The sequence below is a fragment of the Bacillus cereus ATCC 14579 genome (genome assembly GCF_000007825.1).
Taxonomy (GTDB): domain Bacteria; phylum Bacillota; class Bacilli; order Bacillales; family Bacillaceae_G; genus Bacillus_A; species Bacillus_A cereus.
In genome coordinates, this window is record NC_004722.1 from 2,393,161 (window position 1) to 2,450,831 (window position 57,671).

Consider the following 57,671-nt stretch of genomic DNA (forward strand, 5'->3'; position numbering starts at 1 on the left):
TATCCGAATTTTCTGATTCAAATATTTCAACTTTATGAATATAGTAGGTGAAATATTTGTGTGATAGTATTTGAGATAGAAAAAAGCCAACTTTAAAAAGGATGTGAATTGAATGTGTAAACGACTGTAAAGGGTTATATTAAGGCAACGTTTAGCTGTTATTAGTGTAAGGTAAAGATATATTTTGTAACAGTTGATATAAAAATGAAGAAATAGGTACGCTTTCGTTTGTCTGACTATTTTAAATATATGAAAAATAAGACCGGTTTGAGTTTTGGCGAAGTTAAATTCTAGGTGAGATGTCAATAATGATTAATTAGGTTTAATAAAGAGGTACCTTATACGCAAAAGCGTTTATATTAGTAACCTAAGGAGCTTGCTTTTATGAAAACTACTGATTCAAAAGGCCTATTAGGAAATAGGGTTTATTTACAAGTTTTCTCTGCCTATTCATTGCTTATGCTTGGTGTTTTTATTGATATGTTAGCGATTATGACTATAGTTGGGTTTGAATGGGAAGTAGATCCTACTATGATTGGATTGATTCCTGTTGCATATGCACTTCCTGGAATTATTTTTGGCTCATGGGCAGGTGTTATTGCAGATCGTTTTAGAAAAATTCCAATTATGATGTTCTGTAATCTAATGGTTGGTCTAATAACAATTGCTCTTTTATTTGTACAAGATATCCACTGGCTCTTAGTGGCATTAATGATTCGTTCCATTTTTATTGTTTTCTATTATCCTGCACAGCAAACACTAACAAGACAGATTGTATCCCCGGACTTGCTTACTAAAGCAGTAAGTATCAACGGAATAGTAGAGCAGGGTACAAAGATAGTAGGCCCCCTTATAGGGGGCATGTTGTTGAGCTGGTTTCAACCAGAGTTCTGCCTCATTATAAGAGCTATAAGTTGTTTATTAGCTACCTTAGTTCTCATACCCACAATAAAATTTAAAGAAACTATATCGAAAGAATTTGTTGAACAGCAAAAACAAAGTACTTGGACCGCTTGGGTACAAGGGTGGGGTTATGTGTTATCTAATCGGATAATATTATCAACCATGATTTTCGTTACAATAGCCATGGCGGTATTACAATTAGTAGACTCACAATTCCCAACTTTATTTAAGAGCTTATTCCCACATGATAAAAGTAAAATGGGATATATCATTTCTATTATTGGTCTTGGCGGAATACTTGGTGCATTACTAACTCAGAAATTAAAACAATTTCAATATGGCTGGGTAGTATGTGGAGGTATGGTTTTAATGGGAATTGGTTTTGGGGGGATTGGTTTGATAACGCCCGGTACGGTCTTCGTTTTAGCTTATTTAATTAGTTTTATCGCTGGTATCGGAAGTGGGCTGATGCTTGTATCTAATCAAGTCATTTTACAAATAGAATCCGATCAAGATCAAGTAGGAAGAGTATTTGGTATACAAAGCAGTTTAACAAACGCAGTTCTAATTATTTCTCCTGCTATGAGTGGTCCATTAGTGCATTTGTTTGGAGTAACTCAACTCTATGTTTATGGAGGGATTGGGCTTGTTATTATTGGAGTAATTGGAGTTTCACTGCAGAAATATTTATGGGCTAAACATAAACACGAACCTATAAGAGCAAATAATTTTTGAAGGGAAGATTTTTATGACCAATGAGGAATGCTATCCATTAAGCCATCCGCAGCGAAGAATATGGTATACAGAAGTCGTTCATTCTGATAAAGGAATATGTAATTTAAGATTTTTATTTAAACTTCATCGAAAAATGAATTATTCAAAATTAAACCAAGTTGTGAATCGCGTTATCAGTGAAAATGACGGTCTGTGCATTAGGTTAAAAGAAAATGGGCATCAGGAACCGAAACAATATTTTACTAAACATGAAGAACAAGAATTTGAGTTTTTTGATTTCAGTAATGTGGAGAATACAAATTTGCTTGAGGAATGGATTGAGCAGAAAACAAAAGAAACGTTTACATTATTTAATTCAAATTTATACTATTTCGCTTTAATAAAATTAAACGATAATGAATGTGCAGTCTTTGGAAATGTTCATCATATTATTATGGATGGTTTATCAATTCAAATATTTACTGAGCAGATTGCAAAATATTATTATGACATGCATAACGAGAATGAGGAAGGCGAAATTAAAAATTCATATGTTCAATTTCTGACCAACGAACAAACATACTTTTTTAGTAACACTATAGAATACTAGGATCAAAAATTTTGGTTAGAGGAATTTAAAACACTGCCATCTGTGACTGGATTGAAGCCTTATAATACGTACCAAGTTAGTACAAAAGCATCACGTGAGACGTTTATATTAACGGAACATTTGAAGAGAAAGATAGAAAAATTTTCTGAAGATTACAAAAATAGTTTATATACTCTTTTTGTTGCTGCTTTTTCGTTGTCCATGTATCGGTGGACCTCATCGCTTGATATTGGTTTAGGAATGGCTTACGGCAACCGTATGACTAAAATGGAACGAAAATTGATTGGAATGATGGTGAGTACAGTTCCTTTAAGAATGGATATTGATCCAGAAGAAGAAGTACTTTCATTTATTAGTAGAGTGTCCAGAAAACAAAGCAAATCATTAAGACACCAGAAATATCCATTTGATTTGTTATTAAAGCAGATTAATAAAGAGAATAACAGTAATGTGAGACTTTTCGGAACTACGATTGATTATAGGGATCGTGATGAAAGTGGTGACTCACTATGGATTCCAAACCGTGAAGAAGTACAAGATTTTGCAGTTCATATTGAAAATCTAATTGATATAGACTCTTTACATGTACATATTGATTATCGTGAGGAGCTATTTTCTAAGGAAGAGATAGAACGATTCTTTAACGTTATGCTAGTGATACTGGAAAAAATTTTTGAAAACCCAAAGCAGAAGGTGGCTGAAATAGAAATCATTTCTGAGGAAGATAAAAGAAAAAGTTTAGTTGAGTTCAACAATCCTAAACTGGATGTCCCACCTCAAGTAACTATTCATGAAATGTTCGAACGGCAAGCGATGATTTATCCAAATGCTATTGCAGTTACGTATGAAAAAGAAAAAATTACTTATAAGGAGCTTAATGAACGTGCAAACCAGTTAGCTCATTATCTGCAGAAAAAGGGAGTAGGACCTGATACTTTAGTTGGACTGTGCGTTGAACGTTCCCTCGAAATGATTGTAGGTATTTTAGGAATTTTGAAGGCTGGTGGGGCTTATGTTCCACTTGATCCAACATATCCAGAGCAGCGACTTCAATATATTTTAGAAGATGCTAGCATTCAGTTATTCGTAACGCAAGAAAGTTTAAAAGAATTGAACTGGTTACCAGAAAATGTTGAGTCGATTTGCCTGGATTGTGATCAAGATGAGATTGGGAAAGAAAGTAAGACTTTGCCGGTTTCTAGTGTCGGTCCCCAAAATCTGGCATATGTGATCTATACTTCGGGATCAACAGGAAATCCAAAAGGTGTTATGATAGAGCATCACAATGTTATACGGTTATTTAAATCGACGGATTGTTTGTATCAGTTTAATGAAAAAGATACTTGGACGCTTTTTCATTCGTATGCATTTGATTTCTCAGTATGGGAAATTTGGGGAGCGTTATTATATGGTGGAAAATTAGTTGTTGTTCCGTACTGGATTAGTCGATCACCTAAGGATTTTTATCAAGTATTGGTGGAGGAAGAAGTCACAGTTCTAAATCAGACACCTTCCGCATTCCGCCAATTAATACGAGTGTGTGAACAAGAAGATAAGAATAAAAATTTGCAGCTGCGTTACGTGATATTTGGCGGAGAAGCGTTAGAACCTATTGGCTTGTTACCGTGGTTTCAAAGGTATGGGGAGAAAAAACCACAGTTAATTAATATGTATGGAATTACAGAAACTACAGTTCATGTTACATATTATCCAATTACTTTAGATGATGTGCAGCATGCTTCAAGAAGTAATATTGGAAAGCGGATTCCCGATTTAGAAGTGTATATACTAGACGCTTATCAACAACCTGTTCCTATAGGTGTTGATGGTGAACTTTATATTGGTGGAGCAGGATTGGCACGTGGATATTTAAATAGACCTGAATTAACAGCAGAGCGTTTTATATCTCATCCATTTAGTAGTAATCCGAAAGCAAGATTATACCGGACAGGAGACTTAGCTAGGTATTTGCCAGATGGGAATCTAGATTATCGTGGAAGAATTGATCATCAGGTTAAAATACGTGGTTTCAGAATTGAGATTGGGGAAATTGAGTCTACTTTACATACATATGCATCTGTAACAGAGGCAGTTGTAATTGTAAGAGAAGATCAGCCGGGCGATAAAAGATTAGTAGCATATGTTGTAGGAGATGGAAATGTAGATGCGTGGAGAGAGTATCTTAAAGCGAAACTACCAAGTTATATGGTTCCTTCGGGATTTGTGGCGATGAAAGCTATTCCACTTACAGCTAACGGTAAAGTTGATCGTGAGGCCTTACCTATGCCAGAGGAAAAGCAGATTAATAGTGAATGTGTTGGCCCTCGGAATAGTAACGAACAGATACTGACTACCATTTGGAAGCGAGTATTAGGTGTTAAAAAGGTGGGAATCTATGATAATTTCTTTGAAATTGGTGGCGACTCGATTCTCAGTATTCAAATCATATCTCAAGCAAGTCAAGTGGGGTTAAAACTTACTCCAAAGCAAATGTTTGAATGCCCAACTATCGCTGAGCTGGCACAAGTGGCTATAGAAACGCAGGGAGTACAAGCGGAGCAGGGAATTGTGATAGGTAATGTGCCTCTTACTCCAATTCAGTGCTGGTTCTTCGAGCAAGAACATCCACATACAGAGCATTGGAATCAATCAATGCTTTTAAGAGTAAAAGAAAGATTGAATGTGAAATTACTAGAGGGAGCGATATTAAATTTACTGAAACATCATGATGCTTTACGTTTCCGGTACGAACAGTTACCAAACGGAACGTGGAGGCAGAGAAATGAAGGGACTGATGAGCTGTCAGTACTCCATGTTGTAAAACGTAATCAAGTTAATGAAAAAGAGTGGAATAAAATAATACAAGAAGAGATGAACATTAATCAAGCTAGTTTCAATTTAGTTACTGGTCCGTTAATGAGAGTAGTGTACTTTGAAGATAACTTGACTGGAAATGATCGAATATTCTGGGTGATTCATCATTTAGTAGTAGATGGAGTGTCATGGAGGATTCTATTGGAAGATTTACAGGTGGTATATAACCAGATGAAACAAGGTCAAGAAGTTCGCTTACCTGCGAAAAGTACATCTTTTAAAGAGTGGTCTGAACGACTCCAGACATACAGTGATTCGGGGATTTCAAAAGAAGTACAAAATTATTGGAATGAACAAGTAGAAAAAGAAACGATGAAAATTCCAATGGACTATCCAATACAAGAAACAACAGAAGAATCGATTGATCAAGTGAAGAGGACTTTAGGAATAGAAGAAACACAAACATTGTTACACGAAGTTCTAGTCACTCATAAGACAAGGATTGATGAGGTACTATTAACGGCATTAGGACAAGCTATCGTTGATTGTATAAATCAGCAAACCGTTTCTATTCATCTAGAAGGACACGGAAGAGAAGAGATGATTGAAGGTATTGATTTATCAAGGACAGTGGGCTGGTTCACGAGTATTTATCCCGTTCATCTCAATTTTCAAGGAACTCAGACACCTATTGAAGGGTTAAAGGCTGTCAAAGAACAATTACGTCGAATTCCAAATCGCGGAGTTGACTATGGTATTTTACGTTACTTGAATAAAGGATTACTTCCGTTTTATCAGCAAAAGCCTTCAATAAGCTTTAACTATTTGGGCCAATTTGATCAGGTGTTTTCAAGGGACTCTTTGTTTATGCAAGAGACAGGATTTACATTTTTAGATCATGCTCCAGATTCCAAACCATCTCATCTAATTGAAGTTATCGGAATGGTGAAAGATGAAAAGTTACATTTTATTTGGATGTATAGTAGGGAACAGTTTTCTAAATTAAAAATTCAAGTGATAGCAGATGGTATGTTAAGGCATCTCCGTCAACTTATAAATAAACCAACAACAGAGTCTGCTTTTACGGTATCAGATTTTGCTGATGCAGAGGATCTTACGGAAGAAAGCTTAAGCAAAGTATTACTTAAATTAACAAAAAAGAGGGTGTAAAAATGGGAGACGTTATTGATATATATGGTTTATCACCTTTGCAAAAAGGAATACTGTTTCATACTTTATACGATCAAGATGATGAACATTCTTTTTCCTATATTGTACAAGTAGGTTTCTTGCTCGGGGGGCAATTGGATGTTGCTACTTTTGAAAAAGCTTGGGAATATGTTATTCAACGACATGAGGTTCTGCGCTCAGTATTTGTTTGGGAAGAAGTAGAAAAACCTCTACAAGCAGTTTACGAACGTCTTCCTTTTACTATTCATCAAGAGGATTGGAGTACCTATTCGCATGAGGAGAAGGAGAAGAAATTACAACAGTTTTTGACTGCAGATCGTAGGAAAGGATTTTTATTGGATGAAGCACCATTGATGAGAGTCACTGCGATTAAAGAAGCAAAAGAGGAAACGAGAATTATCTGGACACATCATCATATTTTGCTAGATGGATGGAGTGTGTCATTGGTCTTTAGTGAAGTGATGGAAGTTTATCTCAAGATGATAAAGGGAGAATTTTTGAATCTTCCTAAATCTCTTCCTTATAAAAAATATATTCAATGGATAAATAAACAAGATCAAAGTCAAGCAGAGGAATTTTGGAAAGAAGAATTAAAAGGATTCTATGCACCTACTCCATTAGCAATGGAAAGAAAGGATCAAGGACAAGAGAAGGGTTATGGGGAGTGTGCTTATCAAGTATCTGAGGAACTTACTGAGAATTTACAAGAGTGGGTACGAAATAGTCGATTAACGTTGAATACGTTAGTACAAGGTGCATGGGCTTATTTGATGAGTAGGTATAGCGGTGACAGTGACGTCGTATTTGGCGTAACTAGCGCTGGACGTCCTACTGATTTAATGGGAGCAGAGAATATGGTGGGGCTATTTATTAACACATTACCTACCAGAATTCGATTAGCGGATAATACATCAGTAGTAGATTGGCTTCGTAAAATACAAATGAAAGAAATGGAACGAAGACAGTATGAGTATAATTCGTTGATAGATATTCAAGGCTGGAGTGAGGTTCCGCGAAATAGCTCCTTATTTCATACCTTGTATGTGTTTGAAAATTATCCAATTCAAGGTGAGAGAAATGATGATTTAAGATTACTAGATGTTAAAAGCACGGAACAAACAAATTATCCTTTAACACTCATTGTAATGCCCGGTAAGAAAATTACTTTAAAGTTGATGTATGATCGAAGCTATTTTAATGAAGAAACAATAAATCTGATTCAGAATCACTTATTGCAAATATTAATTCAGATGACGAAGAGCCTAGACTCAAAACTATTTGAAATTACCCATTTAACAGAAGAAGAACAGATACAGTTACTAGAGGAATGGAATCATACTCAAGTTAATTATTCGGCTGAAGGCATGATTCATACGATGTTTGAGGAGCAAGTTAAAAAAACACCGGAAGCAATCGCGGCTAGTTACGAAAATGAACAAATTACCTATAAAGGGTTGGAGAAGCGTGCAAATCAGCTAGCTCATTATTTACAAAAGCATGGTGTAGGCCCAGAGTCTCTAGTTGGGGTATATATGGAACGTTCATTACAAATGATGATAGCGTTATTAGGTATTCTAAAATCAGGAGCAGCGTATGTTCCACTTGACCCTACTTATCCAGAGAGTCGACTTCGATATATATTAGAGGATGCTGGAATCGAAGTACTAGTGACGGAAGAGAATTCTAAAAATTTGTTTGTATCTGAAAATATAGAAACGATTTGTATGAATAAAGATTACACTGCAATTGAAAAAGAAGAAACAACCCCATGTATAAGTGGTGTAACAGGAGAAAATTTAGCGTATGTTATGTATACTTCAGGATCTACAGGGAATCCAAAGGGAGTAATGATTGAGCATCATTCAGTAATTAATTATCTAGAATGGATGCAACATAAATATCCGCTTTCTGAAAAGGATGTGGTCTTGCAGAAAACGCCATTCTCATTTGATGTCTCTGTTTGGGAATTGTTTTGGGGCATTCACGTTGGTGCAAGTGTATCTTTCCTACCTCCAGGTGGAGAAAAAGATCCTTCTATTATAGCTGAAGTGATTAAACAACATCAGGTTACTATAGTTCAATTTGTACCTTCGATGTTATCTGTTTTCTTAGACCACTTCAATCATATTGAATTGAACATGAATTGTTCGTCCGTACGCCATGTATTTTCTGGTGGAGAAGAACTAAGTTCAGGGTTAGTTAGACGTTTTCAACAGAAATGGGATTATAGTGGACAAGTGAAATTAACCAACTTTTATGGGCCAACTGAAGCCACTATTTATGTGAATGCATTTGATATTCAGCCTAATCAAGAATTTGTTTCTATTGGGCAACCAATACAGAACACGCAATTATATGTATTAGACCAAAATCAACGCTTGCAATCAATAGGAATTGAGGGTGAGTTATATATTGGTGGTGCTGGTTTGGCACGTGGATACTTAAATCGTCCGAATCTTACTGCTGAAAAATTCGTTTCGCATCCATATCGATTTGGGGAACGACTATATCGAACAGGAGATTCAGTAAGATATCTAACTGATGGAAATTTAGAATTTATAGGTAGAATGGACCACCAAGTCAAAATGCGTGGTTTTAGGATTGAATTAGGAGAAATTGAAGCGACTTTAGAAAAATGTTCGTTTATTAAAGAGGCTGTCGTATTAGTTAGAGAAGATCGTCCAGGTGATCAACGATTGGTTGCATATGTAATAAGCGATGGAAATACCCAAGAGTGGAGAGAGTATTTACAAAAACAATTACCGACTCATATGATTCCAGCGCACTTTATAGAGTTAGAACACTTCCCGCTTACTCCAAATGGGAAAATTGACCGAAAGGCCTTGCCAGCACCTGATGAGCAAGTTATTGAAGATTTAAATGTGCTACCTCGGACGCCATCGGAAGAGCTTATTGCCTCGGTTTGGGGTCAAGTGTTAGGGATAGAAAATATTAGTATTCAGGATTCCTTCTTTGAACGTGGTGGGCACTCACTACTTGCTACTCAAATCGTCTCTAGATTGCAAGAACTGTTCCAAATTAAAATTCCATTACGTGAACTTTTCAAGCACGATACAGTGGAAGCATTGGCGAAACGAGTGGATCAGTTACGAAAAGAAGATAAAAAACGAGAGGTTGCTCCTCTTGTACCTATGAAACGAGAAGAAATTATCCCACTTTCCTATGCGCAGAAACGTCTATGGTTTATTGATCAATTAATGCCAAATAGTGCTATGTACAATATTCATGCAGCGTGTCGCTTAACAGGTAAATGGTCAATTGAAGCATTGGAGGTCGGATGGAATCAATTGTTGGAGCGTCATGAATCATTAAGGACGACAATTCTAGAACAAGAGGGTGAACCTTTTCAACAGGTTCAATCTCATGTGTTCAGACATATTCCTCAAACGAATCTAACAGATCTTTCTTTGGAAGATAGGGAAAAAGAAATGCAACGCCTTATTCAAAACGAGGCGGAGGAACCATTTCATTTTGGACAAGATCCTCTGATTCGAACACGAATATTGAAAGTGGACAGGGAAGAATGGGTTCTCATTTGTACGATGCATCATATTATTTCAGATGGATGGTCAATGGGAATCTTACTTGAAGAATGGATGGCTTTTTATGAAGGAGCACTAACCGGAAAACCAGTGGAATTGAAGGAGTTATCTATCCAATATGCAGATTTTGTCATGTGGCAGAAGGAATGGCAAAAAGAGGAGAATTTGAATCAGCATCTTCAATATTGGAAGGAAGAATTATCTGGGGAACTACCGGTTTTACAATTACCGATGGATCGTCCTCGACCTGCAGTTCAAACCCATCGTGGTGCAAGTCAGTCCTTAATAGTGGCGAATTCCCTACAGGAAAAGCTCAAAGATTTAAGTCTGCAAGAAGGATGCACTTTATTTATGACATTGATGGCAGCGTATCAAAGCTTCCTTTCTCGTTATACAGGACAGGACGACATTATAGTTGGAAGCCCAATCGCTAATCGAAATGTGAAAGAGATTGAGGGATTAATTGGATTCTTTGCAAATACGTTGGTTTATCGAGCTGATTTCAGTGAAAATCCGACGTTCCAAGAACTTTTGTCGCAGGTAAGAAAAAAAGCGCTAAAAGCATACGAGTATCAGGACATCCCATTTGAGAAAGTGGTAGAATCCGTAAAACCTGAACGGAATACAAGTCATTCACCAATATTCCAAACTATGTTTACTTTACAGAATACGAAACAAGAGTTTCTTCAGCTATCTGAAAGACAAATGGAACTCATGGAAAGCCATGCTTCTGTTGCCAAATTTGATTTGAGTTTATTTGCTTCTGAGACGGAAGAAGGATTATCACTAACCTTTGAATATAATACTGATTTGTTTAATGATACAACCATTGAGCGTATGGCAAGTCATTTTAAACATTGGTTAAATCAAATTGTCTCTCATCCAAAATGTGTACTATCAGAACTGAATATGTTATCGAAAGTAGAATATAAGCAACTACTAGAGGAATGGAATAAATCGCGTGTTATAGATATGGAAGAAAGTACGATTCATACAATGTTTGAAGAACAGGTGAAAAAAACACCAGAAGCAATTGCAGTAGTGTGCGAAGATGAAGAACTAACATATCGAGAGTTGGACGAACGCTCGAATCAGTTGGCACATTATTTACAGAAAAATGGTGTAGGTTTCGAATCATTGGTTGGGATTTGTGTTACACGTTCATCTGAGATGATTGTAGGCCTCTTAGGAATTATGAAGGCAGGAGGAGCATATGTCCCAATTGATCCAGCGTATCCGGAAAGTCGACTGCAATACATTTTAGAGGATACTCAAATAAAGGTACTGGTGACACAGGAAAAGTTACAACAAAAAATGGTTATACCTAAATTCGTTGACGTGATTTGTATTGATCGTAATCGAGCAGAAATAGAACAAGAAGTAACTACGGTATGTATGAGTGAAGTGACGGGCGATAACTTAGCCTATATTATCTATACTTCAGGTTCCACTGGAAATCCAAAGGGAGTAATGATTGAGCACAGGAATACAGTAACAATGATTCATTGGGCGCATCGTACGTATTCCCGAAAGGAATTAGCGGGAGTGTTAGCTTCAACTTCGCTATCTTTTGATTTATCCGTTTTTGAATTATTTGTTCCCTTAACGATGGGTGGTAAGGTGATTGTCACTGAAAATGCTCTACATCTAGAGAAGTTGTCTACCAAAGGTGTAACTTTGGTTAATACTGTGCCATCGGTAGCGAAGGAACTGGTTCGAGTAAAAACAATCCCTTCTTCGGTAAAGGTGATGAATTTGGCTGGAGAACCATTGCCATATTCGCTTGTTCAAGATTTATACGAGAGAAGTACAATCGAAAAGGTGTACAACCTATATGGACCGTCCGAAGATACTACGTATTCCACGTATATGGAATTAGAAAAGGGTGTCATGTATAGGGTACCACCAATTGGTAAACCAATATTCAATACAGAAGTATATGTACTAAGTGCCGAACAAAAAATGGTTCCAATTGGTGTAGTTGGTGAGCTATACATTGGTGGATCAGGGTTAGCACGTGGATATTTAAACCGCCCTGACTTAACGCAAAATCTTTTTATATCGCATCCGTTTAAAGAAGGAGAGCGAGTATACCGGACTGGAGATCTAGTAAGGTATTTACCAGATGGAAATTTGGAGTATGTTGGACGAATTGATCATCAAGTAAAAATTCGTGGGTTCCGGATTGAACTAGGAGAAATTGAAGCGGCATTACAAAGGCATATATTAGTTAACGAAGCTATTGTAATGGTGCGGGAAGATTATCCTGGCGATCCACGTTTGATCGCCTATGTTGTAGGAGACGGGGATGCTCAAAAGTGGCGTGATTATCTCAAGGATCAACTACCAAATTATATGATTCCATCCTATTTTGTTGGATTAAATGCATTTCCACTCACTCCTAATGGGAAAATTGATAGGAAGGCTTTACCAGCACCAGAGAAGCAGGAGATAGCGAGTTGTTATATTGCTCCTCGTACGTCTACGGAAAAAACAATTGTTTCGATATGGCATGAAGTTTTAGGTATGGAAAACATCGGAATTCAGGATTCGTTTTTTGAAATTGGTGGACATTCATTACTTGCTACGCAAGCTGTTTCCAATCTTAAAGAGGCTTTTGGAATCGAGATACCATTGCATGATTTATTTATGTTTCATACGGTGCAGCAATTGGCAGAACAGATTGATCAATTGCTCGATAACAAAAATCAAGAAATGCAGAATGATAGTAAGGAGAATGTAAGTCTTCAAGACTATGTTCAAAAAGAAGCAGAAGTGAGTAATGATGAAGAATTATTGGAACTACTTAAGCAATTAGAGGAGCTATCAGAGGAAGAAGCACAAGGGATATTCGAGAGTAATTTGATTGAGGAAGGGGTAAAAAAATGAGAAGTGATTTACTTGCAAAGCTGAGTTCACTTTCTCCTGAGAAGAGAGCATGGCTTCAGAAGCAAATGCAAAAAAAGGAGAATAAAGAAGCACTCCCGTTGTCTTATGCACAACAACGTTTGTGGTTTATGGACAGATTTAACCCAAACAGTTCTTTATATAATATTCCAACAGTATGGCATCTAAAAGGAAATTGGATACCTGAAGCATTAGAGAAGGGATTCAATCGACTCATTGAACGTCATGAATCATTACGAACTGTTTTTAAAGAAATAGGAGAACAGCCTGTGCAACAAATTGTCGAATTCCTTCCTAGCGCATTACCTGTAAGGGATTACTCTCAACTTCCTCTAGAAGTAAAAGAAAAAGAGGTAGATAGTTTAATTGCGAGAGAAGCGCAAGAACCATTTGATTTAATGAATGGTCCTTTAATTCGTAATCAGCTTGTTCAATTAGAGAAGGATGAATGGTTATTACTGTGTACGATGCATCATATTATTTCTGATGCTTGGTCCATTGGTATATTCATGAATGAATGCCTTGCTTTCTATGAAGAAGAAACAGGCGGAAATCCTGCTAAATTAAGTTCATTATCTATTCAATATGCAGACTTTGCGAAGTGGCAAAAGGAGTGGTTGCAAGGTGATGTGCTAAACTCGTCAGCTTACGTATTGGCAGGAAGAATTGTCTGGTGAGCTTCCTATCTTACAACTGCCAGTGGATCGACCTCGACCGGTTAAGCAGACTTACTCTGGGGCTGCGCATCACGTGATTTTTCCTTATAAATTGCTCAGTCAATTGAAGGATATAAGTCGACAAGAAGGATCCACTTTATTTATGACTTTAATGGCCGCATACCAGAGCTTTCTCGCTCGTTATACGGGACAAAAAGATATTCTAGTTGGTAGCCCGATTGCAAATCGGAACCATAAGGGAGTAGAAGGATTAATTGGTTTCTTTGTTAATACATTGGTTTATCGATCAGATTTGAGTGGCACCCCTACTTTTCGGGAGATTTTGAACCAAACAAAGAAAAAGGCGTTAAAAGCTTACGAATATCAAGATATACCATTTGAAAAAATGGTAGAAGCTGTGCAACCTGAACGAAGCATGAGTCATTCCCCTATATTTCAGACCATGTTTACGCTACAGAATATAAAACAAGAACGACTAGATTTGCCTGATAGAAGTATTGAAATGGTAGAAAGTAATATGTCTATTGCTAAATTTGATTTGAGCTTAACTGCCTATGAAGTGGAAGAAGGTCTATTCGTCTCATTTGAATACAACACGGATTTATTTGATAGTAGTACCATTGCACGTATGGCAGGACATTTTGAGAACTGGCTAAATGAAATCACGTATCATCCAGATGAATCATATACAAAGCTGTCAATGTTATCGGATACTGAGCAAAAACAACTCTTAGAAGAATGGAATGATACGGACGTAGTTTATGGTCATGATTGTATGATTCATGAGCTATTTGAGCAACAAGTTGCACGGACACCTGATGCAGTGGCGGTAGTTTATGAGGGTGGAAAGCTAACGTATCAAGAACTAAATGAAAAATCGAATCAATTGGCACATTTTCTACAAAAACGAGGTATCGGACCTGAATCATTGGTTGGTATATGTATTGAACGTTCTCCTGATATGATTATCGGTCTCTTTGGGATTTTGAAGGCAGGTGGGGCTTATGTCCCACTGGACCCAAGTTATCCTGAAAACCGCCTGAGATATATTTTGGAGAATTCACAAATTCAAGTGCTGTTAACAAAAGAGGCACTACAGGACTGGTTACCTAAAGATATTCAAGCAATTTGTTTAGATCGGGATCAAGTGATGATTTCTAAAGAGAGTAATTTAGCTCCGGTAAGTGGAGTAACAGCAAATAACTTAGCCTATATTATATACACTTCGGGTTCGACGGGAAATCCAAAGGGGGTAATGATTGAACATCATTCCGTTATCAACCGCCTACAGTGGATGCAGAAAAAATACCCATTGTCCGGGGCGGATACAATCCTACAAAAGACACCGTTTTCATTTGATGTTTCTGTATGGGAATTATTTTGGTGGTCATTTGTAGGAGCACGTGTTTGTTTACTTCCACCAGGAGGAGAGAAAGATCCTGCGGTGATTGAAGAGTATATTGAACGATATCGGCGTGTCCACCATGCACTTTGTTCCGTCGATGTTATCTACTTTCTTAGATTATATGGAACTATATAATTCGAAAAGGGATGTATCGTCTTTAATTCAAGTTTTTACTAGTGGAGAAGCGTTAAACACTGAGCAGGTTCGCCGGTTTAAGGGGATCTTTTACAATGTTCAGCAAACAAAGTTAATTAACTTGTATGGTCCTACTGAAGCAACTGTGGATGTGACTTATTACGATTGTGATTTAGAAAAAGAACCAATGCTTATTCCGATTGGTCGTCCGATTGATAATACAGAGTTGTATGTGTTAGATCAATATCAACAAGTCGTCCCGATTGGTGTGGCAGGGGAACTTTACCTTGGAGGAGTAGGATTAGCACGTGGCTACTTCAATCGACCGGATTTAACTACTGAACGTTTTATTCCGCATCCCTTTAAGGATGGGGAACGATTATATCGAACGGGTGACTTGGTGAGATATATGAATGATCGTAACTTAGAATATATTGGAAGAATAGATAACCAAGTTAAAATTAGAGGATTCCGAATTGAATTGGGAGAAATTGAAGCAGCTTTACATGATCACTCATCTGTAAAAGAGGCAGTCGTGTTGGTGAAGGAAGATCGACCAGGAGATAAGCAGTTAATAGCTTATGTAGTGGGTGAAGGCGATACTGGGGAGTGGCGTGAATATCTCAAGAAGCAACTGCCACATTATATGGTTCCGGCATACTTTTTCAAAATTGAAGGTATGCCACTCACTCCAAATGGTAAGGTGAATCGGAAAGCCTTACTGGAATTAGAAGAACAGTTCATAAGTGAAGATATTACTTCATCACGAACACCAGTGGAGGAGCTTATCGTTTCCGTTTGGAGCCAAGTGTTAGGAATAAAAAATATTAATGTTCAGGATTCCTTTTTTGAAATCGGTGGTCATTCACTACTAGCTACTCAAGTAGTTTCACGTTTACAGGGAATTTTTCAAATTGAATTACCAGTACGTGAACTATTTGAATATACAACGGTGGAGTCACTGGCAAAGCGATTAGATCAGTTACGTAAAGGAGATAAAAAACGAGAGATTCCGCCGCTGATACCAATGAAACGAGGAGAAGCTATCCCACTATCTTATGCCCAACAACGCTTATGGTTCATTGATCAATTTACACCTAATAGTGCCCTTTACAATATACCAATGGTATGCCGCCTTACAGGGAATTGGCTACTTGAAGCATTGGAAACGGGATGGAATCAACTAATAGAACGTCATGAATCACTGCGGACGGTCTTTCACGAAGTGAACGGTCAACCCGTACAGCAAATTGAACCGTATGCTTTTCAATCAATTCCGAAAACGGATTTAACTATGCTTTCTTCTGAAGATCAAGAAGAAGAAGTTAAACGTTTAATTCAACAAGAAACAGAAGTGCCATTTGATTTAACAGAGGGTCCATTAATCAGGGCAAGTATTTTGCACGTGGGAGAGGAAGAATGGATACTCCTTTGTACTCTACATCATATCATTTCAGATGGATGGTCAATGGGAATCCTACTTGAAGAATGGATGGCATTTTATGAGAAAGCAACGGATGGAAAGGTAGCGGAACTTGAACCATTGCCGGTTCAATATGCCGACTTTGCTCAGTGGCAAAAAGGATGGCTAAAGGAGGATGTGCTTGATCAACAACTCCAATATTGGAGGGAAGAATTGTCTGGGGAGCTTCCTGTACTCCAACTTCCTATGGATCGCCCGCGTCCCGCGATACAAACTCATCACGGGTCGATATACACTCTGGTTCTGCCAAGCACGCTACATGATAAATTGAATGAACTTAGTCGAAAAGAAGGGGCTACACTCTTCATGACGCTTTTAGCTGCATATCAAAGTTTTCTATCTCGTTATACGGGACAAGAAGATATTCTGGTCGGAAGCCCAATTGCGAATCGGAATTATAGAGAAATTGAAGGACTAATTGGTTTCTTCGTTAACACGCTGGTTTATCGAGCTAATTTGAGTGGTAGACCGACATTTCAAGATGTACTGTATCAGGTTCGTCAAAAGGCATTGAAGGCGTATGAATATCAAGATATTCCATTTGAAAAAATTGTAGAAGTTGTGCAACCGGAGCGAAGTACAAGTCATTCGCCAATCTTCCAGACTATGTTCATTTTGCAAAATATGAAACAAGAGTTTCCGGTGTTATCTAGTAGAAGTATTGAAATGATAGAAAGCCATAGTCCAATTGCAAAGTTTGATTTAAGTGTAATGGCAGCTGAGACGGAAGAGGGGTTACTTTTTACTTTTGAGTATAATAAGGATTTATTCAATGCTACTACTATTGAACGGATGGCAGGACACTTTGAGAAATGGCTACATGAAGTTTCTCATCGTCCACAAAATCCGTTGCATGACCTGAGTATGCTATCAGAACCCGAGCGTACTTTGTTATTAGAAACATGGAATGACACTGTAATGGAAATGTCTCATCAGGGTCTTGTTTGCGACAGATTTGAGGAGCAAGTAGCAAGGCGTCCTGATGCGATTGCGGTAGTTGACCAAACAAAACAGTGGACTTATGGTGAACTGGATACACAAGCAAATCAGTTGGCAAATGTTTTACAACGAAAGGGAGTAGCCCCAGAGTCAGTGGTAGGAGTTTATCTTCCGAGGTCAGCTGAGCTGATGGCAAGTTTACTGGGCATTTTAAAAGCTGGTGGAGCTTATGTCGTTTTAGATCCGTTGTATCCAAAATCAAGGTTAGAATACATGATTGAAGATGCAGGAATTCAATTTGTAGTGACGGCGGAAGGACAAGAAGGACATTTCGCACACGTCGAAATGGTGAGGTTAGAAGAATTAACGGTGGAAAGCGTAATCGCACCTACACGTCAAATAAATCCAGAGAACTTAGCCTATATTGTCTATACCTCTGGTTCTACAGGAAAACCGAAGGGTGTCATGGTTGAATATCGCTCATTAATGAATATGGTTTCTTGGCATCAGGAAGTTTATCATATTTCAGCAGAGGATCGTGCGACTCAGATTGCAGGGGTTGCTTTTGATTCGGCTGTCCAGGAGATTTGGCCGTATCTAACTGCTGGCGCAGCACTCTACTTGTCAACAGAGGAACTGAGAATTAATCCAGAAGCACTAAGGGACTGGCTCATTGATTCACGAATAACAGCTAGCTTTGCACCTACGCCTATTCTGGAAAGGCTCTTGAAATTATCTTGGCCAGATAAAACGGATCTTCGTTTTATCATTACTGGTGGGGATCAATTAACGCAGTATCCATCTAACGATATTCCTTTTGCGGTAATTAATCAGTATGGGCCATCGGAAAATACCGTTGTTACCACAGATTGTTATGTACCTGTAGGAGTGACAACAGGTACGCCATCGATTGGTCGACCGATTGCGAATACAGAAGTTTATGTGTTAGATTCTCATCTTCAGCTAGTACCAATTGGTGTAATTGGAGATCTCTATATTGGAGGGAAGAATCTTGCACGTGGATATGCTAATCGTCCGGATCTTACAAAGGAAAAATTTATTCCACATCCTTTCAAGTCAGGAGAACGTCTCTATTATACAGGAGACAAAGCAAGTTATCTTTCTGATGGTAATCTCCAGTTCCATGGCCGTATAGATGACCAAGTGAAAATTCGTGGTTTCCGGATTGAATTGGGAGAAATAGAAGCTGTTTTGCAGGCACATTCTTCTGTGAAAGAAGCAGTTGTATTGGTACGAGAGGATAATCAAGGTGACAAGAGATTAGTAGCTTATGTAGTTGGTGAAGGAAGTGTACATGAATGGCGAGAACATCTACAAACACATTTACCAAATTACATGGTTCCAACAAACTTTATTGAGATGGAAGTTTTACCACTTACACCGAATGGAAAACTTGATTTGAAGGCATTGCCTATACTTAGTGAACAATCCGCCGAAAATACTGTATACCCACGAACTCCGCTGGAAGAACTTATCGCTTCAGTGTGGAGGCAAGTGCTAGGAATAAAAGAAATTGGTGTTCAGGATTCTTTCTTTGAGCTTGGTGGTCACTCTCTACTTGCTACACAAGTGGTCTCACGTTTACAGGAAGTCTTTCAAATCAAATTGCCAGTACGTGAACTGTTCGAATATTCAACGGTCGAGGCATTATCAAAACGAATAGATCAGTTACGTAAGGGGAGCGAAAAACGAGAAATTCCACCATTGGTGCCGATGGAACGCGGAAATAATATTCCACTATCTTATGCCCAACAGCGCTTATGGTTTATTGATCAATTTGCACCTAATAGTGCACTTTATAATATGCCAATGGCATGCCGCCTTACAGGGAATTGGTTACCTGAGGGATTGGAGTTGGGATGGAATCAGTTAATAGAGCGTCATGAATCTTTGCGGACGGTATTTCATGAAGAAGAAGGTCATCCTGTGCAGCAGATTCAACCTTATATTTTCCGTCCTCTTCCGCAAATGGACCTAACTAAGCTTTCATTAGAGGAGAGAGAAAGAAAGTTGGAGCAATGGATTCAAACTGAAGTCGAATCTCCATTTGATTTAGACCAAGGGCCATTGTTCCGTGGGAAACTCATAAGAATTTCAGAAGAAGAATGGGTTCTTCTGTGTAATATGCATCATATTATCTCAGATGGATGGTCGATGGAAATCTTACTTCAAGAATGGATGGCATTTTATGAGAATGCGATTGGTGAAAAACAAGCAGAGCTGGAACCACTACCAGTTCAATATGCAGATTTTGCTCAGTGGCAAAGAGAATGGTTGAAAGATGAAGTACTAAATCAACAGCTTGCATATTGGAAGGAAGAATTATCTGGTGAGTTACCAGTCTTAATGTTGCCAATGGATCGTCCGCGTCCGCCAGTGCAAACCCACCATGGATTAACTCATAATGTGCTGTTGTCACGCTCATTACTGGATAAATTAAACGAACTAAGTCGTCAAGAAGGGGCAACGCTTTTCATGACCTTATTGGCATCGTATCAAAGTTTCCTTGCTCGTTATACGGGACAAACGGATATTATTGTTGGCAGCCCAATTGCAAATCGAAATTATCGAGAAATTGAAGGGCTGATTGGTTTCTTTGTCAATACATTGGTTTATCGAGCTGATTTAAGTAATGCACCGGCATTTCAAGAGTTGTTGTCTCAAGTGAGGATAAAAGCATTGAAGGCGTATGAGTATCAAGATGTTCCGTTTGAGAAAATTGTAGAGGTTATCCAACCTGAACGAAATACAAGCCATTCTCCGATTTTCCAAACCATGTTTACTTTGCAAAATACGGGACAGAAGCTACCAGAACTACATGGAAGAAATATAGAAGTAATAGAAAGTAATGCTCCTATCGCTAAGTTTGATTTAAGTTTAACTGCTGCAGAAGTGGAAGAGGGTTTATTACTTACTTTTGTTTATAGAACTGATTTATTTGACAGCTTAACTATTGAATCCATGGCTGAACATTTTGGGAACTGGTTGAATGTAATCGTGGAGAATCCTGATAAATCATTAGCTAAGTTGCCTATATTGTCAGTATTACAGCAAAAACAGTTGGAGGAGTGGAATAATGATGCTGTAGCATATCCACAGGAAAGTACGATTCATCAGCTGTTTAAAGAGCAAGTAAATCGTACACTTGATGCGGTAGCAGTGGTAGATGAAAAACAGAAGTTAACGTATCGAGAGCTGAATGAAAAAGCTAATCAATTGGCCCTCTATCTTCAGCAATGCGGGATTGGGAATGAATCATTGGTTGGACTTTGCTTTGAGCGTTCAGTTGAGATGATTGTTAGTATTATGGGGATTTGGAAGGCTGGAGCAGCCTATGTTCCATTAGACCCATCATATCCAGAGAGTCGTCTACGATATATTTTGGAGGACACTGGAATTCAAGTATTAGTTACGAACGAGTCATTGCAAGACTGGATACCTAAAGAAATCAAGATAGTTTGTCTAGATAGGGATCAAGCAATGATTTCACAAGAAAGCATTCTTTCACCAAAATGTGAAGTAACAGGAGAAAACTTAGCGTATGTTATCTATACTTCAGGATCAACGGGGAATCCAAAGGGTGTCTTGATACAGCATCATTCTGTACTAAACTTGTCGCATGGTTTACAAAAAGAGGTTTTCGAACATGAGATACCATCTAACATGCATGTCGGTTTAAATGCGTCAATTGCCTTTGATGCATCTATCCAGCAATTACAAATGCTGCTTTATGGTTCAAGTTTGTATATTATTCCGAATGAAGTACGAAGTGATCCGGAGCAGTTTGTAGCTTATATTAGGGAGAACAAGTTAGAAATCTTTGATATAACACCTTCATTGCTTCAATTACTTATAGATGCCGGATTGTTAGAAACGTGCGATGGCGTTCATGCTCCAAGTAAGGTACTGGTTGGTGGTGAAGCAATTATGCCGTCATTATGGGAACAGCTAGTAGAGACTGATAAAATACAGTTTTATAATGTATATGGTCCTACAGAATGTACGGTTGATGCAACATGCTATCATATCAAAAAAGATAGTAAGAGAGTAACAATTGGACGTCCATTGCCTAACGTCCAAACTTATGTATTAGATAGTAATAGGTTGCTAGTTCCAGTTGGTGTGATGGGGGAACTTTATATCGGAGGAGTAGGTCTAGCAAAGGGGTACTTGAATCGTCCAGAGTTAACATCCGAACGATTTATTTCTCATCCATTCAAAGAAGGCGAGAGGTTATATAGAACAGGCGATCTTGTGAGATATCTTCCTGATGGTAATATAGACTACTTAGGAAGAATGGATAATCAAGTGAAGATTAGAGGATTTCGAATCGAACTTGGGGAGATTGAGTCGACTTTACAAGAGCATGACTTGGTAAAAGAGGTAGTTGTAATAGTTAGGGAAAATCAGTCGGGAGATAAGAGGTTAGTAGCTTATGTAGTGGGCGAAGGTAGTGTAGAAGAATGGCGAGAGTATCTTAAAACAAAACTGCCAATCCATATGATACCTTCCTACTTTGTCGAAATGAAAGAATTACCGCTAACCATAAATGGAAAGGTTGATCGGAAATCGTTACCTATACCAGATTATCAAGGAATACAAGAAGGCTACGCAACCCCAAGAAATGAACGTGAACATAAGCTTTCTATCATTTGGGAACGTGTGCTAGGTTCAAAACGTATTGGTATTTATGATAACTTTTTTGAAATTGGTGGAGATTCAATTCTTAGCATTCAGATTGTCTCTCGCGCAAAGCAAGCTGGTTTACAGTTGACACCAAAACAACTATTTGAACACCAAACGATTGCTGAGTTAGCGCAAGTAGTCAAAGAAGAACAAGGTGTACAAGCTGAACAAGGAATTATAACTGGAGAGACGATACTTACACCTATTCAGCAAAGGTTTTTTGCGCAAAATCATCCTAATCCACATCATTGGAATCAATCCATGTTCTTTAGAACGAAAGAAAAATTGGACATAGGATCACTGGAAAAGGCAGCGCGTAACCTTCTACTTCATCATGATGCCCTGCGTTTAAGATATGAACGTTTACCTAATGGGACTTGGGAACAGTGGAATGAAGGAATTGAAGAACAATTGATGCTGACTGTCATTTCATTAGACGAAGTGCCGGAAGCGGATTGGCATGAAGTTATTCAAAAAGAGATTAATGTTGCACAAGAAAGATTGAATTTACATGATGGTCCTTTAATGAGAATGGTGTATTTTGATGAAGGTGAGGAGACTGGTCGATTATTTTGGACAATTCATCACTTAGCCGTGGATGGTGTTTCTTGGCGGATTTTATTGGAAGATTTGCAAACAGCATATACGCAAGCGGTCCAAGGGCAAAAAATTCAATTACCTATGAAGAGTACATCTTTTAAAGAATGGTCGGAGAAATTACAACATTACGCTCAAACTGGAATATCAAAAGAAGTGCTACATTACTGGGAGCAGCAGGTTGAACAAGACGTAGTTATACTGCCAGTAGATGGTACTATAAGTAATCCAGTAAGCGCAGTAACTGAGGAAATTACTGTGGTGTTAAACGAGAATGAGACCCGTATGTTATTGCAAGAGACTTTAAGCACTCACCGTGTCCAAATCAATGAAGTATTATTAGCAGCATTGGTACAAGCTACAGCAGCATGTACGGGGCAGCCGATACTAAGCGTAGATTTAGAGGGACATGGTCGAGAAGAGATTATTGAAGATGTTGATTTATCGAGAACCGTGGGATGGTTTACAAGTATTTACCCAGTTCATTTAAATATTACTAATGCTAATACGCCAATTGCAGCATTAAAAGCAGTTAAAGAACAAGTTCGCAAAATTCCTAATAAGGGTGTTGATTATGGGGTGTTGCGTTACATGAACACAACAATGTGTGAGCCATTAAGCTCCCAATATACACCGTCTATTAGTTTTAACTATCTTGGACAATTTGACCAAATGTTTTCTAGCGATGCAATGTTTATTCCGGAGAACGAATTTAAGCGTTTAGATCATGCTGCCGGTTCCAAGCGATCGCATGTAATTGATGTAATTGGGGTTGTAACGGATGGAAAACTTCATTTCACTTGGGTATACAATGTTGGACAATTTGCCAAATCAACGATTCAAAGTATTGCACAGAATATGCTATATCAACTGAGTACATTGATTCAATTTTCAGATAGAGAATCTGCACTGACCATTTCGGATTTTGCAATGGCTAATCTTAGCCAAGAAGGTTTGACAAATGTACTAAACAAAATGCATCGCGGAAAGAACAATCAGATTACTGATTTATATCCACTATCACCTTTGCAAGAAGGTATGATTTTCCACACATTGCATGACCAAGGGGATGAACATGTTGCACCGTATATAGTGCAATTGAGTTTTATGATTCGAGGAAAAATGAATATTTCTACATTTGAGCAGGCGTGGAAATCTGTAATTCAGCGGCATGAAATTTTTCGTACAGCATTTGTATGGGACGAAATTGAAGAACCTGTACAAGTGGTGTATGAAAATATCCCATTTAAAGTGAACAAAGAAGACTGGCGTACAATGACAAGTGAAGAGATAGAGGAAAAAAGAAAAGTCTTTTTGGCATTAGATCGAAAACAAGCCTTCCAATTTGATGAAGCACCATTGATGCGGGTAACAGTCATTCAAGAAGGTGAGGAAGAATATCGGATTGTTTGGACCCATCACCATATTTTACTGGATGGATGGAGTTTACCATTAGTATTTAATGAATTACTTACAGTCTATCAGAAGAGAATGAATGGAGAAGCTGTGAAGTTACCTAAGTCCTCACCATATAAGAAATATATCCAATGGCTAAGAGAGCAAGATAAGGAGCAGGCGGAACAATTCTGGAGAGAGAAGCTAAAAGGTTTTACTGCGCCAACTTTGCTGGGCTTAGAAAGTAAAGAGGAAGAAAAAGGTTACACAGAGAAGGTTACGTATTTATCAGAAGAGCAGACTCAAGCGTTACAAGGATGGGCGAAACGCAATAAACTTACTTTGAGTACAGTAATTCAAGGTGCATGGGCATATCTCATGAGCCGATATAGTGGAGAAAATGACATTGTTTTTGGTGTAACAAGCTCAGGGCGTTCTACGGAGATTATTGCTGTTGAAAACATCGTAGGTCCTTTCATTACAACGTCACCGACGCGAATTCAATTGATGGATGATATAAAATTAATAGATTGGTTGCAGAAGATACAAGAGGAAGAGATAGAAAGAAGACAATATGAGTATGCTTCTTTGACAGAGATTCAGGGGTGGAGTGAAGTTCCTAGAGGAATACCGCTGTTCAATAGTTTATATGTGTTTGAAAATTATCCAGTGAAAGAGGAGTCTTCAGAAAATCTGGAAATTGGTGAATTGGAAGGGGTAGAACAAACCCACTACCCATTAGGGTTAGCTGTAGTTCCAGGAATCCAGTTATCGTTAAAGTTAATGTATGACCGTAGTAAGTTTAATAGAGTAACCATTGAACGAATGCTGGGTCATTTACACCAAGTGTTAATGCAAATGCTCAAAAACATTGATCAAAATCTATCGGAGCTAGTATATATTACGGAAGCTGAACAAAGAAAGCTATTGGAAGAATGGAATAATAATACTATATCCTATCCACGTGAGAATGCGATCCATCAACTATTCGAAGAGCAAGTACATCGTACGCCTGACGCGTTGGCAGTGGTAGATGAAAAACAGCAACTAACATATCGAGAGCTGAATGAAAGAGCTAATCAATTAGCTCATCATTTACAGAAATGTGGAATTGGGACAGAGTCATTAGTTGGCCTTTGCTTTGAGCGTTCAGTTGAGATGGTTGTTGGTCTCATGGGAATTTGGAAGGCTGGAGCAGCCTATGTTCCATTAGATCCATCGAATCCGGAAAGCCGCCTGCAATATATTTTAGAAGACACGGGAATTAGAGTGTTAGTTACAAATGAGGTATTACTAGGATGGATACCTAAAGACATCAAGACAGTTTGCCTAGATAGGGACCAAGCAATGCTTTCTCAAGAAAGCAAACTTTCACCAATATGTGAGGTAACAGGGGAAAACTTAGCGTATGTTATCTATACTTCTGGTTCGACAGGGAATCCAAAGGGGGCTTTAGTACAGCACCATTCTGTAATAAACCTATCCTATGGTTTACAAAAAGAAGTTTTCTCACATGAGATACCTAGTAATATGCGCGTCGGTTTGAATGCGTCAATTGCCTTTGATGTATCTATTCAGCAATTACAAATGCTGCTGTATGGTTCAAGTTTATATATTATCCCAAGTGAAGTTCGCACTAATCCGGAACGATTTGTGTCTTATATTAGGGAGAATAAATTGGAAATGTTTGATATGACACCTTCATTACTTCAATTACTTATAGATGGAGGATTACTAGAAACAAGTGCTGATGTTCATGTGCCAAGCAAGATATTGGTCGGTGGTGAAGCAATCATGCCGTCATTATGGAAACAGCTAGTAGAGACTGAAAAAATTGATTTTTATAACGTATACGGTCCTACAGAATGTACGGTTGATGCAACGTGTTATCATATCGAAACAGATAGTAAGAGAGTTACAATTGGACGTCCGTTGCCGAACGTTCAAACTTATGTATTAGATAAAAATTTGTTACCTGTTCCAGTTGGTGTAACAGGTGAGCTATATATTGGTGGTGCAGGTATAGCGCGAGGATACTTGAATCGTCCAGAATTAACAACAGAGCGATTCATCCGTCATCCATTTAATGAAGAAGAGCGTTTATATCGTACGGGAGATTTGGTTCGTTATTTACCTGATGGTAATTTAGATTACTTGAGAAGAATTGATAATCAAGTGAAAATTAGGGGCTTTCGTATTGAACTTGAAGAGATTGAAGCGAGTATAGAGAGGCATCCATTGGTAAAAGAAGCAGTAGTTTTGGTGACAGAGGATAAGCTAGGAGAGCAGAGATTGGTTGCTTATGTAGTTGGAGATGGAAGTATGCATGACTGGCGTGAATATCTCAAGACACAAGTACCGAATTATATGGTTCCCGCACACTTTATAAAGGTAGACAAGATTCCTCTTACACCGAATGGAAAAGTTGATCGAAAGGCATTGAACAGTTTAACAATTCAAAGAAAAAATAATTTGTCTACACCAATCATTCCAAGGGATGAAATTGAATATCAGTTGATTAAAATCTGGCAGGATGTGTTACAGATAGAAGATGTCTATGTAAATGATGATTTCTTTAATAGAGGGGGACATTCTCTCCTTGTAATTAAATTGATTTCAAAAATTAAGGAGAAGTTTGGAAAAGAGATTAAGGTGTCTACATTGATTAAGAATCCAACATTGGAAGGAATCGCATGCCTTATTCGCGATAAGCATGATATGACAAAATCTGTATCAGCGCTGGTTCCACTACAAGAATCAGAGAAAAGACCTTTCTTCTGTGTTCATCCGTTTATGGGAAATGTATTCTGTTACATTCAACTAGCAAGATTACTTAAGAACCATTGTTCATTTTATGGTTTACAGAATCCTCTTATAGAAAAGGGAGAAATTGATGAATTGACCTTGCCGGAAGTAATTCAACTTTACATTGAAGAAATCAAACGTGTTCAGCCAGAAGGTCCATATCGTCTTGGAGGATGGTCTTTAGGCGGTGCGATTGCTTATGAAATCGCAACTGTACTAAAGAATCAAGGTGAGGAAGTTGAGTTGTTGATACTAATGGATACTAAAGTACCTTCAGAGCAGGACTATAAAACAACGGAGGATATGCTCTCATATATATATGAGCATTTCATTTCTAGAGATTTTACTGAGCGGGGGAAAGGCCTCTTCCATGAACAAGATATGCTTGTAGAGCGATTACTTATGGAAGGAGTACTCCCGCCTGATGCAGATCTTATGAATTTGAAGCAAGTTATCAATGCTCATAGGAAATGCCTAAACATAATGGCAGATCATGATTTAATACCATACTCTGGAGAAGTTCTCTATTTTAGTGCTGAGGAAGGAAAAGAGCTGTTTACAGATTGGGGACCTTTATTAAAAGGAAGAGTAAATAAGTATTCTGTCCCTGGATCACATGAGGAAATAGTAGACTTCCCCGCAGTTGAAAAGATAGCTAAGTACCTATTAAATGAATTTGAAGGGATAAAAGAAACATCCCTTTCATTAACTGAAAAGTAAAGAGTGCAAAAGATGCAACGCTATGAACGAAAAGGGGAGACCAATACCTGCATATCAAGTGTAGGGAATAATGAATATATTAAGAGCATTACTTTTTAAGGGGATAATGTAAAAAGTAATTGGTAGAGACATAGAAATCTTTGTAATAGAAGCGAATGCCTGATGATATTACTGAGGGAAGGTGCATATTTTCATTGATATGTAAATATGCACCTTTTCTATTGTATATGCAATTTAATAAAGTTAATTTGAGTTTCTGTAACGTTCATATATGAAGCCATTCTTTAAAAAAGGACGTGATTTATCATACAAATTCACGCTGTGAAAATACCAAAGAATATTGAAAGTCATTTGTTTAAGAAACTTAGTAACTTGGTTTCAAATGGGAAGAAAGAGCGAATGAAGCGATTATTAAATTCATGCGACATTAATAGGACCCTGATAGGGGATTTACTAATCCGATCTCTAATCTGCCAAAAGTATAAAATTAATAATGAAGAAATTAGATTTATATATAATGAGTATGGAAAACCTTTTGTTGAAAACTTTTCTGACTTTCATTTTAATCTGTCACATTCAGGAGAATGGGTGGTTTGTACTACTGCTAATTTTAATGTGGGTATTGATATAGAAAAAGTTTCAGAAATAGAGGCTTTTAAATTAGCAAAAGAATTTTTTTCAGCGGAAGAATTTTATGATATATCTAATATGAATTCTGATGAACAAATTAATTATTTTTATGATTTATGGACATTAAAAGAAAGCTATATAAAAACGATTGGAAAAGGGCTTTATACCCCATTAAATTCATTCTCTATAAAAAAAGAATCACGAACTTTAATTTCATACAAGCATATACCTAAAAACTTTTACTTTAAACAATATAACATTGATCCAAATTATAAGTTATCTGCTTGTGCAACAAGAGATGAATTTCCTCAAGAGATAATAATTAAAGACATTTATACAATTTGCCAAACTATATACAAATTTGAAAGTAAGGAGAAAATCAATGCAGAAGACTAAACTTTTTTGCTTTCCACATGCTGGGGGATCTGCGTTTAGTTACGCAAAATGGAAAAATCACTTTAATCCATATATTGAGGTAGTCCCGGTAGAGTTAGCTGGTAGAGGATATAGAATTGAAGAAAACTTGTACCAAAGTATGGAAGAGGCAGTAAATGATGTCTACAATAAAATAGTTATGCAGATAGATGATTCGCCCTACATTCTATTCGGGCATAGCATGGGAAGTTTGATCGCCTATGAAGTAGCCAGAAAAATAAAAGATTCTAAAAACGTATCGCCTGAATTTCTTGTTTTGTCCGGTAGAAATCATCCAAATAGTAAAATAAGAAATATCCGACATAATCTTTCTAATGAGCAATTTAAAAGAGAAGTTATTGCAATGGGAGGTACACCATCTGGGGTACTGCAATCAGAAGAATTAATGGAGATCTTTCTCCCTATTCTAAGAGCAGATTTTAAAATCGTTGAGACGTATATTCATGACAAAAATACACAACCATGTGATATTGATTTTCTTATATTTAATGGGGAAAATGATGAATTTACTACATATGATCAAGTAATAAAATGGGAACGATACACAAGTAAAACGTGTACTTTTCATTCTTTTGAAGGTAATCATTTCTTTCTAAATGAAAATATTGAAGAAATAGCAAATAGTATTAAAAGAAAGTTAGATTCTAAAAGATTATCAAATAGTTTTTAGAGTTTTATAAGTATGCTCATAGCTAAAAATATTAAAGGGTTTGAAGTATACACTTCTTGTGCAGATATGCATGGCAAAAAGACAATCGAGTACATTCGGTGGTCTTTTTCTATTTTTATGGAGTTTGTGGCGAAATGCTAGACTTGCTAGATTGTGGATCTGCGGGTTCAAGTCCTGTCATTCCGACCACGAGGGGGTATAATTTAAGGGTAAAACAGGGGCCTCCAGAACCTCTGATGTGGGTTCAATTCCCGCCATCCACTTATACTTGTTCATTAAAAGGTTTCACAAACAATATGTAATACGTTATGGGTACTTACATAAATTTATTGATTTTCAGTTAAAAAGTATTGTGCGATTATACACGTTATGTTACAGTTATATTACTAAATTGTTGCAAAATATCATAAATATTTCGATATTATTTCTTGTTATTTCCGTAATGTTACAAAAAACTATAAATATTGTTATGTGTATAGGAGTGTGTGTAGTAAAAAGTCTGAGTTGAAAGTACGTGCACACTTTAAATTTCCTTTTTGTCTGAATGAAGAAGACTACCAACTAATTAAGGGCTTTAAAGTAACCACTTTAAATAAAATGTGCTTCCTTTCCCACACACAATTGAGTACATATTTAAAGTACAGTCTAATTGCTACACAGACTCTTGTACATATAAACATTAAGGTGAAATAGAGATAAGAATTCATTACATAAAAAGCATTACCAAGCTAAACGTACAAAATATCATCTGTGCATTTTGATGAAATGTTAAAATGCCTAGATGATATTTTTTTGAAGAATTCTTGGATATGTTTATGAATAACAATTCTTAATACTTAATGATTCTCTACTACTAAAACATCCGATAATTTATGTAATTAGATTTATAGGGTGTATGTACATTCACTTATATAGGGAAAATGAGGTTTTTCATATGAAGTATAGTTATAAAGTGTTTATATTTATTTGGACAATTATTTTATTGTTTTTTCTACTTTATTTTGGTTACAGTGAAATTTCCGAAAACGAGCAAATGCCAGTCATAACAATCAAACAATAAAAATAAGAAATACTACAAAAGCAAAACATAATAAAAATAGATACCCGAAAATGTTTAAGAACAGGAACAATTACATGCATAAACAACCTTACGATTTCCATGCATACCCCACGTCATTTGGGCAATAGGGGAAAAGTATTATTATTTGGCGTGCGCAATCTTCCATCACTAGTAGAAACGGAAAGTTCCGTATACCTGCTGAAGGAGGAAGATGTCTACCTGCCAGGGGGCGGATCTATTCAGCATCTAGAAATATTGGAATTAAAAGTGTAGAAAACAAATAGTGAAAAGGGAACATATCTTGTGATTCCTTTTTTATTCTTGTAGATAAGTCTGGGGAGAAAACGGGGATTTCTGCACGTAACATAGATCTCATCGGTATACTAATTGTGTTTTACGTATAGCTGGGAGTTGGTGTGATGGTATTTGCAATGGAGGTGAGATTCCGTCATTCTTTTCATGAAATTGAATCATTAGACATTCCAAATATATTGTTTCCGAGTCAGTGCAGGAAATTGTATCAAGTGATTGGAATCGGCATTCAAGAAGAATTCCGCAATCCCTATGTCATTATAAAAGAGCAACATGGTTCCGTTACATTCCGATTACCAGAAGAATTATCAACATGGGTGCAGAACAAATTATTACTTGTTAAAGGGGGCCAGTTTGTTTCCATACTGCATTTCAGTTAGCCATGCGAAGTTTTGTGCCATTTTTTGATCTCGGATATAAAAAGAATAGTCTGTCAGGTTAGGTGAGGAGATGCCACCTCTGACTTTCACATCATACGTAGGATGTGGTGTAACTTGAATCAATTCAGATTTATGATTCTGAATAAACATTCTAACCTTTTCAAACTTGTTAATTACAGGCTGTATCTCCATTTTAAACCGATCATAGGGATATGTTTTATTTTTATTGTAATACCTATCCAGTTCAATCAACTCTGACACTGCTGTATCAAATTCACTCTTTACTTCAGGATTTACTTTTTGCAACCATTCTTTTGCATAAGAGCGGAATGAAGATTTATAAAACAAATTCATATCAAAACCAGCTAATGTGAGTGGCTTTCCTTTTTCTTTTTGTTCTTTCATATAGGTAAATAATTGTTCAAGTTCTTCAGTTTTCCATACAGAGTATAAGGATTGTTTCATCGCTTCTGTAGCGGTTGAGTTATCAAAATTTTGCTGAACATCTGCTGCTTCCCAAAGCCCTGTTTCAAATGCAATCACATCATATTCCAGGTGTAACAGCTTGAGAGGAAGTGCTGGAAGACGGGATCCCTAAGAAAGCAAAAAAACTAGGTGTGAAATAATCAGTTATTTGTGATGGTGGATTCTCCTAGGTGGAGGGTTCGCCGTTTTTTATTATATGTTATGTTGTGGTTTTTATATAAAGCATATTGAAAAGATGGATTAAATCTTCTGGAATGATGTCTCCATAATTAATAACTTGTACAATAACCTTTCAATTATCACTAAATCCATTCATATCAACAAGTTGTCCCATATATCCCTTTGTAGCAATATCTTTTAAAGTACGCTAAAAAATACCCTTTATTTTATCTTTATCTTATCTTTACCTTATCTTTAAATTTTTATATTAAACTTAAAACCTTAAAGTATTGATGTTTGAGTCTAAAAAGGGCGGGAGATAGATGTTCATTACATAGTTTGTAAATAACCAATTACCTTTGAAAAATTAAATTTTTTATACGAGGAGGAATATATGAAGGATACAAGTAAAAAACAAATTATAAAAGTGTTCCTTATTAGTATTTTAGGCTTAGTAATAATACTTGGAATGCTATATTTTAATCATAAAACCAATATTCAACAAAATAAAGCGCAAGCCACCGAAAAACGTGTATTGCAATATGAGTCTACCTTAAAAAAAGAATTAGAAAAATATAATTTAGGAGAGAAAACACCAATTTTATTAGGAATTATGTATCAAGAGAGTAGAGGTGAGGGAAACGATCCTATGCAGTCATCTGAATCACTTGGATTAAAGCCAAATGAAATTCAAGAGACAAGCTTGAGCATTGAACAAGGGGTAAAACACTTTGCTAAAATGTATAAATATGGAACGGACAAGGATGTTAGCATGGATACAATTATTCAAAGCTATAATATGGGGTCAGGTTATATTGATTTTGTTGCTAGTCAAGAAGTTAAACAACACTCGGAGGATTCAGCCAAAAAGTTTTCTAAGATGAAAGTTGATCAAAATCCAGCGATGTATACTTGTGGTGGAAATAAAAATAATTTTAGGTATCCATATTGTTATGGTGATTTCACATATGCCACAAAGGTAAATGAAAAAACAAAACTTATTGAAGAACTTCTTCGAAATGTACATAGCTCTTCTAAATAAGTTGCAGAATAAAATATAATGATACCGTCAGTTAATAATAATAATAATAATAATAATAGCTAAGAAAAAACTACTTCCTTTCTTAATTCACATAATTTTCAAAAATAAATCCTGTGGATGTTAATATTTGTTATATAATATATTTGTCAAAGCATTACCCCTAAAGTTTCTACAGTCAATCTGTAAGATAGTTTGTTTGGCTCGTATATTCACCTTAAAACAAAAAGAACTTGTAGAGAGTCCTACAAGTTCTTTTTGTTTTAAGGGTTAAATGTGGATTTAAAATATAGTTGCAATTTTTTGAGGGGGAAAAGTAAATGTTTATAAAAACAGAAAGATTATTAATACGGAAATTTGAGTTCAAAGATTGGCAAGCTGTTCATGAGTATACATCAGATATCAATGTTATGAAATACATACCTGAAGGGGTTTTTACTGAAGAAAATACAAGAAACTTTGTGAATGAAAACATTGGTGAAAACGCTAAGAACTTTCCTGTAGTATTAATTCATAAAGATATTCTGATTGATCATATAGTTTTTCATAAATATTTTGGTGAGCATACATATGAGATTGGTTGGGTGTTCAATCCTAAATATTTCAATAAAGGATATGCTTCTGAAGCAGCACAAGCTACATTGGAATATGGATTTAAGGAAATGAAATTACATAGGATTATAGCTACATGTCAGCCACAAAATACCCCATCATATCGAGTAATGGAGAAGATTGGAATGAGAAGAGAAGGCTATTTCAGGAAGTGTATACCACATGGGAATGAATGGTGGGATGAATATTATTACGCTATTTTAGAAGAAGAGTAGTGTTTCAGAATGCATTATTTAAATTGACACTCTTATTCCTAAATAGGCAAGTTGACTATCTTTATTGGGGATTCTTGCTACTAAAGGCGAAGTTTATTTCCGGTATCGCTGACGTGCAAAACTTTGTATAATCTGATCTTATCTCTAAATCACAACTGTTACCCCATCACCATCAAGTTAAAGTTTCGTTTTATTTTGCTAACTTGATGGTGATGTGACGTAACCTTAATTATTTAAAAATTTTAAAAAGGCCCATTAGTCATGTTAAAGGGACCTTGATCACGCAAATGATCTGTAAACCAATTCATTTTTGATATACAGATCATTTGTATAATAATTTTTATAAATAATTGCTAAATAGTGAATTTACATAAATACTTTTAGTAGTTCTTGAATTAATGGGATTGCTCCACCTATAAATTTTAAAACTGCCATTGCGATTTCCATATTATTCTCTCCTCTTTTTCGTATTAAGATGTAATAAATCTTTATAACTTTATTATAGTAAGCGCTTACAATAATAACAATACATTTCCGTATGCAATATTGCATATTTATACATTAGATCTCTATTATTCATTTTTTAATGGTACTATAGCGAGGTGAGAGTCTTTAAGGGTTCTCCTTAATAGGAGGAAATATGGAAAGAGTGCAAGCGATTTACAGTAATCAAAAATTTAAGAGTTGGGTTAAACAGGTATTAGCTGTAGGAGGAGTAATAGGGTGCTGTTATTTGGTGTTATATGTTTTCTGTTTCTTAGTTATCATGTAAATAGTATACAACTAAACTAGTAGAGTCTTGCCTAGAGAGGTAAGGCTCTTTTATTGTAGTACCTGGAGATGAGCAAACTACATACAATATCTCTCAGGTTTTTCAGATCACTTTGTAGGATTCCTTGTTTAGAACACTAATTAATATCATTGAAAACAGAATTCTATGGATAAAAAATATGTTTTTACTAGATACATACTAAAAAGATAAGCATAAATTATATTAGATTTTGGCAAAATCTTTTTGAATTGGAAAAGGATTTAAATCTTACTTATAGACTTGATTCCTTTTTATATAATATAATCCTTATATTGATACGTAAATATAATACAGTAATAATAAATTAAAAGCAAGAATTTTAGTAGCGGTACGTTCACACATCCATCAACTTAAGATTTTCAAACAAAAAATTCTTTTTTTAATTGATTAATAGTAAACGAGAAAGATTGGCAAATTAACAACTAAAGAGATTTCTTCAGGTAAAATCTATCAAAAGGTCCTTTACAAAATTTATACATAAGTCAATTATAAAATCATGTAAATATTATGTATTTTTGTAAAAGAAATTCATTGACACTTGTGTATATAAGTAACTATACTCGTTACATCAAATTGAATGCGTGATAATACGATTTTATTATTATTACAAACATGTAAATATAAAAATAGAAAATCTCAATTTGATAAATACAATGGTAGAGGTGTTTATTTTAATGAAGCACAAATTAATTGCAACAGGTATCCTTGCAGGAGCTATATTATCCTATTCTTCTAATATTTTAGCAGATACTCATAAATTCCCTGATGTTCCTACATGGGCTGATAAATCCGTTAACTATTTAGTTGATAAACAGGTATTAAATGGTTATCCAGATGGAACTTTTGGTTCAAATGACTCCTTAGACAGAGCTTCGGCTACAAAAATTATGACAAAAGTTTTAGGTATAAAAATTGACCCTAATGCAAAACCATCTTTTACAGATTCACAAAACCACTGGGCTACTCCTTATATTGCTGCTGCTGAAAAAGCTGGTATTGTTAAAGGTGAAGGTAATGGAATCTTTAATCCATCCGGAAAAGTAACTCGTGCTGCTATGGCTACCATGCTAGTAAATGCATATAAACTACAAAGCACAGCAAATCATAACGAGCAGGTTAGATTTGAAGATTTAAAAGGGCATTGGGGAGAAAAACATGCCAATATTTTAATAGATTTAAAAATTTCTAATGGTACCGAGAACGGTTGGCAACCAAATAGATTTATAACACGTGCTGAAGCTGCTCAACTTACTGCAAAAACAGATATGTTACAACAAAATTTAAACGATGAAAAAGAGGTTATTACTGCTACCTCATATGAAGATTTAAATTTAACAGTGGCTTCGAAAATTACAGCTCAAGAGATTGATAGTTTTATTGCAAAATATCATTCAGATAGTCCCTTAGTTGGACATGGACAAGATTTTATCAATGCGCAAAATCAATATGGCGTGAGTGCTCATTATTTAGCGGCGCATGCGATTTTAGAATCTGGATACGGAAAATCAGAAATCGCATATCAAAAACATAATTTATTCGGTCTACGTGCATATGATGGAGATCCGTTTAAATATGCGAAATATTTACCAAGCTACGGCGATAGTATTGCTTATAACGCTAATTATGTACGAGAAAGATATTTAGAAGAAAGTGGTATGTATTATAACGGGTCAACATTAACTGGCATGAACGTGAAATATGCATCAGATAAAGGCTGGGCTAAGAAAATTGCGGGTATTATGGAACGTATTAAACCGTTTCGTGTAGAAGACTATACATATGCAAAAAAATTACCAAAGAATCCTGAAACATTAGATGTCGACGCGTTATCTAATGAAATTCCATATAAAATGTATGCAGACGGTTCAAGCTCAAATGTTGTATCATCAGCTACTTACTATCAGGTACCTTATCCATTTAATTTAAAAATTAAAAGTAGACCAGATGTAGCTGTCGAGGAGAATAAAGTTGGTACAGTAACTCCTGGAACAACCATCTTTATTTATCGTGAAGATCCGAATGGATGGGTAGAATTCTCTTTTGAAGCTAATGGAGAAAAATATTGGACATTAAAAAATAAATTAAGTATGTAATTAAAAAGATCTATTTCACTAGTTTTAAAAGTATGGGATTGGACAATTGATTCTCTAGATTGGAAATACAATAAATTACCCGTTGATGTAGCAGCTGCAAAGATTATTCAAAATGTCTTAGCAGGTGCTACATCCGCATACTTTTTCGGGAAAATGTTGCGCAAAGTAGGTTCATTTTCAACACTATCTCCTGGTTCACCGTAATCTTCAATGATGTAATATTCTTTATTTTTAATGTATATATTGAATATACAAATATATTGTGTTATGATGTGAATTAGAAACTCGCGTGTTTCAAATACAACATTTTTATCTTTTTGATGACCTCTTATCTTTCCGTAAGAGGTCCTTTTTTATCCCTCCGTATTGCATAGCCGCTAAAATACTATGAAAAGATACTAGAGACTACTACAATGTGATATTCTCTAGTATTTTTTCTTTATCCATATTATCTATTGTTGGGTAATTGATGAATTGTTAATTTTTGTATAATTTTCACAAAATAACTTTGAACCATTATTTATTTCAATATAAAATAATAAAGGTATATATATGAATAGGTATGTCCTTTTTATGTGATGATAATGCGAATTGAAGCGTAATACTGAAACGGTAAACGAGAAGAATCAGGGCCGAAACAGATAGTAAGGAGCAGACAATACTTATAATGAAAACGTTCATAATGGACTGTCTATGGATGGAGAAAAAATACGAAAAGATAAAAGGGGCAAATGAATATGAACAGAGCCTTTAAAGGTACCGTATTAGCAGGGATAAGTGTGGGTTTCTTGCTAGCTGGTTGTACAATAGAAACATATGTCCTAACGCAGTCCAGAATATAAGCAAGTAGATTAAGTATTCTAAGCAGATAAATGAAGACTATAGCGATGAAGAAATTGAAAGACAACTAAGAGGTATAGCATCCTGACTTTCTAAATAACATGAGTGTTTCTATAGAATGAATCCTTAGGAGGGCTATTGTGGAACCTTTAATCAATGCTATTTTATACTTTGTATTTTTATTTGGAGCACTGTTTCTTATACTGGGTACTGCATTGGTTTTATTAATCGCGGCTGCATTACCAGTAATCTGGAAGAAAAATCTATCATTCCTAATGATTAGCTTAGGTATAAATATACTTGTCATTCCATTGTCTTTTTTTATTGGCGGGATGGCAACAGATTCCCCTGGTAGTACGATGCACGATTTTTGGGAAGTATTTTTGTTTATTCAGATATTTCCGTTTCCCCTAGTACTGCTATCTTTAGTTTGGTGGCTTGTGCGTCGAAAAAAAGAAAAAGTTCATGTGTAGCGTTTTTAATGCAAATAAGCTGTCCGTTTGGGCAGCTTATTATATTTATTACTAAGCGTGATTATTTCCAAAATGAATGCAATACCACTATACAGTTAAATTGAAGGTGAACCATATTGAAATCTTATCAAACTTTAGCCCACTTGTATGCATTAGGACTAGGCTGCGGACTTTGGAATAGAGAGGAGGTTATTTCATGGTGCGATAGGTTGATTGAAGCAAATGATCACCCGCCATATGAAATTATGGAGATATCTTTAATGTCTAAAGCAAAGCTGATATATATATAGAATCGGCTTTACTGTCATATAGCCGCATAGTTGATGAAAACCCCTCGGTAAACATCCTTCTTTCAGTCTTAAATGAAAAGTTAGTAGTTCAGAAATGGAATATTAAACAAGCTATTACTTGCTCTACTCGATTACTAGTAAATAGAGGCCTGTATTGGGAAGAAGAATATTTTGATTTATACAGCCTTAATGATAGCTATGACTTAGCACAGGAAGGTATCCATTTTAATGAAAAAGATGTGATTTCTGCTTATATCGATACATTAGGTGTTTTTCGCGTCCATTTTAACGAGTTTGAAGATCTCTATTTACAAGTCATGAAACAGAAGTGGCAAGGGTAGAAGGCAGGAAAAAGAATCATTGGATCGTAAGAGTTACTTCCTGTATTTATCACCAAATTTATCTAGCCAAGACAAATCTGTCTTCGTGTTGATGAATTTTTGTCTCTTAATAACTTAATGCTATCGTTTTTATTTTTTCCGACAGCAAGCTAAGTTAGCATGTTTAATGCATAATGAGACGCCTGTAAATGAGCATTACTATTTAAATTTTTACCAGAGAGTAATTTAGTTAATTAGTAGAAAAAGGAAGGGGCCTATTTGGCTCCTTCCTTTTTCTCATACATACATAACGCTTGTTGACAACTTATGAAATAATAGCATTCATCGCTATTAAAATATAACATTAAAAGCAATTAATTAGATATGTAATTTTGCATATATTGTACTATTTCATGAATAGGAACAAAACTATTTATCTCTTTCTGTATGGAGACAAATAGATTTAGGTTTACTTAAGTTAAGAAGATCTGATCATTGATTACTGGTTAAACCATATTTCTACGTATTTGAAAAAAATTATATTTGATGACGGATCTATTGTCTTTAAGACGGGAGATAAAGTAACAGAAGAAAAAATTAAGAGATTATATTGGGCAGCCAAGGAAGTAAAAGCACAATATCACCGTGTAATTGGAAATGATAAAGCACTAGAACCGGGTAATGCTGATGATGTACTAACAATAGTAATTTATAATAATCCAGATGAATATCAATTAAATAGACAATTATATGGATATGAAACAAACAACGGTGGAATTTATATTGAAGAGAAGGGGACTTTCTTTACATATGAGCGTACGCCAAAGCAGAGTATTTATAGTTTAGAAGAGTTGTTCCGTCATGAATTCACTCATTATTTACAAGGAAGATATGAGGTTCCTAGTTTATTTGGAAGCGGAGAAATGTATCAAAATGAACGGTTAACTTGGTTCCAAGAAGGGAATGCAGAATTTTTTGCAGGATCTACACGTACAAACAATGTTGTTCCACGTAAAAGTATAATAAGTGGCTTATCATCTGATCCAGCAAGCCGTTATACAGCAAAGCAAACTTTGTTCGCCAAATATGGATCTTGGGATTTTTATAAGTATTCCTTTGCACTACAGTCTTATTTGTATAATCATCAATTTGATACATTTGATAAGCTTCAAGATTTAATCCGTGCAAACGATGTGAAAAATTATGATGCGTATCGTGAATTATTAAGCAAAAATACACAATTGAATGCAGAATATCAAGCATATATGCAGCAGTTGACTGATAATCAAGGTAAATATAATGTACATCAAGTAACAAATGATTATTTAATTCAACACGCACCAAAGCCGTTAGCTGAAGTGAAAAACGAAATTGTAGATGTAGCAAATATAAAAGATGCAAAAATTACAAAACATGAGTCGCAATTCTTTAACACATTTAGCGTGGAAGGCACGTACGTTGGTGGGATATCAAAAGGTGAGTCTGAAGATTGGAAAACGATGAGTAAACAAGTAAATCAAACTTTAGAGCAGTTATCCCAAAAAGGGTGGAGCGGTTATAAAACAGTTACAGCCTATTTTGTAAACTATCGTGTGAATGCAGCTAATCAATTTGAATATGATATTGTTTTCCATGGTGTTGCGACAGAGGAAAAAGAAAAAACGACTACTATAGTAAATATGAATGGACCATACAGCGGGATAGTAAATGAAGAAATTCAATTCCATAGCAATGGTACAACAAGTGAAAATGGAAAAGTTATTTCTTATCTATGGAACTTTGGGGATGGTATAACAAGTACAAAAGCGAATCCTACCCACATATATGGAGAAAAAGGAACATATACTGTGGAACTAACTGTGAAAGATAGTAGAGGAAAAGAAAGTATAGAACAGACAAAAGTTACTGTAAAACAAGATCCGCAAACAGGCGGGTCCCTTGAAGAAGAGAAGATACTCCCGTTTAATACGCTTGTAAAAGGAAATCTGGTTACTCCTGATCAAACAGATGTTTATACGTTTAATGTTACAGATCCAAAAGAAGTAGAGATTTCTGTGGTAAATGAACAAAATATTGGGATGACATGGGTACTTTATCATGAATCAGATATGCAAAATTATGTAGCTTGTGGTGAAGATGAAGGAAATACTATAAAGGGAAAATTCGTAGCGAAACCAGGGAAATATTATCTGAATGTGCATAAATTTGATGATAAAAATGGTGAATATTCACTATTAGTAAAATAAATTCATTTCCGATATGTATACGAGAGTTGTATTTTAGGAGGAGTCTGTCACGATAGGCTCCCCCTATTTTTTTATTTATAAGGATGAAACTAAGCTTCCAACCTGTGTTCCGATTGGGAGGCATACAGGTGACACTCCAGGATTTAGTACTTTTGCTGAAGTACACTTGACGGAGAACGCATGCTTGTTATCAGGTTTGAGTAATACGAAAAGCGCTAACAGTCAGGATTCTTCTTCCATTTGGTGAAAAGGAAAAAATTTTCATGGAACAATAATTTCTCAAGTAGAATATTTTGTTATGTGGAAAATAAAGTAAAATGAATATTTACGTTATAGAAGAAGCGCTGTAAAATATTGTTTATATTAAGATTTTTTGTATATTTCAATAATTAATTCTATTGGCTTTCATTCCAATCAAAAAACTGTCATAAAAAAAGAGGGGGAAGACATTGTTTGCTAAAATTTGTTTGTAAAAGCTTTTAACCTGTTAAGAGCAATCCTAAGGTAGACTATTAATTTCTTTAATAATTTTTGCTTTCCTTTAGTACTTGGCATAATGCATTAAAAAGTTTAAATTTTGAAAGGAGAATTTGACATTTTATATATATAGTATTTTTTATTGTATTCCTAACCATTCAAAGAGAAGGGGATGTGATTAAGGTGAATAATACATATAATGAAAAGACGCATACATTGATTAAACAATTATTAAAAAAGTTTTCACCAAAAGTTCCTGGCTTTGCATATATGGCCAGTTTTGATAGCGGAGTAACGTATAAAGGTGCAGTTGGCTTAGCTTCTATAGAGGAAAATCTACCGATAACCACAAAGAGCGTTTTTAATATCGCCTCAGTTTCTAAACAATTTACAGCGTTTTCTATATTACTCTTAGAACAAGAGGGAAGATTGAGTTTAGATGATTCAATTGTAAAGTTTGTCCCTTCTATAGGAACATATGCTGAACCAGTAACATTGAGGCATCTAATTCATCATACTGGCGGACTAGTTGATTATATGGAATTGGCTCATGCGGAAAATATTGAATTTACTGATATATTAACTGTGGAACAATCGCTAAAACACCTTAATGGTCATCAAATTGCAAGGTTCCCTGTTGGCACAAAATTTGAGTATAGCAATACAGGATATTTTTTATTGTCATTGGTGGTAGAGAAGGTAAGCGGGAAGTCTTTACGTCAGTTTGCAAAAGAACGTATTTTTGATTCTTTAAATATGAAAGACACAACAATTGTAGATTGCTACCCAACTACTATATCAATTGCTAGGGGGTATTCAAAGAATGAACAAGGAGCATATATGGTCTATGAAAGCCCTTGGGAACATACAGGTGATGGGGCAGTTCATGCAACAGTCGAAGACCTGGTAAAGTGGGGAGAAAATTTAACTACAGGTACCGTTGGCGGAAAAGAACTTGTTAAAAGAATGAGCGAAATAGGTCCGGAAATTTCTCCAACTAGGGAAACGATTATTGCCAATGAAGATTATGCTTTTGGGCTAAGGCTTGCAGAAGGTTTTAACTGTCGATACTTGGAACATTCAGGTAGCTGGGCAGGTTATCGTTCATACTTCATGCGGTTTCCAAAAGAATATTTGACTGTTGTAGTACTAAGTAACTATGATGGATTTGACTCTAAAAAATATGCTAATGAAATAGCAGGAATTATTTTAGAAAAGTAAAAAATAGGGTGTAGAAGAGTATCTGGATTTGGTTAACCACACGTTGTTTTAGGGTGTAATTGATTTTGGGAACGGAAGGCAGGCATATATTTATGCCTGCCTTTTTTGTATTAAAATGAACATAGATATTAATTTTTTTGTAAATATGGAACAATGTCATTACTTACACTGTCTATTAAGCGTTAAAACATTTTTTATTAAATAAATTACGAAAGGAATCATCATTTTTAACTAAGGGAGAAGATTGAATTGAAAAAATTATGGATGCTGCTTTTCGTTTGTTTCGCAGTTTTGTTGGTAGGATGTAATAAAAACGAACCACCAAAACAAGCATTTGAAGAATATATCAATTTATGGAATGATAGAAAATTTGCAAATATGTATGATCATTTATCAGACCATGCCAAAAAATCGATTTCTAAAAAAGAATTCACAGAAAAATATCAAAAAATCTATGAGGGGATTGGAGCTAATAATTTAAAAGTTAAAATGAAAGGAGAGAATACGAAAGATAAAGAGCTTTTTCTTTTTGAAGTTAAGATGGATACGGATGTAGGACCAGTTTCATTCATCCATGAAGCAAAACTTGTGAAAGATAAAGAGTCTTGGGAAATAGATTGGACACCAGACTTCATCTTCCCAGGTATGAAAAAAGATTACAAAGTACGTATGCAAATAGAGCAAGGAAAACGCGGAGAAATATATGATCGAAATGGAAAAGGGCTTGCAACGAATGGTAAAGCGACTGAGGTTGGAATTATTCCAGAGAAACTAGGCGAAACAGCAGCGCAAACGAAAGAAATAGTAGCACAATTACTTGATATGTCTATAGAAGAGGTCGAACAAAAGCTCACAGCGAAATGGATAAAACCAGACTCCTTTGTACCAATTGGCATTTTAAAAGAGGGAACCAGACAGAATGATTATATTGAATTAGAAGGAGTTTCATCTCACCCAGTAAATATTCGTACGTATCCATTAGGTGAAGCAGCGGCACACTTAACTGGATATATAGGAAAGGTGAATGCGGAGGAGTTAAAATCACTTCAAAAACAAGGTTATCAAGCAGATGATTTAGTAGGTAAGACTGGTTTAGAGAAAGTGTTAGAAAATAAATTGCGTGGTGAAAAGGGTGGACGCGTATTTATAGAAGATGAGAAGGGGAAAGAGATTAAAAACGTAGCAAAAAAAGAAGCAAAAGAAGGAGAAAATGTTACGTTAACAATTGATGCTGCAATTCAAGAAAAAATCTTTAATGAGATGAAAACTGAAGCAGGGTCTAGTGCAGCGGTCAATCCTAAAACAGGTGAAACAATCGCACTTGTAAGTAGCCCTGCTTATAATCCAAATATAATAGTTAGAGGAGCATCGAAAGCCCAACGAGAAGCATGGAGTAACGACTCGAAACTACCAATGACGAATCGCTTTACACAAGCATTTGTACCAGGTTCCGTATTTAAAACGATCACAGGTGCAATTGGTTTGGAAACAAACACAATAAATCCGAAGGAAGAATTTAAAATTCAAGGATTGAAGTGGACAAAAGATTCATCTTGGGGAAATTACTATGTAACGCGTGTAAAGGATGCAAGTCCAATTGATTTTGATAAGGCAATGAAGTACTCTGATAATATTTATTTTGCTCAACAAGCTTTGAAAATAGGAAAAGATCAGTATGTAAATGAACTGAAGAAATACGGTTTTCATGAAAAATTACTAATCGAATACGAATTTCCTATTTCAATCATTGCAAGAGATGGGATAAGAAACGATATCCAACTAGCAGACACAGGCTATGGACAAGGACAAGTATTAATGACACCACTTCATTTAGCATTAACATATGCACCGATTGTGAATGAAGGGAATATTCCGTCGCCACATCTTTTAAAAGAAGCAAAAGTAGCAGGGAATTGGAAAGAAAATGTGGTTTCTAAAAAGAATCAAGAAATATTAAAGAGTGCATTAATCAAAGTCATTAATGACCCTGATGGTGCAGGGAGAATTGCAAAGGTTGATGGTGTAACGCTTGCTGGTAAAACTGGTACAGCAGAACTGAAAGAGTCGAAAGAAGCAGACGGAAAAGAACTGGGATGGTTCGCAGCTTTCGATGCAAATGCGCCAGACATGATTGTTACAATGATGATTGAAGATGTAAAAGGAAGAGGGGGAAGTAACGTTCCAGGTGAAAAAGTAAAACATGTATTTCAGAAATAATACTTAATTATAAGGTGAATTTTTTGACTACATTTATTACATGTTTGCTTAACTCAAAGATATAAATTGGGGAAAATATAGAGCAATGAAATTTCAAAAAGCATTCTTTCTAATCGAGAATGCTTTTTTGTTGCGACTTTAGAAAGTTAATACCTTATCTTAATTTTCATTTCTGAAAAGTTGGCATTGCTAATGGTAAATAGAAGAGTATAGCAAGTTGAAATGGACAAGTGGAGTGTTACGTTAAATTCAAAAAACAGATTTTCATGAGTAGAATTTTATCATTGTATGCTTTACTTGTTTTTTAGTAGTATTATTCTGCTTGAAAAAAGATAAACAATGGAACAAATGAAACTTGTATCTTGTCTATATATTGAAACCATAATAAAAGTGAGGGCAGTTTTTATGTTTATTCAAATAAGTTTGAGGTGTGGAAATGGAACAGACGTTTATTGAAAAGTGTAATCATGATGAGCTGGACTATGTTATAAAAGACTATTGGCAAGATGTATGGAATTATTCATTTATTATTACGAAAGATCCACACTTATCAGATGATATCACGCAAGATGTATTTATAAAGGTGTTTAAAAATTGGAATTCATTTCGAAAGGAGTCATCTATTAAAACGTGGATTTTAAAAATCACAAGAAATACGGCAATAAACTATTTGAAATCCTCCTATTTTAAAAGGATATCTTTAATAGGATTTTTTAGTGACGATAAGCAATCCCTGTCAGCAGAACAAGAATTTTTTAACCAAGAAGAGATGAATGAGGTGTGGAAGGTTGTATTAAAACTACCTAAAAAGCACCGTGAAATAATTATATTGGACGCAAAATATGAATTATCATATGAAGAAATGGCTGAAACATTAGGAGTATCCATTGGAACTGTAAAATCGAGATTAAGTAGAGCGAGAAGTAAGGTTTCAAAATTAATAGGGGAGGGTAGTAGTGATGAACAATAAACAAAATCCTGACTGGTATAGAAAAATAAAAAAAGGCCCAATGGAGAATCGTAAAGATGAAGAAGAATTTATTTCTAAAATAAAGCAGTCTATATACGAAAATAATGAAGTGGATTTTGTAAAACATAAAAGACCATTTCGTAAAAAAGCATTACCTATTGTAGTTGTTTTAGTTTGTACAATGTTATTTTTCATTGTTCAACAACCTTGGCTTGATGATAATAAATCACCAGTACAAAGTAGTACTCAAATTAAGCCTAAAACAAAAGATGAGTCTGCTCAAGATCCATCATTAAAACAATTTATGAATGAACTATATCAAAGTACGAACTCAAAAAATGAAAATGACCTGTACAAAGCGTTAAATGATGAAGTTCTATTTAAAGGGAAGAGTTATAAGAAGGATGAACTGAAGTTTGATGAAGATATTTTTCATGAGTTGCAAGTCGCCCTTACAATGGGGGGAGAGTTTGGAAATGATACAAAGCAAGTATATAAAGTACCAAGTGGATTGACGGAAAGTAACCAACCAAAGCAAGCACATTTTATATATGCAACTGTTACTGGAAATAAAACAAAAATTTTAGCAGAACCAAAGCGAGAATCACAAGTTTTATATGAAGTATCTAATGAAATGGTAAAAGCTTGGATTCCAGAAAAAGTGCAGAATGATGGATATATAAAAATATCGACAATTAACGGTAATACTGGATATGTACAGAAAGAGTACATTTTAACTGATATTAAATATTCATTTATGTTCGAAAAGAATAATGAAGGTATATGGAAAATAATAAATATAGATTCTATATGGTAAAAGAGGAAGGTTCACTTTAATGAACCTTCCTCTTTGTTTTTATTCTCTTTTTGAAGAGTATTCCAGTACTCTAAAATTTCTGATGTAACGAGAGCGGCAATGTTTTTTTCGGAATTACTGCCAGGAATAACGACAGAAACGGCAATTTGTGGATCTTCAGTAGGAGCATATGCAATGAAAAGAGAATGATTTATCATTCTTTCTTGCTCATTTGGAAAACCTGTAATACCTGTTTTACCTGCGACGTCAAAGGGCAACTTTTTGATTTCCTCTATATTTTGACTCATTCCACCTTGCACGACACTCCAAAAGTTCATCGGGTAACGATTTGAACTTTCTAAAATGGTTTTAAACTTTTTGGTTTCCTTACCATCTTGACCAATAATCGCACTTACGATTTGAGGTTTATATTTATCACCTTTACTTGCCAATGTTGCTGCATATTGAGCGAGTTGAAGAGGAGTATGCACTTCATTTCCTCCCCAAGAGGCATTTAATAAAGCAGAAATCCCATTTTCAAATTTATTAGATGGATGGAATTCATATTGTCCGTCTTCTTCAAAGGGCAAATCAATCCCGGTTTTAGAACGTAGGCCGAATTGCATTAAATAATCTGTCCATATATGTGCCACTTTTTCTATATTTCCATTATTTTGGTTGAATAAGGGCAGAGCTACTTTTGCTGTCATAAATGTGTTAGATGAATTAATGATAGCCTGCCTCGGTGTAATCTCACCTGTTGGTGTTCCAGGTGCATTCGTAATGTTATTTTGATTATCATACTGAAAAGTACCTTTATCTAAATAAGTATCTTCGGGTTGAAAAAGTTTTTCGTTTAATCCAATTAAAATAGTAAGTGGTTTTATAGTAGAAGCCATATTTACATAAGATTCACCATACTTTAATTTTTGAATCGCTTTATTTTGCGAAAGAGATTTAATATTTTCTTTTCTAGAAGATACATGTGTATTTAATATATTTGGATCAAAAACTGTCGAGTTGACCATAGTTAAAATCGCGCCAGTTTTTGCATCGCTCACTACAGCATAACCAGCTTTAGCATCAGGTGTTTTCTTAATTTGCGATCTTAATGCTTCTTCTGCCTTTTGCTGCAACTCAGAGTCTAAAGCTAGCCGTACATCTTTTCCTTTTTGTACTTTTTGAATGTTCCATAAGAACTTTTTATTATTCAATTTAAAAATAAGAGTTTTACCTGGTTTTCCTTTTAAATCATTTTCATATTGCAGCTCAATCCCGCTTTTTCCAACAGCCATATGCTTTGAATTAAGGTCATTTTCTACATACCCAATTACTTGTGAACCAATTTCGTGTTTAGGATAATATCGAATCCATTCATCTTTAATTATTACATTATTGGGTTTGTTTTTGTTTATGAATGCAAGTTCATTCTCAGTTATATCAGAGTATAACGGTATATCATTCATAGTCTGCTTTTTACAAGATTGTTGTAATTGAGATTTTATGTTCTCTGTAGAAATATCATGTTGAAACTCGCTTGAAAATTGATTAAAAAAAGCTAATGTGCTTGATGTATCTTGTTTCGATAGCTTTTCATCATTAGAAGTGCAATATAGAGACTTAACTTTCTTATTTGTAGCTAGTATTGCACCATTTTGATCAAAAATCTTTCCTCTTTCAGCTGAAGAAGTTGCGATAGTAATTGAAATGAAGTTGATTTTTAATAAAATTAGTAAAATCAAACCTACAATAGAAAGAACCGCAAATAATCTCCATCTTTTTGTATGTAACATATAACCCTCCCTTATGTAGCCTACTTCATCTTATATTTAATTATTTTTTTTGTAAATGTGGAACAACTGTATTGTTTAGGTTGTCTATTAAGTATTACAGCATGAAGAAAGGAATAATCAATATGAAAAGTTACTAGCAAGCCTATGTGTAAAATATAATATGAGTCACATTGCAATCGACAAAAAACAAGTGAGAAAAAAGGAAGGGAGATTTATCAATTACGCGGCTATACAAAAAGGAATTAATACTTACAAAGATTTAGAAAAAAAGATAAGACACTATTTATAACCGAATAATGGTTTCAAATATATAGGGAACGTTTAAGTATTAGTGAGGAGTTCCGGAAGAATTATATGGAGGATTTATGAAAGAACAAAAAGGAAAGAAACAGAAGACATATATATCTATTCGGTTAAATATTATGTTCCTTTGCATATTTTTACTATTCTCAGCTATTATTATGCAGCTAGGGAAAGTACAAATTGTGGAGGGAGAGGATTATAGGAACCAAGTGGAAAGTAGTCAAAATGCAATAACTAGTATTCCAGTTCCACGTGGACAAATTTTAGATCGAGAAGGGAAAACAGTCGTTAATAATAAACCTCTTCGCACAATTACGTATACAAGGGTAAAGGGGATTACGAGTGAAGCTGTTTTAAAAACAGCAAAAGACTTGGCGGAAGTACTTGAAATGCTCGAACAAGACATAAATAAATTAACCGATATCGATAAAAAAGATTTTTGGATGCAGTTGAATTCGAAACGTGCGGAGACAAAGATTACTAAGAAAGATATAGAAAAGTTTAAAGAAAAGGGTATAGAGGGGAAAGAGTTAGATAAAAAAATAGAAGACTTAAGACGAGGTCGCGTTACAGAGGTAGAATTAGCAGAATTAACAGCACAAGATTTAAAGGTGTTAGCTATTAAAAGTAAAATGAGTTCAGGTTATCAACTAACACCACAAATTATAAAAAAAGATGTAACAGATGAAGAGTATGCGCGGATAAGCGAAAATCTTGGAGATTTTCCAGGAGTAGATGCCACTGTTGATTGGGAACGTAATTATGTAAATGGTAATTTATTTCGTTCTATATTAGGAAATATTACGAGTAGTGAAGAAGGATTACCGAAAGAAAATTTAGATTCTTATTTAGTACGTGGATATAACCGTAATGATCGTGTTGGAAAAAGTTATATTGAACAACGATATGAAGATGTATTACACGGCACGAAAGAAGAAGTGAAAAATATTACTGATAAATCAGGAAACATTGTTAGCACAGAAATAATCTCTAAAGGAAAAAGTGGTAATAGTTTAACATTAACGATTGATATGGAATTACAAAAGAAAGTGGAAGAAAGTATAGAGAAAAACTTGAGAGCTTTTAAGAGTTCAGAGCCACTGCTCGATCGAGCTTTTGTTGTCATGACAAATCCAAATAACGGACAAATTTTATCTATGGCAGGCAAAAAGATTGTAGAAAAAGAAGGGAAAATAGAGGTTGAGGATTTGGCGTTAGGTAACATGACAACTTCGTATGAGCTAGGGTCAGCTGTAAAAGGTGCTACTTTATTAACTGGATATGAGACAGGGGCAATACATCCAGGAGATCAATTTTATGACGCGCCGATGAAATTTAAAGGTACACAAGCTAAAAAATCGTGGCAATGTATCCGGATTTGGTAATATTAATGATTTACGAGCTTTACAAGTATCTTCAAATGTATACATGTTCCAGACAGCTTTAAAAATTGCGGGAGTCAATTACGTACCAAATGGCTCATTGGATATTAAACAAGGAGCATTTGATACGATGCGCTATTATTTCAAGCAATTTGGTTTAGGTGTCCCAACAGGTATTGATTTACCGAATGAAATAATTGGACAAACGAGAAAAGTAGATAGTCAACCTGGGTTTTTACTAGATTTTTCTATCGGTCAGTATGATACGTATACGCCGTTGCAATTAGCGCAATATATTTCAACGATTGCGAATGGTGGTTATAGAATGCAACCTCAAATTGTACAAGAAATACGAGAACAATCAATAAAAGAAGAGGTTGGCAAAGTTATACGTTCCATAGAGCCTGTCGTATTAAATCGAATTGATATGAAGAAAGAACATATTGATCGGATAAAAGAAGGGTTTAGATGGGTATTCCAAGAAGGTGATGGAACTGGCGTGAAATATTTCAAAAACGCGCCATATAAACCAGCAGGAAAGACAGGAACAGCCCAAACTGTATATGGTGGAGATGACCCGATTGGTAGAAATGCAAAAGGAGAACGTATGGAATGCTACAACTTAACGTTAGTTGGATATGCTCCATATGATAATCCAGAAGTAGCATTTTCCGTAGTAGTTCCATGGCTTCATGATGATAAAAATGGAATTAATTCTATAATTGGAAAGGAAGTATTAGATGTATACTTTGATTTAAAACAGCAACGTATACATGGTGAAGCTACTAGTACAGGTAGTTCTAAGCAAAATTAAGATACTTTTCTCAGGGAAGAGAACCTGTTTGTATAAAGCCATTTATAAGAAAAAATGAAATGTGAAATAAGAGATAGCGGCGATCATAGCTACTATCTCTTATTTTGTTAATAACTCTCATACTAGCTATAAAATTTTTTTCAGTTTATGGAACAAATTTGGTTCGGTGATTGTCTATTATGTGTACGTATAAAAAGGTACTAAAAATTTGGAAGGAATGATGATTTTGAAAAATAAGAGGATGCTAAAAATAGGAATATGCGTTGGTATATTAGGTTTAAGTATTACAAGCCTAGAAGCTTTTACAGGAGGGGCACTGCAAGTTGAAGCGAAAGAAAAGACTGGACAAGTGAAACATAAAAATCAGGCGACGCATAAAGAGTTCTCTCAACTTGAGAAAAAATTTGATGCTCGATTAGGTGTATATGCGATTGATACTGGTACAAATCAAACAATCTCTTATCGATCTAACGAAAGATTTGCCTTCGCATCAACCTACAAGGCTTTAGCAGCAGGAGTATTACTACAGCAAAACTCAATTGATTCATTAAATGAAGTAATCACATATACGAAAGAAGACTTAGTGGATTATTCACCTGTTACAGAGAAACATGTAGATACTGGAATGAAACTAGGAGAAATTGCTGAGGCAGCTGTTCGTTCAAGTGATAATACTGCAGGGAACATTTTATTTAATAAAATAGGAGGACCTAAAGGATATGAAAAAGCGCTTAGGCATATGGGGGATCGGATTACTATGTCTGATCGCTTTGAAACAGAATTAAACGAAGCTATTCCAGGAGACATTCGTGACACTAGTACAGCGAAAGCTATTGCTACGAATCTTAAAGCTTTTACGGTCGGAAATGCACTTCCTGCTGAAAAACGTAAAATTCTTACAGAGTGGATGAAAGGAAATGCTACAGGAGACAAACTTATTCGTGCAGGCGTACCAACTGACTGGGTAGTTGGAGATAAATCAGGTGCTGGCAGTTACGGGACAAGAAATGATATTGCTATCGTTTGGCCTCCAAATAGAGCACCAATTATCATCGCAATTTTATCTAGTAAAGATGAGAAAGAGGCTACCTATGATAATCAACTCATTGCAGAGGCAACGGAAGTTATAGTTAAGGCTCTTAAGTAATAATCTTTCAATTCTTTATGTAATATAATTAAAAATAAAAACTTGGAAAGCGATTCTTTTTAATGTGAAAAGAATCGCTTTTTTTATAAGCATGTAAACTATTTATACCTATGTATTATAAAGATATAATTAATGTAGAAAAGAGGGTGAATAGTTATGGAGAATGACAATCAAGTCTTTTGGAGAACAGATTGTCTTGTTTTGAGAAGGTTTAGTATGGATGACACTAACTACTTTCATTTTTATCGTTCTAATCCAGAAGTGGCTAAATTTCAGTCATGGGTTAATTATCAATATCATGAGGCTAAAACGTTTGTAAATGAACAAGTTAAAAATAATCCTAATCTACCAGGTACTTGGTTCCAGTTCGCAATTGCTTTAACTGAAAATAACAAAATAATTGGAGATTGTGCACTTCACACACTTGTAAATGAACCTCGCATCGTAGAAATCGGATTTACTCTTTCTCCAGAATATCAGGGAAAAGGCTATGCAACTAAAGCTGTTTGTGCCTTATTGAGTTACATATTTCATTCATTAGGAAAACATAAGGTGATTGCATTTTCGGACGTTCGAAATAATAAGTCTATTTCTGTACTAGAACGAGTGGGGATGAGGAGAGAAGGTCATTTATTGCAGAATTACATGCTAAAAGGCCAGTGGATTGATGAATATCAATATTCAATATTGAAGTCTGAATGGAAGGACGCTACATAATTATAAAATTTAGAAACAATGAAGGAACTTATTCATGAAATTGATGAAAATGCCTTTGTCAATGTATATGATGTTGCGGAAGTACAAGGCGGAAACTTTAAAAAGCATGATATCCATTAAGGGTATTAACTAACTTAAATATTTTATACATAGTTGATTATTGAAAAAGATAAAAACCTCACCACATATAGATATACAACTGATATGTACTAAGTTGTATAACTGCAAGGTACATAGAACTAAAACTAAGATATTCATACGAACTCAAAAAGCTGAAATTCCTTAACTTGGGAATTTCGGCTTTAATGTTATATGATAGAGTTACGATTAGAACAGAACCGGGCATGTTTACTTCAACAGAGTGATATAAGTTCTTCAGTTCCTAAAATTAGAAACTTGTACTTGATTATCGTAGTTAAATCGATTTCACTTTAAAAGAGAACCGTTAGATAAAAAGAATAATCTATTGAAATGTTTTTGAGAATTGTAGTATTGATGAAGATTTTAGGAGGGAATATGAGCAAGAAGATTAAAAGAAGTATATTACTTATTGCTACATTAGTAGGTTGTAGTATCTTTTTATTTTTACAGAACAATTTAATAAGTATAACTGAGATTAAAATAACCTCTAGTAAAATACCATCCTCTTTTAAAGGGTATAAAATTCTACAAATTTCAGACTTACACAATAAAAAATTTGGCGATAATCAAGATGTGTTAATTCAAAAAATGAAAAGTATAGACCCAGATATTATTGCAATTACGGGTGATTTAATTGACAGTAAATCATACGATGCAGAAGTTAGTATGCAATTAATACGAGAAATGGTAAAGAAGTATCCTGTATATTTTGTGACAGGAAACCATGAACAATGGTCTGGAAAGTATAACAGTTTAGAAAAAGAGTTGAAGAAATATGGTGTCAATGTTTTAAGGAATGAACATGTAGGCATTCGAAAGGGTGAGCAAGAGATAAACTTGCTAGGTATTGATGATCCAGAGTTTGGTACTGGAAACCGTGATGAAGGAAATATTATAATAGATGAAATTAAAAAAGCAAAAATTGAAATGCAGCCAGATAGATATAATGTATTATTATCCCACAGGCCTGAATTTATAAAGGAATATACGAATGAGCGGTTGGATTTGGTTTTATCGGGACATGCTCATGGAGGGCAAGTTAGATTGCCATTTATCGGTGGATTAGTTGCTCCAAATCAAGGTGTTTTACCTAAATATACAGCGGGTTTATATGTAGAACAAAATACATCAATGGTAGTGAGTAGAGGATTAGGAAATAGTATCATTCCGCAAAGGATTTTGAATAGGCCAGAAATTGTAGTCGTGCAGCTAAATTAAGCTGTACGATTTTTTTTATACAAAAATGAGTAAAGGGGCTTTCTGTATTTTGCAGGAGTAAACATTACAATTTTGTTAAAAATTTTCTACGTTACATAAAGTAACAAAATTTGACCCTCAGTGTTTGTTATAGTGTAAATAATCAAAAAACTTAAAATTTGTCGAGTGAAAATTGTGATAAGTAATTCATATAAAAAACTTAAAGGGGTGTACACATGCATAAAGAATATGAAATTGAAGAATACACGGCGATTGAGGAACAAATCCATTATTATTGTAAATGTTTATTAGTAAGTCATCCTGATCAAATAATAAAGTATTTAGAAAAAAGGTTAGAAAAATATGCAGAAACATTACAATATGCACATTTATATCCTGACACAGTTATTTTACCGTTACAGCAATTAGTTATCGAATATTCTTTAGACGTTGCTAGAATTCGGAAGTATATGAATTTAAAAACGTAAAGTGAAATTTATAGTTTAAATGAAACAGAGTCGACTTTAGGAAATGAAATTCTAATGTCGACTCTGTTTCATTGTTTAATATCGGTGATTGAACATACATACTAATCAACGAAGTTTGACATATAATTAAGCAAGAGTAAAATAAAAGTGAGTACTCACTCATTTTTATTAGAAAAGGAGGATGAAACGTGCAACAACCTTCAATTATTTTACGGACTGTATCAAAAAGTTTTGGAAAAAAAGAAGTGTTACACAATCTTTCATTGCAAGTTGAAAAAGCAGAGATTTTTGGTTTTGTTGGACCTTCTGGATCGGGGAAAACAACGCTCATTAAAATGATTGCAGGTATTAATGAGGCAACGAAAGGTGAAGTGCTTGTTAATAATACTAATATGCCTAATTTAAATGAGATGAAACGAATTGGTTATATGGCCCAGGCGGATGCATTATACGAAGAATTATCAGCATATGAAAATGCAGATTTTATAGCAACGATGTATGGACTAAAGGGAAAACGTAAAAAGACAAGAATTGCAGAGGTTTTTGAACTTGTACAATTGTCACAGTATATGAAAAAGCAAGTACAACAATTTTCAGGTGGAATGAAAAAACGCTTATCATTAGCAATAGCGCTCCTTCACGAACCAGAAATATTAATTTTAGATGAGCCTACAGTGGGGATAGATCCGCTTCTTAGAAAAACGATTTGGGAAAAATTTTATGATCTTAAAAAGAAAGGCACAACGATTATTGTAACGACGCACATTATGGATGAAGCTGAATTTTGTGAGCGTCTAGGGTTAATTAGAGAAGGGAAACTAGTTGCGGTTGGAACAACTGAAGAATTGAAAAAACGCGTGTCATCTGGACGGATTGAAGATGTCTTTTTGCTAGAAGAGGTGGTGCCATCATGAGAGTTACTGGTGTAATCATACGTATTATTCGTCAATTTTTTCGAGATAAGCGTTCGTTAGCAATGATGTTTGGAGCACCGATGTTATTACTTTGGCTTTTGTCACTAGTGTTTACACAGAAAGACTATATACCGCAAATTGCTGTTGTTGATATGCCCGCTCAAATAGTAAAAGTGATGAAAAATCAAGAAGCGTCAATTTATGAATACAGTAAGGAAAAGGCGATTTCTGAGTTGGAAAAACAAAAGGTAGATGCAGTATTTCGAATAGAGAATGGAAAAATGAAACTTCTGTTGGAAGGTAGTGATTCGTCAAAAAATCGTGCTGTACTTCAAGTATTGCAAAAAAGCACAGAGAAGAATGATGTATCGATTATGAAACCTGAAGTAAATTATTTACATGGCTCTAAAGACTTTACGATGTTTGATGGGCTTGGTCCTGTATTAATTGGTTTCTTTACATTTTTCTTTGTATTTATATTATCTGGTGTATCTTTCGTAAGAGAACGTTTAAGTGGTACGCTAGAAAGGTTATTATCCACCCCAGTAAGAAGATGGGAAATAGTCGCAGGTTATATTATTGGTTTTGGAATCTTTGCCTTTATACAATCCATTATTATCGTAAGTTTTTCCGTTTATATTTTAGATTTATACGTAGCTGGCTCCATATGGCTAACGTTACTTATTACATGTATGCTCTCTTTAACTGCACTAACATTAGGTACGTTTTTATCGGCATACGCAAATAATGAGTTTCAAATGATTCAATTTATACCGCTTGTTATTGTGCCACAAATCTTCTTTTCTGGATTGTTTCCAATGGAATCTATGAACCTACAAATGTTAGGGAAAGTATTTCCACTCACATACGGCGCTGACGCAATGAGACAAGTGATGATTCGGAATCAAGGGTTTACAGAGATTGCATTAGATCTTACTGTGTTATTACTTTTTGCAATATTATTTGCAGTAGGAAATGTATTTGCTTTAAAGAAACATCGCAAAATATAATAATGACAAAAAGGAGCTTTATAAATGCAGAAGGATTGGCTGGAGGAATTAATAGCTGCAACTAATACGGATAAACGAAATGAACGTCAAATGCGTATATTAGAGGCGGCTGTTGATATGTTTGGAGAAAAAGGATACGCTTCAACTTCAACAAGTGAAATTGCAAAGCGTGCTGGTGTAGCGGAAGGAACCATCTTCCGCTACTATAAAACAAAAAAAGATTTATTACTAGCGGTCGTAATGCCAACTTTAACTAAGTTCGCTGCACCATTTTTCGTACAAACCTTTGCAAAAGAAATATTTAAATCGGATTATGAATCATACGAAGGACTTTTAAGGGTTGTAATTCATAATAGGTTTAAATTTGCTCAAAAACACTTTCCTATGATAAAAATATTAATTCAAGAGGTGCCATTCCAACCAGAACTGAAAAATGAAATACAGCAATTAGTAGAAACAGAACTGTTTTCACATTTCAAAAAGTTGATTGTGAAATTTCAAGAAGAAGGGGAAATTATTGAGATACCACCATCTTCCGTACTACGTCTTACTTTATCAGCTGTATTAGGTTTATTATTAACACGATTTTTATTATTGCCTGAAGAAAAATGGAGTGATGAAGCGGAAATTGAAAATACGATTCAATTTATATTGTATGGATTAACTCCACGATTTTAATCGTTGAAGTGTGAATTACATACATTACTTTTAAGTAAAAATAAATCGCCTTTAAAAAGGCGATTTATTTTCATTATATATTTTTGATAAATAAGTACTTGTTTACTAAAAACATTCTAAATCAGCGTGTTTCTTTGTCTCTTCTTCTAAGACCTAATAATCCTGCTAGTCCTAATAAACCAAGCCAAGCCCAATTATTATTTTTATCACGATTATCATTTAAATCATTTGTTGTATTTACATTTCGAGTTCTTACATCATTATTAACTCTGTCTAAGTTATTGTCATTTACTCGAGTTGAAATATCAGTGTTATTCACTCTATTCATATTATTTCCATCGTATTCAGCTTGCGTAGATGTACCTAAAAACATAATAGATAGTGCTAAAACACTTAAGATAGATGATAATTTCTTTTTCATAACAATCCCTCCTTTCTTAATCATTAATTTCTCCGAAGCATGTGTGTATTATTCATTTCACAATATCTAAACCCTCATTAATAGGGCGCACATTTATAGAAAATAGAGTTGAATGATTGTTAATATATCATTGGATATATATTTCTCATAAAAATAACTGAATCAAACTTTGCTTAAAATGTTAATCTTAGTACAATTTATATTATACGGGCTAGCAATAAGGAGGTAATAAGATGCGACAATTTGCAAAACCTACAATCGTCGTAAGTAAGTGTTTAGAATTTGATGCTTGTCGTTATAATGGAGAGATGATTCCAGATGTAACAATACGAAATTTGCAGCCATTTGT

General features: G+C 35.1%; 26 protein-coding genes and 8 pseudogenes (1 of these 34 running past the window's edge). 29 read left to right on the plus strand and 5 right to left on the minus strand.

The genetic code is table 11. The features are described from left to right. The first annotated feature begins 384 nt into the window (after positions 1-384). The 8 genes and pseudogenes from BC_RS12265 (at position 385) to BC_RS12295 (ending at position 31,052) form a co-directional block, all read left to right on the plus strand. Positions 385-1,638 carry an MFS transporter gene (locus tag BC_RS12265; RefSeq protein ID WP_000858621.1) on the plus strand — a complete coding sequence of 418 codons (1,254 nt, stop codon included), beginning with the start codon at positions 385-387 and terminating at the stop codon, positions 1,636-1,638. A 13-nt stretch (positions 1,639-1,651) separates the two neighbouring features. Further along, positions 1,652-2,902 (plus strand): annotated as a pseudogene (locus BC_RS28440) (condensation domain-containing protein); the annotation flags it as partial. 138 nt (positions 2,903-3,040) lie between these two features. Then, positions 3,041-6,211: an amino acid adenylation domain-containing protein gene (locus BC_RS12270; protein ID WP_432431162.1), complete on the plus strand. Its 3,171-nt coding sequence runs from the start codon at positions 3,041-3,043 to the stop codon at positions 6,209-6,211. A gap of 2 nt (positions 6,212-6,213) precedes the next feature. Next, entirely contained in the window at positions 6,214-12,684 is a 6,471-nt protein-coding gene (locus BC_RS12275) for a non-ribosomal peptide synthetase (RefSeq protein WP_000503026.1), read from the plus strand. After that, a pseudogene (locus tag BC_RS12280) lies at positions 12,681-27,565 on the plus strand (non-ribosomal peptide synthase/polyketide synthase). The gene BC_RS12275 and the pseudogene BC_RS12280 overlap by 4 nt, the downstream one beginning before the upstream one ends. A 321-nt stretch (positions 27,566-27,886) precedes the next feature. Continuing rightward, a complete protein-coding gene (locus BC_RS12285) occupies positions 27,887-28,591 on the plus strand; it encodes a 4'-phosphopantetheinyl transferase family protein (protein WP_002195517.1) in 705 nt (234 codons plus the stop codon). Beyond that, positions 28,578-29,300: a thioesterase II family protein gene (locus BC_RS12290; protein WP_001172947.1), complete on the plus strand. Its 723-nt coding sequence runs from the start codon at positions 28,578-28,580 to the stop codon at positions 29,298-29,300. The genes BC_RS12285 and BC_RS12290 overlap by 14 nt, the downstream gene beginning before the upstream one ends. A 1,479-nt stretch (positions 29,301-30,779) precedes the next feature. Then, positions 30,780-31,052 carry a hypothetical protein gene (locus BC_RS12295; RefSeq protein ID WP_033685121.1) on the plus strand — a complete coding sequence of 91 codons (273 nt, stop codon included), beginning with the start codon at positions 30,780-30,782 and terminating at the stop codon, positions 31,050-31,052. Here the strand turns inward: BC_RS12295 and BC_RS12300 are convergent. Further along, a complete protein-coding gene (locus BC_RS12300) occupies positions 31,005-31,595 on the minus strand; it encodes an erythromycin esterase family protein (RefSeq protein WP_002164540.1) in 591 nt (196 codons plus the stop codon). The two genes, BC_RS12295 and BC_RS12300, sit on opposite strands and share 48 nt — an antisense overlap. Positions 31,596-32,091: 496 nt before the next feature. Here BC_RS12300 and BC_RS12305 point away from each other — a divergent pair, with 496 nt between their 5' ends. Further along, positions 32,092-32,739: a lysozyme family protein gene (locus BC_RS12305; protein WP_000655736.1), complete on the plus strand. Its 648-nt coding sequence runs from the start codon at positions 32,092-32,094 to the stop codon at positions 32,737-32,739. A 317-nt stretch (positions 32,740-33,056) separates the two neighbouring features. Next, the gene (locus BC_RS12310; RefSeq protein WP_000470149.1) at positions 33,057-33,563 is read left to right on the plus strand and encodes a GNAT family N-acetyltransferase; all 507 of its coding nucleotides are present in this window, start codon (positions 33,057-33,059) and stop codon (positions 33,561-33,563) included. Between the two features lie 366 nt (positions 33,564-33,929). Here BC_RS12310 and BC_RS12315 read toward each other — a convergent pair whose 3' ends face one another. Continuing rightward, a complete protein-coding gene (locus BC_RS12315) occupies positions 33,930-34,115 on the minus strand; it encodes a hypothetical protein (protein WP_002196003.1) in 186 nt (61 codons plus the stop codon). Between the two features lie 933 nt (positions 34,116-35,048). Here BC_RS12315 and BC_RS12320 point away from each other — a divergent pair. Together BC_RS12320 and BC_RS12325 are read left to right on the plus strand one after the other, a co-directional pair. Beyond that, positions 35,049-36,467, plus strand: a complete 1,419-nt coding sequence (locus BC_RS12320) for an S-layer homology domain-containing protein (protein ID WP_000680975.1) — start codon at positions 35,049-35,051, stop codon at positions 36,465-36,467. 24 nt (positions 36,468-36,491) lie between these two features. Beyond that, a pseudogene (locus BC_RS12325) lies at positions 36,492-36,605 on the plus strand (polysaccharide deacetylase); the annotation flags it as partial. On the opposite strand, the pseudogene BC_RS28030 reads toward BC_RS12325, so the two are convergent. Beyond that, a pseudogene (locus BC_RS28030) lies at positions 36,593-36,700 on the minus strand (peptidase M56); the annotation flags it as partial. The pseudogenes BC_RS12325 and BC_RS28030 sit on opposite strands and share 13 nt — an antisense overlap. A gap of 747 nt (positions 36,701-37,447) precedes the next feature. Here BC_RS28030 and BC_RS12330 point away from each other — a divergent pair. The 7 genes and pseudogenes from BC_RS12330 (at position 37,448) to BC_RS12360 (ending at position 46,338) form a co-directional block, all read left to right on the plus strand. Then, positions 37,448-37,780: a hypothetical protein gene (locus BC_RS12330; protein WP_000433519.1), complete on the plus strand. Its 333-nt coding sequence runs from the start codon at positions 37,448-37,450 to the stop codon at positions 37,778-37,780. 116 nt (positions 37,781-37,896) lie between these two features. After that, positions 37,897-38,411, plus strand: a pseudogene (locus BC_RS12335) (protein kinase). A 509-nt stretch (positions 38,412-38,920) separates the two neighbouring features. Beyond that, positions 38,921-40,636, plus strand: a pseudogene (colA, locus tag BC_RS12340) (collagenase ColA); the annotation flags it as partial. 660 nt (positions 40,637-41,296) lie between these two features. Then, positions 41,297-42,334, plus strand: coding sequence for a serine hydrolase domain-containing protein (locus tag BC_RS12345; RefSeq protein ID WP_001066664.1), 1,038 nt, complete (start codon positions 41,297-41,299; stop codon positions 42,332-42,334). A gap of 249 nt (positions 42,335-42,583) precedes the next feature. Beyond that, on the plus strand, positions 42,584-44,551 hold the full coding sequence (locus tag BC_RS12350) for a penicillin-binding transpeptidase domain-containing protein (RefSeq protein WP_000737757.1): 1,968 nt from the start codon (positions 42,584-42,586) through the stop codon (positions 44,549-44,551). Between the two features lie 436 nt (positions 44,552-44,987). Further along, positions 44,988-45,521 (plus strand): RNA polymerase sigma factor, encoded by a 534-nt coding sequence (locus BC_RS12355; protein ID WP_000438330.1) that lies wholly within the window; start codon positions 44,988-44,990, stop codon positions 45,519-45,521. Beyond that, complete coding sequence (locus BC_RS12360; RefSeq protein ID WP_001060762.1) at positions 45,511-46,338, plus strand: SH3 domain-containing protein; 828 nt, start codon at positions 45,511-45,513, stop codon at positions 46,336-46,338. The genes BC_RS12355 and BC_RS12360 overlap by 11 nt, the downstream gene beginning before the upstream one ends. An 11-nt stretch (positions 46,339-46,349) precedes the next feature. On the opposite strand, the gene BC_RS12365 is transcribed toward BC_RS12360, so the two are convergent. After that, positions 46,350-48,110 carry a peptidoglycan D,D-transpeptidase FtsI family protein gene (locus tag BC_RS12365; protein ID WP_000903359.1) on the minus strand — a complete coding sequence of 587 codons (1,761 nt, stop codon included), beginning with the start codon at positions 48,108-48,110 and terminating at the stop codon, positions 46,350-46,352. A 365-nt stretch (positions 48,111-48,475) separates the two neighbouring features. On the opposite strand from BC_RS12365, the pseudogene BC_RS12370 reads away from it, so the two are divergent. From BC_RS12370 to BC_RS12410, 9 genes and pseudogenes are all read left to right on the plus strand, one after another. Then, positions 48,476-50,609 (plus strand): annotated as a pseudogene (locus BC_RS12370) (peptidoglycan D,D-transpeptidase FtsI family protein). Positions 50,610-50,829: 220 nt separating this feature from the next. Then, on the plus strand, positions 50,830-51,756 hold the full coding sequence (gene bla, locus BC_RS12375) for a class A beta-lactamase Bla1 (RefSeq protein WP_033685397.1): 927 nt from the start codon (positions 50,830-50,832) through the stop codon (positions 51,754-51,756). Between the two features lie 156 nt (positions 51,757-51,912). Continuing rightward, a complete protein-coding gene (locus BC_RS12380) occupies positions 51,913-52,473 on the plus strand; it encodes a GNAT family N-acetyltransferase (RefSeq protein ID WP_000426600.1) in 561 nt (186 codons plus the stop codon). Positions 52,474-52,491: 18 nt separating this feature from the next. Then, positions 52,492-52,593, plus strand: a pseudogene (locus BC_RS12385) (DUF2179 domain-containing protein); the annotation flags it as partial. Positions 52,594-52,989: 396 nt separating this feature from the next. Next, positions 52,990-53,832 (plus strand): metallophosphoesterase, encoded by an 843-nt coding sequence (locus BC_RS12390; protein WP_000037684.1) that lies wholly within the window; start codon positions 52,990-52,992, stop codon positions 53,830-53,832. A 215-nt stretch (positions 53,833-54,047) separates the two neighbouring features. Further along, positions 54,048-54,299: a hypothetical protein gene (locus BC_RS12395; RefSeq protein ID WP_000548621.1), complete on the plus strand. Its 252-nt coding sequence runs from the start codon at positions 54,048-54,050 to the stop codon at positions 54,297-54,299. A 188-nt stretch (positions 54,300-54,487) separates the two neighbouring features. Beyond that, on the plus strand, positions 54,488-55,213 hold the full coding sequence (locus BC_RS12400) for an ABC transporter ATP-binding protein (RefSeq protein ID WP_001187071.1): 726 nt from the start codon (positions 54,488-54,490) through the stop codon (positions 55,211-55,213). Continuing rightward, on the plus strand, positions 55,210-56,223 hold the full coding sequence (locus tag BC_RS12405; protein ID WP_001266729.1) for an ABC transporter permease: 1,014 nt from the start codon (positions 55,210-55,212) through the stop codon (positions 56,221-56,223). Before BC_RS12400 ends, BC_RS12405 begins: the two co-directional genes overlap by 4 nt. 24 nt (positions 56,224-56,247) lie before the next feature. Beyond that, positions 56,248-56,901, plus strand: coding sequence for a TetR/AcrR family transcriptional regulator (locus BC_RS12410; protein ID WP_001168185.1), 654 nt, complete (start codon positions 56,248-56,250; stop codon positions 56,899-56,901). Positions 56,902-57,022: 121 nt separating this feature from the next. Here the strand turns inward: BC_RS12410 and BC_RS12415 are convergent, their stop codons facing one another. Continuing rightward, on the minus strand, positions 57,023-57,322 hold the full coding sequence (locus BC_RS12415; RefSeq protein WP_000728157.1) for a WGxxGxxG family protein: 300 nt from the start codon (positions 57,320-57,322) through the stop codon (positions 57,023-57,025). Between the two features lie 233 nt (positions 57,323-57,555). On the opposite strand from BC_RS12415, the gene BC_RS12420 reads away from it, so the two are divergent. Continuing rightward, positions 57,556-57,671, plus strand: the 5' end (the start) of a protein-coding gene (locus BC_RS12420; RefSeq protein ID WP_001248640.1) for a YbgA family protein. The gene runs 853 nt beyond the window's last position; the window shows 116 of its 969 coding nt (coding positions 1-116); the start codon lies at positions 57,556-57,558; its stop codon lies beyond the right edge, outside the window.

Excerpts from the sequence above, each read along its gene's own strand:
- BC_RS12270 (WP_432431162.1), top strand. The coding sequence starts at position 3,041 with ATGATTTATCCAAATGCTATTGCAGTTACGTATGAAAAAGAAAAAATT.
- BC_RS12295 (WP_033685121.1), top strand. The coding sequence starts at position 30,780 with ATGGTATTTGCAATGGAGGTGAGATTCCGTCATTCTTTTCATGAAATT.
- BC_RS12315 (WP_002196003.1), bottom strand. The coding sequence starts at position 34,115 with ATGCAATATTGCATACGGAAATGTATTGTTATTATTGTAAGCGCTTAC.
- BC_RS12310 (WP_000470149.1), top strand. The coding sequence starts at position 33,057 with ATGTTTATAAAAACAGAAAGATTATTAATACGGAAATTTGAGTTCAAA.
- BC_RS12395 (WP_000548621.1), top strand. The coding sequence starts at position 54,048 with ATGCATAAAGAATATGAAATTGAAGAATACACGGCGATTGAGGAACAA.
- BC_RS12415 (WP_000728157.1), bottom strand. The coding sequence starts at position 57,322 with ATGAAAAAGAAATTATCATCTATCTTAAGTGTTTTAGCACTATCTATT.
- BC_RS12265 (WP_000858621.1), top strand. The coding sequence starts at position 385 with ATGAAAACTACTGATTCAAAAGGCCTATTAGGAAATAGGGTTTATTTA.
- BC_RS12320 (WP_000680975.1), top strand. The coding sequence starts at position 35,049 with ATGAAGCACAAATTAATTGCAACAGGTATCCTTGCAGGAGCTATATTA.
- BC_RS12275 (WP_000503026.1), top strand. The coding sequence starts at position 6,214 with ATGGGAGACGTTATTGATATATATGGTTTATCACCTTTGCAAAAAGGA.
- BC_RS12380 (WP_000426600.1), top strand. The coding sequence starts at position 51,913 with ATGGAGAATGACAATCAAGTCTTTTGGAGAACAGATTGTCTTGTTTTG.
- bla (WP_033685397.1), top strand. The coding sequence starts at position 50,830 with ATGATTTTGAAAAATAAGAGGATGCTAAAAATAGGAATATGCGTTGGT.
- BC_RS12360 (WP_001060762.1), top strand. The coding sequence starts at position 45,511 with ATGAACAATAAACAAAATCCTGACTGGTATAGAAAAATAAAAAAAGGC.
- BC_RS12390 (WP_000037684.1), top strand. The coding sequence starts at position 52,990 with ATGAGCAAGAAGATTAAAAGAAGTATATTACTTATTGCTACATTAGTA.
- BC_RS12305 (WP_000655736.1), top strand. The coding sequence starts at position 32,092 with ATGAAGGATACAAGTAAAAAACAAATTATAAAAGTGTTCCTTATTAGT.
- BC_RS12355 (WP_000438330.1), top strand. The coding sequence starts at position 44,988 with ATGGAACAGACGTTTATTGAAAAGTGTAATCATGATGAGCTGGACTAT.
- BC_RS12410 (WP_001168185.1), top strand. The coding sequence starts at position 56,248 with ATGCAGAAGGATTGGCTGGAGGAATTAATAGCTGCAACTAATACGGAT.
- BC_RS12405 (WP_001266729.1), top strand. The coding sequence starts at position 55,210 with ATGAGAGTTACTGGTGTAATCATACGTATTATTCGTCAATTTTTTCGA.
- BC_RS12290 (WP_001172947.1), top strand. The coding sequence starts at position 28,578 with ATGCAGAAGACTAAACTTTTTTGCTTTCCACATGCTGGGGGATCTGCG.
- BC_RS12365 (WP_000903359.1), bottom strand. The coding sequence starts at position 48,110 with ATGTTACATACAAAAAGATGGAGATTATTTGCGGTTCTTTCTATTGTA.